The organism is Parageobacillus sp. KH3-4, from assembly GCF_022846435.1.
In the GTDB taxonomy this organism is placed as follows: Bacteria; Bacillota; Bacilli; order Bacillales; family Anoxybacillaceae; genus Parageobacillus; species Parageobacillus thermoglucosidasius_A.
In genome coordinates this window covers 472,602-530,272 of sequence record NZ_AP025627.1, presented here as the reverse complement: position 1 = coordinate 530,272, position 57,671 = coordinate 472,602, and the positions used below count along the sequence as shown (strand labels likewise).

At 41.6% G+C, this 57,671-nt stretch carries 60 protein-coding genes, 4 pseudogenes and 1 riboswitch (2 of these 65 cut by a window edge); of the genes and pseudogenes, 7 read left to right on the top strand and 57 right to left on the bottom strand.

Features of this window, described 5'->3' with window-relative positions; genetic code table 11:
- The 16 genes from sufD to MWM02_RS02550 form a co-directional block, all read right to left on the bottom strand.
- Positions 1-412, bottom strand: partial view of a Fe-S cluster assembly protein SufD gene (gene sufD / locus MWM02_RS02625; protein WP_244402887.1) — the beginning only. Its footprint begins 902 nt before the window's first position; the window shows 412 of its 1,314 coding nt (coding positions 1-412); its start codon is at positions 410-412; its stop codon lies beyond the left edge, outside the window.
- 17 nt (positions 413-429) lie between these two features.
- Positions 430-1,209, bottom strand: a complete 780-nt coding sequence (gene sufC, locus MWM02_RS02620) for a Fe-S cluster assembly ATPase SufC (protein WP_003248258.1) — start codon at positions 1,207-1,209, stop codon at positions 430-432.
- 218 nt (positions 1,210-1,427) lie between these two features.
- Positions 1,428-1,787, bottom strand: coding sequence for a carboxymuconolactone decarboxylase family protein (locus tag MWM02_RS02615; RefSeq protein ID WP_064552061.1), 360 nt, complete (start codon positions 1,785-1,787; stop codon positions 1,428-1,430).
- 290 nt (positions 1,788-2,077) lie between these two features.
- The gene (locus MWM02_RS02610) at positions 2,078-2,917 is read right to left on the bottom strand and encodes a MetQ/NlpA family ABC transporter substrate-binding protein (protein WP_064552062.1); all 840 of its coding nucleotides are present in this window, start codon (positions 2,915-2,917) and stop codon (positions 2,078-2,080) included.
- A 16-nt stretch (positions 2,918-2,933) separates the two neighbouring features.
- Complete coding sequence (locus MWM02_RS02605; protein WP_064552063.1) at positions 2,934-3,602, bottom strand: methionine ABC transporter permease; 669 nt, start codon at positions 3,600-3,602, stop codon at positions 2,934-2,936.
- Entirely contained in the window at positions 3,592-4,620 is a 1,029-nt protein-coding gene (locus tag MWM02_RS02600) for a methionine ABC transporter ATP-binding protein (RefSeq protein WP_064552343.1), read from the bottom strand. Before MWM02_RS02600 ends, MWM02_RS02605 begins: the two co-directional genes overlap by 11 nt.
- A gap of 94 nt (positions 4,621-4,714) precedes the next feature.
- A riboswitch (SAM riboswitch) is annotated at positions 4,715-4,823 on the bottom strand.
- Positions 4,824-5,345: 522 nt separating this feature from the next.
- Complete coding sequence (locus tag MWM02_RS02595) at positions 5,346-5,693, bottom strand: SCP2 sterol-binding domain-containing protein (RefSeq protein ID WP_064552064.1); 348 nt, start codon at positions 5,691-5,693, stop codon at positions 5,346-5,348.
- A 218-nt stretch (positions 5,694-5,911) separates the two neighbouring features.
- Positions 5,912-6,232: a thioredoxin family protein gene (locus tag MWM02_RS02590; protein WP_244402886.1), complete on the bottom strand. Its 321-nt coding sequence runs from the start codon at positions 6,230-6,232 to the stop codon at positions 5,912-5,914.
- Positions 6,233-6,240: 8 nt separating this feature from the next.
- Entirely contained in the window at positions 6,241-6,591 is a 351-nt protein-coding gene (locus tag MWM02_RS02585) for a toprim domain-containing protein (protein ID WP_064552066.1), read from the bottom strand.
- Positions 6,592-6,697: 106 nt separating this feature from the next.
- Complete coding sequence (locus MWM02_RS02580) at positions 6,698-6,889, bottom strand: hypothetical protein (RefSeq protein ID WP_232509584.1); 192 nt, start codon at positions 6,887-6,889, stop codon at positions 6,698-6,700.
- Between the two features lie 9 nt (positions 6,890-6,898).
- On the bottom strand, positions 6,899-7,045 hold the full coding sequence (locus MWM02_RS02575; protein ID WP_232509585.1) for a hypothetical protein: 147 nt from the start codon (positions 7,043-7,045) through the stop codon (positions 6,899-6,901).
- Positions 7,046-7,121: 76 nt separating this feature from the next.
- Positions 7,122-7,505 (bottom strand): glycine cleavage system protein GcvH, encoded by a 384-nt coding sequence (gcvH, locus tag MWM02_RS02570; RefSeq protein WP_064552068.1) that lies wholly within the window; start codon positions 7,503-7,505, stop codon positions 7,122-7,124.
- Between the two features lie 90 nt (positions 7,506-7,595).
- Complete coding sequence (locus MWM02_RS02565) at positions 7,596-7,958, bottom strand: arsenate reductase family protein (protein WP_064552069.1); 363 nt, start codon at positions 7,956-7,958, stop codon at positions 7,596-7,598.
- A gap of 53 nt (positions 7,959-8,011) precedes the next feature.
- Positions 8,012-9,796: an acyl-CoA dehydrogenase family protein gene (locus MWM02_RS02560; RefSeq protein ID WP_244402885.1), complete on the bottom strand. Its 1,785-nt coding sequence runs from the start codon at positions 9,794-9,796 to the stop codon at positions 8,012-8,014.
- A gap of 67 nt (positions 9,797-9,863) precedes the next feature.
- Positions 9,864-11,036: an acetyl-CoA C-acetyltransferase gene (locus MWM02_RS02555; protein WP_064552071.1), complete on the bottom strand. Its 1,173-nt coding sequence runs from the start codon at positions 11,034-11,036 to the stop codon at positions 9,864-9,866.
- 46 nt (positions 11,037-11,082) lie between these two features.
- Positions 11,083-13,467 (bottom strand): 3-hydroxyacyl-CoA dehydrogenase/enoyl-CoA hydratase family protein, encoded by a 2,385-nt coding sequence (locus MWM02_RS02550; protein WP_244402884.1) that lies wholly within the window; start codon positions 13,465-13,467, stop codon positions 11,083-11,085.
- Between the two features lie 186 nt (positions 13,468-13,653).
- Between MWM02_RS02550 and MWM02_RS02545 the strand changes: the two genes are divergently transcribed.
- Together MWM02_RS02545 and MWM02_RS02540 are read left to right on the top strand one after the other, a co-directional pair.
- The gene (locus tag MWM02_RS02545) at positions 13,654-13,803 is read left to right on the top strand and encodes a YuzL family protein (RefSeq protein WP_081260357.1); all 150 of its coding nucleotides are present in this window, start codon (positions 13,654-13,656) and stop codon (positions 13,801-13,803) included.
- A 412-nt stretch (positions 13,804-14,215) separates the two neighbouring features.
- Positions 14,216-15,814: a hypothetical protein gene (locus MWM02_RS02540; RefSeq protein ID WP_157778175.1), complete on the top strand. Its 1,599-nt coding sequence runs from the start codon at positions 14,216-14,218 to the stop codon at positions 15,812-15,814.
- Between the two features lie 178 nt (positions 15,815-15,992).
- Here MWM02_RS02540 and MWM02_RS02535 read toward each other — a convergent pair whose 3' ends face one another.
- Positions 15,993-16,910 carry a proline dehydrogenase family protein gene (locus MWM02_RS02535; protein ID WP_064552074.1) on the bottom strand — a complete coding sequence of 306 codons (918 nt, stop codon included), beginning with the start codon at positions 16,908-16,910 and terminating at the stop codon, positions 15,993-15,995.
- 164 nt (positions 16,911-17,074) lie between these two features.
- Here MWM02_RS02535 and MWM02_RS02530 point away from each other — a divergent pair, with 164 nt between their 5' ends.
- The gene (locus MWM02_RS02530; RefSeq protein WP_064552075.1) at positions 17,075-17,338 is read left to right on the top strand and encodes a hypothetical protein; all 264 of its coding nucleotides are present in this window, start codon (positions 17,075-17,077) and stop codon (positions 17,336-17,338) included.
- Positions 17,339-17,358: 20 nt separating this feature from the next.
- Complete coding sequence (locus MWM02_RS02525; RefSeq protein WP_064552076.1) at positions 17,359-17,691, top strand: spore coat protein; 333 nt, start codon at positions 17,359-17,361, stop codon at positions 17,689-17,691.
- A 70-nt stretch (positions 17,692-17,761) separates the two neighbouring features.
- Here MWM02_RS02525 and MWM02_RS02520 read toward each other — a convergent pair whose 3' ends face one another.
- From MWM02_RS02520 to MWM02_RS02495, 6 genes are all read right to left on the bottom strand, one after another.
- The gene (locus MWM02_RS02520; RefSeq protein WP_198401585.1) at positions 17,762-17,905 is read right to left on the bottom strand and encodes a hypothetical protein; all 144 of its coding nucleotides are present in this window, start codon (positions 17,903-17,905) and stop codon (positions 17,762-17,764) included.
- Positions 17,906-18,054: 149 nt separating this feature from the next.
- Positions 18,055-18,267, bottom strand: a complete 213-nt coding sequence (locus MWM02_RS02515) for a hypothetical protein (RefSeq protein WP_244402883.1) — start codon at positions 18,265-18,267, stop codon at positions 18,055-18,057.
- A gap of 134 nt (positions 18,268-18,401) precedes the next feature.
- Positions 18,402-19,769: an adenosylmethionine--8-amino-7-oxononanoate transaminase gene (gene bioA / locus MWM02_RS02510; protein WP_064552078.1), complete on the bottom strand. Its 1,368-nt coding sequence runs from the start codon at positions 19,767-19,769 to the stop codon at positions 18,402-18,404.
- Positions 19,759-20,478 (bottom strand): dethiobiotin synthase, encoded by a 720-nt coding sequence (gene bioD, locus MWM02_RS02505; protein ID WP_064552079.1) that lies wholly within the window; start codon positions 20,476-20,478, stop codon positions 19,759-19,761. The genes bioA and bioD overlap by 11 nt, the downstream gene beginning before the upstream one ends.
- Complete coding sequence (locus MWM02_RS02500) at positions 20,478-21,041, bottom strand: biotin transporter BioY (protein WP_064552080.1); 564 nt, start codon at positions 21,039-21,041, stop codon at positions 20,478-20,480. The genes bioD and MWM02_RS02500 overlap by 1 nt, the downstream gene beginning before the upstream one ends.
- A gap of 451 nt (positions 21,042-21,492) precedes the next feature.
- Positions 21,493-21,801: an ABC transporter substrate-binding protein gene (locus MWM02_RS02495; RefSeq protein WP_244402882.1), complete on the bottom strand. Its 309-nt coding sequence runs from the start codon at positions 21,799-21,801 to the stop codon at positions 21,493-21,495.
- Between the two features lie 515 nt (positions 21,802-22,316).
- Here MWM02_RS02495 and MWM02_RS02490 point away from each other — a divergent pair.
- A complete protein-coding gene (locus MWM02_RS02490; protein WP_244402881.1) occupies positions 22,317-22,883 on the top strand; it encodes an FAD-dependent oxidoreductase in 567 nt (188 codons plus the stop codon).
- A gap of 1,033 nt (positions 22,884-23,916) precedes the next feature.
- On the opposite strand, the gene MWM02_RS02485 is transcribed toward MWM02_RS02490, so the two are convergent.
- The 18 genes and pseudogenes from MWM02_RS02485 to hpaB form a co-directional block, all read right to left on the bottom strand.
- A complete protein-coding gene (locus MWM02_RS02485) occupies positions 23,917-24,645 on the bottom strand; it encodes an ABC transporter ATP-binding protein (RefSeq protein ID WP_064552084.1) in 729 nt (242 codons plus the stop codon).
- Positions 24,646-25,422, bottom strand: coding sequence for an ABC transporter ATP-binding protein (locus tag MWM02_RS02480; RefSeq protein ID WP_244402880.1), 777 nt, complete (start codon positions 25,420-25,422; stop codon positions 24,646-24,648).
- A complete protein-coding gene (locus tag MWM02_RS02475; protein WP_244402879.1) occupies positions 25,419-26,483 on the bottom strand; it encodes a branched-chain amino acid ABC transporter permease in 1,065 nt (354 codons plus the stop codon). Before MWM02_RS02475 ends, MWM02_RS02480 begins: the two co-directional genes overlap by 4 nt.
- A 12-nt stretch (positions 26,484-26,495) precedes the next feature.
- Positions 26,496-27,377, bottom strand: a complete 882-nt coding sequence (locus tag MWM02_RS02470) for a branched-chain amino acid ABC transporter permease (RefSeq protein WP_244402878.1) — start codon at positions 27,375-27,377, stop codon at positions 26,496-26,498.
- A gap of 79 nt (positions 27,378-27,456) precedes the next feature.
- Complete coding sequence (locus tag MWM02_RS02465) at positions 27,457-28,626, bottom strand: ABC transporter substrate-binding protein (RefSeq protein ID WP_064552088.1); 1,170 nt, start codon at positions 28,624-28,626, stop codon at positions 27,457-27,459.
- A 219-nt stretch (positions 28,627-28,845) separates the two neighbouring features.
- Entirely contained in the window at positions 28,846-29,490 is a 645-nt protein-coding gene (locus MWM02_RS02460; RefSeq protein ID WP_064552089.1) for a GntR family transcriptional regulator, read from the bottom strand.
- 52 nt (positions 29,491-29,542) lie between these two features.
- A complete protein-coding gene (gene hpaE, locus MWM02_RS02455) occupies positions 29,543-31,057 on the bottom strand; it encodes a 5-carboxymethyl-2-hydroxymuconate semialdehyde dehydrogenase (protein ID WP_244402877.1) in 1,515 nt (504 codons plus the stop codon).
- 22 nt (positions 31,058-31,079) lie between these two features.
- Positions 31,080-31,466: a 5-carboxymethyl-2-hydroxymuconate Delta-isomerase gene (locus MWM02_RS02450; RefSeq protein ID WP_064552091.1), complete on the bottom strand. Its 387-nt coding sequence runs from the start codon at positions 31,464-31,466 to the stop codon at positions 31,080-31,082.
- A gap of 16 nt (positions 31,467-31,482) precedes the next feature.
- Positions 31,483-32,220, bottom strand: a complete 738-nt coding sequence (locus MWM02_RS02445) for a fumarylacetoacetate hydrolase family protein (RefSeq protein ID WP_244402876.1) — start codon at positions 32,218-32,220, stop codon at positions 31,483-31,485.
- Positions 32,195-33,010, bottom strand: a complete 816-nt coding sequence (locus tag MWM02_RS02440; protein ID WP_244402875.1) for a fumarylacetoacetate hydrolase family protein — start codon at positions 33,008-33,010, stop codon at positions 32,195-32,197. The genes MWM02_RS02445 and MWM02_RS02440 overlap by 26 nt, the downstream gene beginning before the upstream one ends.
- A gap of 24 nt (positions 33,011-33,034) precedes the next feature.
- The gene (gene hpaI, locus MWM02_RS02435; RefSeq protein ID WP_064552093.1) at positions 33,035-33,952 is read right to left on the bottom strand and encodes a 2,4-dihydroxyhept-2-ene-1,7-dioic acid aldolase; all 918 of its coding nucleotides are present in this window, start codon (positions 33,950-33,952) and stop codon (positions 33,035-33,037) included.
- A gap of 124 nt (positions 33,953-34,076) precedes the next feature.
- Complete coding sequence (locus tag MWM02_RS02430) at positions 34,077-34,952, bottom strand: FAD synthetase family protein (RefSeq protein WP_244402874.1); 876 nt, start codon at positions 34,950-34,952, stop codon at positions 34,077-34,079.
- Between the two features lie 15 nt (positions 34,953-34,967).
- The gene (locus MWM02_RS02425) at positions 34,968-35,432 is read right to left on the bottom strand and encodes a flavin reductase family protein (protein WP_064552095.1); all 465 of its coding nucleotides are present in this window, start codon (positions 35,430-35,432) and stop codon (positions 34,968-34,970) included.
- Positions 35,433-35,437: 5 nt separating this feature from the next.
- Positions 35,438-35,593 carry a hypothetical protein gene (locus MWM02_RS02420; protein ID WP_244402873.1) on the bottom strand — a complete coding sequence of 52 codons (156 nt, stop codon included), beginning with the start codon at positions 35,591-35,593 and terminating at the stop codon, positions 35,438-35,440.
- Between the two features lie 2 nt (positions 35,594-35,595).
- Positions 35,596-35,793, bottom strand: a complete 198-nt coding sequence (locus MWM02_RS19585; protein ID WP_481861765.1) for an aldehyde dehydrogenase family protein — start codon at positions 35,791-35,793, stop codon at positions 35,596-35,598.
- Between the two features lie 74 nt (positions 35,794-35,867).
- Positions 35,868-36,203 (bottom strand): aldehyde dehydrogenase family protein, encoded by a 336-nt coding sequence (locus tag MWM02_RS19580; protein WP_481861764.1) that lies wholly within the window; start codon positions 36,201-36,203, stop codon positions 35,868-35,870.
- A gap of 39 nt (positions 36,204-36,242) precedes the next feature.
- Positions 36,243-37,224 (bottom strand): annotated as a pseudogene (hpaD, locus tag MWM02_RS02415) (3,4-dihydroxyphenylacetate 2,3-dioxygenase).
- A gap of 33 nt (positions 37,225-37,257) precedes the next feature.
- Positions 37,258-38,733: a 4-hydroxyphenylacetate 3-monooxygenase, oxygenase component gene (gene hpaB, locus MWM02_RS02410; RefSeq protein WP_244402872.1), complete on the bottom strand. Its 1,476-nt coding sequence runs from the start codon at positions 38,731-38,733 to the stop codon at positions 37,258-37,260.
- A gap of 207 nt (positions 38,734-38,940) precedes the next feature.
- Here hpaB and MWM02_RS02405 point away from each other — a divergent pair, with 207 nt between their 5' ends.
- Positions 38,941-39,840, top strand: a complete 900-nt coding sequence (locus MWM02_RS02405; RefSeq protein ID WP_064552099.1) for a LysR family transcriptional regulator — start codon at positions 38,941-38,943, stop codon at positions 39,838-39,840.
- Between the two features lie 132 nt (positions 39,841-39,972).
- Positions 39,973-41,439 carry a catalase KatA gene (gene katA / locus MWM02_RS02400; RefSeq protein ID WP_064552100.1) on the top strand — a complete coding sequence of 489 codons (1,467 nt, stop codon included), beginning with the start codon at positions 39,973-39,975 and terminating at the stop codon, positions 41,437-41,439.
- A gap of 521 nt (positions 41,440-41,960) precedes the next feature.
- Here katA and MWM02_RS02395 read toward each other — a convergent pair.
- The 16 genes and pseudogenes from MWM02_RS02395 to essC all read right to left on the bottom strand — a co-directional run.
- Positions 41,961-42,380: pseudogene (locus MWM02_RS02395) on the bottom strand (pre-toxin TG domain-containing protein); the annotation flags it as partial.
- Between the two features lie 226 nt (positions 42,381-42,606).
- Complete coding sequence (locus MWM02_RS02390; protein WP_244402871.1) at positions 42,607-43,044, bottom strand: hypothetical protein; 438 nt, start codon at positions 43,042-43,044, stop codon at positions 42,607-42,609.
- A gap of 102 nt (positions 43,045-43,146) precedes the next feature.
- Positions 43,147-43,959: pseudogene (locus MWM02_RS02385) on the bottom strand (pre-toxin TG domain-containing protein); the annotation flags it as partial.
- Positions 43,960-44,148: 189 nt separating this feature from the next.
- Positions 44,149-44,361: a bacteriocin immunity protein gene (locus tag MWM02_RS02380; RefSeq protein WP_003248148.1), complete on the bottom strand. Its 213-nt coding sequence runs from the start codon at positions 44,359-44,361 to the stop codon at positions 44,149-44,151.
- 23 nt (positions 44,362-44,384) lie between these two features.
- A complete protein-coding gene (locus MWM02_RS02375) occupies positions 44,385-45,335 on the bottom strand; it encodes a pre-toxin TG domain-containing protein (RefSeq protein WP_244402870.1) in 951 nt (316 codons plus the stop codon).
- Between the two features lie 286 nt (positions 45,336-45,621).
- Positions 45,622-45,903 carry a hypothetical protein gene (locus tag MWM02_RS02370; protein WP_064552101.1) on the bottom strand — a complete coding sequence of 94 codons (282 nt, stop codon included), beginning with the start codon at positions 45,901-45,903 and terminating at the stop codon, positions 45,622-45,624.
- Positions 45,904-46,079: 176 nt separating this feature from the next.
- A pseudogene (locus MWM02_RS02365) lies at positions 46,080-46,493 on the bottom strand (pre-toxin TG domain-containing protein); the annotation flags it as partial.
- A 146-nt stretch (positions 46,494-46,639) separates the two neighbouring features.
- Complete coding sequence (locus MWM02_RS02360) at positions 46,640-47,014, bottom strand: immunity 22 family protein (protein WP_244402869.1); 375 nt, start codon at positions 47,012-47,014, stop codon at positions 46,640-46,642.
- A 498-nt stretch (positions 47,015-47,512) separates the two neighbouring features.
- Positions 47,513-48,748 (bottom strand): IS110 family RNA-guided transposase, encoded by a 1,236-nt coding sequence (locus tag MWM02_RS02350; RefSeq protein ID WP_244402868.1) that lies wholly within the window; start codon positions 48,746-48,748, stop codon positions 47,513-47,515.
- A gap of 161 nt (positions 48,749-48,909) precedes the next feature.
- The gene (locus tag MWM02_RS02345) at positions 48,910-49,686 is read right to left on the bottom strand and encodes a recombinase family protein (RefSeq protein WP_244402867.1); all 777 of its coding nucleotides are present in this window, start codon (positions 49,684-49,686) and stop codon (positions 48,910-48,912) included.
- A gap of 507 nt (positions 49,687-50,193) precedes the next feature.
- The gene (locus MWM02_RS02340; protein WP_006324125.1) at positions 50,194-50,544 is read right to left on the bottom strand and encodes a transposase; all 351 of its coding nucleotides are present in this window, start codon (positions 50,542-50,544) and stop codon (positions 50,194-50,196) included.
- Between the two features lie 5 nt (positions 50,545-50,549).
- Positions 50,550-51,689 (bottom strand): pre-toxin TG domain-containing protein, encoded by a 1,140-nt coding sequence (locus MWM02_RS02335; protein WP_244402866.1) that lies wholly within the window; start codon positions 51,687-51,689, stop codon positions 50,550-50,552.
- A complete protein-coding gene (locus MWM02_RS02330; RefSeq protein ID WP_244402865.1) occupies positions 51,689-52,000 on the bottom strand; it encodes a DUF5082 domain-containing protein in 312 nt (103 codons plus the stop codon). Before MWM02_RS02330 ends, MWM02_RS02335 begins: the two co-directional genes overlap by 1 nt.
- Before the next feature lie 162 nt (positions 52,001-52,162).
- The gene (essA, locus tag MWM02_RS02325; protein WP_064552104.1) at positions 52,163-52,654 is read right to left on the bottom strand and encodes a type VII secretion protein EssA; all 492 of its coding nucleotides are present in this window, start codon (positions 52,652-52,654) and stop codon (positions 52,163-52,165) included.
- Entirely contained in the window at positions 52,644-55,442 is a 2,799-nt protein-coding gene (gene esaA, locus MWM02_RS02320) for a type VII secretion protein EsaA (protein WP_244402864.1), read from the bottom strand. The genes essA and esaA overlap by 11 nt, the downstream gene beginning before the upstream one ends.
- A gap of 19 nt (positions 55,443-55,461) precedes the next feature.
- On the bottom strand, positions 55,462-57,671 hold the end of the coding sequence (essC, locus tag MWM02_RS02315) for a type VII secretion protein EssC (protein ID WP_244402863.1). The gene runs 2,230 nt beyond the window's last position; only the last 2,210 of its 4,440 coding nucleotides appear in the window; the start codon falls outside the window, past its right edge; it ends in the stop codon at positions 55,462-55,464.

The following is a 57,671-nucleotide window of genomic DNA, read 5'->3' as shown; positions in this document are numbered from 1 at the left end:
CGTCTTTCATCAAATATTTTTTCAACAAATCTCCATGTTCGCGCGCTGCCGTGAAAATATCGGTGAAAATGACACCTTTGGCTTTTAGTTCTTCTGATAGTGATAAATACGCTGGGGTATGGTCGCGTTGGATGTATAAGTTTTTCGTCCCTTCTCCTGCTTCAATCAGCGCCTTTACCGCTTCAGGCAATTCATCTAGCGAAGTAAACGCCGCGCTTTCGACCATATGGTTAGCAAATTGGGTGAAATTCCAGTTGTCAATTTTTGTTTTATCCGGCTTTGGCAGCGGCAACTCTTCTGCTTTAGCAAGAGCTTGTAAGCGGAGCTGTAAAAGCCAGTCCGGTTCGCCGCGTCCGCTGGAAAATGAGCGCACATAATGTTGGTCGAATGGTATTTTTGTTTCTGTCGTCATAATACTCCTCCTAACGCTTACGCTTCTTGCTCAACCGTTTCGTCTTCAATGCCAAGTTCTTTTTTAATCCAATCATATCCTTCCGCTTCAAGACGTTGCGCTAACTCTGGACCACCGGATTTTACGATGCGCCCTTGCATCATGACATGCACATAATCTGGTGTGATATAGTTTAACAAGCGCTGATAGTGCGTAATGATCAAACAGCCGAATTCGCTGCTGCGCATTTCATTAATTCCTTTTGAAACAATTTTCAAAGCGTCAATGTCAAGACCGGAGTCGATCTCGTCCAAAATCGCGATTTTCGGTTCAAGCATCATTAATTGAAGAATCTCGTTGCGTTTTTTCTCCCCGCCGGAGAATCCTTCATTTAAGTAGCGGTGCGCCATATCTGGATTCATTTCGAGAAATTCCATTTTTTCGTCCAGTTTGCGGATAAATTTCATTAACGAAATTTCATTGCCTTCGCCAAGGCGGGCGTTAATGGCAGCACGAAGGAAATCCGCGTTCGTTACCCCGCTAATTTCACTTGGATATTGCATCGCCAAAAATAAACCGGCGCGTGCGCGCTCATCCACTTCCATCTCCAACACGTTTTGTCCGTCTAACGTGATGCTACCTTGTGTCACTTCATATTTTGGATGTCCCATAATCGCCGATGATAGCGTTGATTTGCCCGTTCCGTTCGGTCCCATAATGGCGTGAATCTCTCCGCCTTTCACTTCCAAATTCACGCCTTTTAAAATTTCTTTTCCTTCAACGGATACGTGAAGATCTTTAATTGTCAATACTGCCATGCAGAATACCTCCAATTTTTCACTAAAAATTGTGTGCGTCGTTGTATCATTGACTTTTTTATTCTATTCTCATTTTATTCTCATTACAATCTTATAACAAATGAAAAGTATTAGCAACCTTTTGCACAAAATATCACTATATGCATAGTGAAAAGCTTTTTATTAGGCGCGTTAATGAACAAAAATGAAGGAAAAAGACCCCTATAATGGGGTCTTAATTAATGTTTCATCGTTAGTTCATGAATGCACTCTTGGACCAAAGTTACCGCTTGGCTCATCGCCGCACCGCCCGCGAACGCAGCAGCTACACCGCAAGTTTCTAAAATTTCCTGTTCTGAAGCCCCTTCGTCCAAACATCCTTTCGTATGGTAGATTGCGCAATACTCATCCCGCGTCGCCAGGCTGATTCCAAGTGCAATTAGCTGCTTTTCTTTTTTTGATAATGCTCCTTCTTCAAAGCACGCTTCGGTGAACGCATGAAAACTGCTAGCGACATTCGGCAGCTTTTGCGTAAACGTGCCAACCCCTTCTTTATAATGGCGAAGAGCTGCTTCAACGGACGTATGTTGCTGATTCATCCATAACCCCCCTTGAAATAATGTGTCTGTGTTAGTATGCGTGAAGGAACAGGAGATTAAACAGGCGAAACATAAATTAAATATACTCACTGGCGCTTTTTGGCCTCATATTGACAAAATTGGGAGAAAGCCAAGCAGGAAAATGAATTTCGTTGCCGTCACGTTTTTCGTGTATTAAGTTTGAAGATTAATAGATGATCTTGCGTTTTATTTGTTAGCTCCATTGTGCCGCTTGTCTCCATTCTTGAAAAGCTGCAAAAAATAACGGGAGCGATTTGCCCCCGTTATTTTTATTGTGCCGCCGGAATGACGGCACCTTTATATTCTTTTTTAATAAAGTCTTGAATTTCTTTCGACTGCAACACTTGAACAAGCGTTTTAATTTCTTTGCGGTTTTCGTCGCCTTTACGTACAGCGATAATGTTGACATACGGGTTATTTTTCGGCGACTCGACAGCAATCGGGTCTTTTGCAGGGTCCAAACCGGCATCTAGCGCATAGTTCGCGTTAATCACAACCGCATCGCCTTCGCCGTTTTTATAAATTTGCGGCAGCATTCCCGCATCAACATCTGCTTCAAATTTTAAATGTTTCGGATTCTCGACAATGTCTTTCACTGTTGCTTTTGTTTTGTCCACGCCGTCTTTTAACTTAATCAGCCCTTTTTCTTGCAGCATGGATAAAATGCGGCCATGATCTGCAACCGAGTTGCTCATGATGATCGTTGCACCGTCTGGAAGTTCTTCCAAGCTTTTATACTTTTTCGAATAAATGCCGATTGGCTCAATATGAATGCCGCCAGCGTTGACAAAGTCATATCCATGCTCTTTTTTCTGTGATTCTAAATATGGAATGTGTTGGAAATAGTTTGCGTCAATTTCTTTATCCGCCAACGCTTTGTTTGGTAAAACATAATCTTGGAACTTCACGATTTCTAAGTCAATACCTTTTTCTTTTAAAATCGGTTTTGCTTTTTCCAAAATTTCCGCATGTGGAACATTCGAAGCTCCAACCACTAATTTCGTCAATTTCCCTTCTTTTTGGCCATTAGACGCGTTGTTGTTGCCTCCGCACGCTGCTAATGCCAACACAAGGACAGCGGCAAATAATGCACTAAGCCATTTTTTCATATCGATTTCCCCCTTTTTATCGTTTATCTATTTTGGAAGTGACAAAGTCACCGATAAACTGAATGACAAATACAATGATTAACACGAGCACGGTGGCGACAAACGTCACATCATTATGGTTGCGCTGAAATCCTTCTAAATACGCTAAGTTACCAAGACCACCGGCGCCGACAACTCCCGCCATCGCCGTATATCCGACTAAAGCAATTGCCGTTACGGTAATTCCGGACACAAGTGCAGGCAGTGACTCTGGAAGCAACACTTTCCAAATAATTGTTGCCGTCGATGCTCCCATTGCTTTCGCCGCTTCAATAACGCCTTTATCAATTTCACGGAGCGCAATTTCAACCATTCGCGCGTAAAATGGCGCCGCTCCGATAATGAGCGCCGGCAGCGCGGCGTTGGCACCAAGAATCGTCCCAACCATCCATTTCGTCAACGGAATTAATAAAATAATTAATATAATAAACGGAATAGAACGGAAAATATTAACGGCAGCAGCAATGATCATATTCGCCAAGCGGTTCTCCCATAAGTTGCCTTTTGATGTTAAAAATAAAAGCAGTCCAAGAATCGTTCCTAATATAAATGTCGCCACAACTGCGATCCCTGTCATATAAAGCGTCTCAACAGTAGCTGCCCAAATCATATCCCACTCTACGTTCGGTAAGAGGTTAGCGAGCATTTGTAATCACCTCCACCGCCACTTGCTGATTTCGAATATAATCAATCGCGCGGGCAACTTCTTCTTTCTCTCCATCCATATGGACGAATAAGACACCATAAGCACCTTGATGTGTCTGCGAAATTTTTCCTTGCAAAATATTCGCGTCGACTTGAAACTGACGAACGACATTGGCAATGAGCGGCTGCTCGGCGGCTTCGCCGACAAACGTCAATTGGACAACCGTTCCATTTGGGTATTTATCAAGTAGGTGAGTAATCGTTTCTTTTGTTTCTTCCGGTTCGACCACTTGCTGAACAAACCGTTTCGTAATCGCCTGTTTTGGCTGACGGAATACTTGCAGCACTTCGCCTTGCTCGACGATTTTTCCGTTTTCCATCACCGCGACGCGATCGCAAATTTTGCGGATCACGTGCATTTCATGGGTAATTAATACGATCGTCAATCCTAAACGTTTATTAATATCGACCAAAAGTTCCAAAATGGAATCGGTTGTTTGTGGGTCTAGCGCGGACGTTGCTTCATCGCACAATAACACTTTTGGATTGTTCGCTAACGCACGCGCGATGCCGACGCGTTGTTTCTGCCCGCCGCTAAGCTGTGATGGATAGGCATCTTCTCTTCCTTGCAATCCAACAAGCTGAATGAGTTCGTCGACTCGTTTCTTTCGCTGATCTTTCGGCACGCCGGCAATTTCTAACGGAAACGCAATGTTTTCACGGACGGTTCTCGACCATAATAAATTAAAATGTTGGAAAATCATCCCTATTTCTTGGCGAGCCTTCCGCAGCTCTTTTCCTTTAATATTAGCAATATCACGTCCGGCAACAATGACTTTTCCTTTTGTCGGTTTTTCCAATCCGTTAAGAAGACGGATTAACGAGCTTTTTCCTGCTCCGCTGTACCCAATGATGCCAAAAATTTCCCCTTCCTTTATTTGTAAAGTAACATTATCCACCGCTGTCACAGATCCGTTTGAAGCTTCATAGATTTTTGTCACGTTTTCTAATAAAATCATGCACATTTTCACCTTCCTTCATGCAAAAAACACTCGCAACAAAAAGAAAACCCTTCTGCTCAAGAGAACAGAAAGGCAATGGTCACCGTTCTGTCTCTTATCTCTCAAAGCAGACGCTTTGTGTGAATTGGCACCATTTCAGCGAATCCGCTGACGGTTGCCGGGTTTCATTGGGCACATCCCTCCACCTCTCTTGATAAGAGCACAAATGCACTTTATTCAGTTAAAATGTCTCATTAGTTACGAATGTGATTTTATCATTATATGTCGAATAATGTCAATAAAAATATTATAGTAAAAATATTGAAAAATAGCATGACAGTCTTTTGGGATGATGAGGCGGAAATGTCAGATGTCATTCATCGCCCATTCCAAATCGTCAATTAAACCATGAACATTTTTTGACGCCGACAGATAGACGAACAAATCTTCCGCCCCACGGATAGTTTTAGTTTTTCTTCGTGTAGCTGTTGATATGCAGTGCCCGCTGGATGGATAATTAAACTTTTCGTATCCCAAAAAGAGAGGGGGACTCTTTTCTTATCTTTCAAATCCATTCACTTCGCCGGAATCATCACCGTACTCAACAACCGGTTCCGGGCTTTACCGGTGCAGTTCCCCTGCCTCTCGCGGAAAAGTTTTTATTTCGCCATTTTTTCTGAATAGTACTACTAATTTTATAATCTGTCAATTATTTTTTATAAAATTCATTGATTGTATTATTTTCAGCAAACATAACCATACGGCTTTGACAAATGAAGCAGCGACTCGAGCAGCAGCATATGCCGGAAACTTCCAGAAATATTCACTTCGCGAAGCCGAATTTGTTGTTGCAATTTCAGCCTTCCATTCAACATCGCTTCAATCGCCTCTTTCGATCCCCGGACAGTCAACACCCGCCGTTCATCTGCCGCTTCCTTCTGCTCGATCTTATGTTTAGAAATCGCCACAACTGCCGTTTCTGTTTCGCACTCAAATTGAATGTATAGTTCCTCTTCTGGCAAAATCGGTGATAAATGATTCAACTTTTGCATTCGTTCTGTAAGCTGTTTTATTAATTCACGTATATCCATTTATATCCTCCTCCCCCTTTATCCGTTACCCATTTATTTCATTAGAAAAGGGGGAGAATCCTTTATAAAAATCTCGACAAATCCTCTGGAAAATAGGCAAGACACTCATCATTTCCCAAGAAATGATGTCAAACAAGGTCAAATAATCGTTTATTTTATATGCTTTATCGCACTGCCGGCTTTGACCCATTTTTCGCTTTGCTCATGAAAAAATATCCTTACCTGTTTTCCGTCCAAAATTTCTTTATTGTTTCGTATAAATACGGTACAGAATGAAACGCGTATAATTTGTGAACGATATTGCCGCCATCAAATAAAAGAAGACATGGAACGCTTTCAATTTTCCATATGGCCGCACGCTCGGGCATATAATTAATATCGATTTTGTAAAACGGAATACGCGGAAACAGCTCTTCCACCACTTCCATCATCCGCTCGGCAAGCTGGCAAGTGCCGCACATCGGCGTATACACGTAAAGGCAAACCGTCTCTTCCTTATCAATGATGTCATCTATTTCATCTAACTGTATTTTTTTCATCGCTGCTTTCACCTTTTTAACAAATAATCATAATGGACATTAAAATTTGCCCGCAATAATACTTGGGCGATATGCCAATTTGGCGCCGCAGCTACTTCCCGATACATTCGGTCAATATATATATGTTCTGCCTCAGGAAATTCGCGGCGAAACTGTTTTCGCAATTTTTCGCCCGCTTCATCGGCATCCACTAATATATAAACTTCTTTATAAGAAAGTTCTTCCATCAGTTCTTCCAATTTAGCATCACTAATCGTCCCATTTGTGCAAATAATTTCAACCGGTTCATTCACAATCTTTTCAATTTTTTGTTTGTCGGAACGCCCTTCCACAATAATCACTTTTTCAATTTCTATCATGATGGACCACCTTAAGAAAAATGGATCAAGTCATTGTGGAACAAGGAAACGGCCAACAGCGGTTTCGTTTTCCGGTAATACGAATTCGTTGAACCGAGAATGGATTTTACCCAATAATTTGGAATTTTTCTATTTGTACATTTATGCGGAAAAACAATGTGACCGTTTCCTTTCGTACACCGGTTTGCCGTCTTTTTTCGCCAAGCAATAAACACGAAGAAAAGCAACGGCATAGCACCGTTGCTTTTACATCAACCAGCCTTACCGTCGCAATCGACATACTTTTGACCTGGTTCAACGGTGACGGTCATCCCTTATAAATACGGTTCATATTGGTTTTGCCACGAAAGTCGATTGCAAAAGAAAAATGGCCAACTCGTTCATTTTCTCCAATATAAATAAAATCGAGTTTTACTTTCCCCATTGCTTTTTTGGTTTCAACGGCGATGAGCATCCTTTTCACCCACCTCGTTATGTATATTAGGATACTCATCGCTTGCGTAATCAGCAATGGTGGTTTGTGCCAATGATCATCCTTCTTTTACCATTGCTTCATATTGCTCTGCCGTTAATAAATTATCGATCTCGCTCATATCGGAAGGCTCGACGACAATCATCCACGCTTTTTCATATGGAGATTCATTTACATATTCTGGATTATCATTTAATGCTTCATTCACTTCTACTACTTTGCCGCTAATCGGCGCATAAAGTTCGGAAACAGTTTTTACGGATTCCACGCTGCCGAATGGCTCATTTGCCGTAATTTCTGTGCCTACTTCCGGCAGTTCAACAAAAACGATGTCACCTAATTCAGATTGTGCAAAATCAGTAATGCCGATGCGCACTTTATCCCCTTCGACGCGCACCCACTCATGTTCTTCAGAATAACGTAACTCCTTTGGCGTATTCACGATCGCATCCCTCCATTACAGATTATATTATTTTTAATATTGTATTCTTTTTAATAATAACCGATTTTCTCAAAAAACTCACCGAATTCGTCATCTTTGTCCAAAAAATTTTTCATATTGCTCTTCATTGAACCCAACGATAACATGATTTCCGTCCGTCAAAATCGGGCGCTTAATCAACATGCCGTCGGAAGCGAGCAACTCAAGAAGTTCTTCTTCCGAAGCGGTATTCACTTTATCTTTTAGCCCTAACTGACGATATTTCATACCACTTGTGTTAAAAAATTTTTTCAGCGGAAGTCCGCTTTTGCGGTAAAATTCTGTCAATTCCTCTTTTGCCGGCGGGTTGTCAACAATATGTATCTCCCGTACGGCAATGTTGTGCTCATCAAGCCATTTTTTTGCTTTTCGGCATGTACCGCATTTCGGATACCAATAAAAAGTGAATGCCATGTCCACCATCCTTTACAAGTAAAGTACCAAGGCAAGCCTGGTACTTTACATTATTACACAATATAACGTTCCGCTTCAATGAGCGCCGCTGCCGCTTCGCGTTTTTTCGCGATGATATTGATTGGAGTATAGCGCGTTAATTTGCGCAAAGCGGCCAACATCATGCGCAACGCGTCGCCTCGCTCTACGGCAACAATCGTTTCTTTCGCATGTGCCTCGATTTCGTTGAACGCCTCTTGGCAGAAAATTTGCGTATAAAGAAGTTTTTGTTTGTTTTTCTCTACTCCGGAATTTTTAATTGCTTTTTCTGTACGAAGCACAGCAGATTCCATCGCATAAATATTTGCAACAATGTCGGCAATGTTCACTAAAATTTCCTGTTCATTTTCCAATTTCGTACCGAATTTTTGCGCTGCTAATCCCGCCGCCATTAATGCGATTTTTTTCGCGTTGCGCACTAAATATTTTTCTTGTTCCAGCACGCCGTCACCAACCTCTTCCGGCGCGAGCATGATTAATTCTTCTTGAAGCTGTTGCGCTTTTTGCAAAAGCGGAATTTCGCCTTTCATCGCTTTTTTCAAATACATTCCCGGAACTAACAGACGGTTGATTTCGTTCGTTCCTTCAAAAATCCGGTTAATCCGAGAATCGCGGTAAGCCCGTTCAATTTCATATTCTTGCATAAATCCGTAACCGCCGTGAAGTTGTACGCCTTCGTCGACAATATAGTCCAACGTTTCCGTCGCAAAAAATTTGTTCAGCGAGCATTCAATAGCGTATTCCGCGATCGATTTCGCAATTTCTTTGCCGTCTCTTGCCTGCTCCTCATCAAGAAGGCTCATCCGTTCGTCAAACAAGCCGACCGTGCGGTAGACAGAGCTTTCTGTGGCATACAAGCGGGAAGCCATCGTCGCGAATTTTTCTTGCGTTAATGTAAATTTCGAAATCGGCTGTTTAAATTGCTGACGTTGATTCGCGTATTGTAGCGTAATTTCCAGCGCACGTTTCGCACCGCCAACAGCGCCGACTCCCAGTTTATAACGTCCGATGTTTAAGATGTTGAACGCAATCACATGGCCTTTTCCAACTTCCCCAAGCAAGTTTTCTTTCGGAACAGGCACGTCTTGCAAAATTAATGTACGGGTCGAAGAACTTTTAATTCCCATTTTCTTTTCTTCCGGCCCAGTAGAAACACCCGGAAAATCGCGCTCGACAATGAAGGCGGAGAAATGTTCGCCGTCTACTTTCGCGTATACGATAAACACATCGGCAAATCCAGCGTTCGTAATCCATTGTTTTTCCCCGTTTAAAATGTAATGGGTTCCCTCCGCGTTTAATCTCGCCGTCGTCTTTGCTCCTAGCGCATCTGAACCGGAACCAGGTTCTGTTAATGCATATGCAGCAATTTTTTCCCCAGTCGCCAATGCCGGCAAATATTTTCTTTTTTGTTCTTCTGTTCCAAATAAAACGATTGGAAGCGAGCCAATGCCAACGTGCGCGCCATGAGAAATCGAGAAACCTCCTGCGCGCGACATTTTCTCTCCGATCAGTGCAGAGCTGATTTTGTCAAGCCCTAAGCCGCCGTATTCTTCCGGAATATCTGCGCTAAGCAATCCAAGCTCTCCTGCTTTTCTTAACAATTGAACCGAACGGTCAAATTCATGATTTTCCAAATATTCTAATTGCGGGAGCACTTCGTTTGCGACGTAATCTTCCGTCGTTTTCGCAATCATTTTATGTTCGTCTGTAAAATCCTCCGGTGTAAACACGCGTTCGCAAGGAATATCTTCAATCAGAAAGCTTCCACCTTTAATCGCGTTTTCCAGTGCTTTTGCCATTTATAACTCCTCCCCCTCGATTTTTGTAATAGTCGGGCGGGAGCAATGCCGCCCGCTTTCGTTACGGTTAAATTAATTCAAACACTCCTGCGGCGCCCATGCCGCCGCCGATACACATCGTGACAATTCCGAACTGTACATTGCGACGGCGCATTTCATGGAGCAACGACAGCGTCAATTTTGCACCAGTACAGCCAAGCGGATGGCCAAGCGCAATTGCTCCTCCGTTGACATTTACTTTTTCCTCATCTAGCCCAAGCTCGCGAATCACTTGAATCGCTTGAGACGCAAACGCTTCATTCAGTTCAATTAATCCGATATCAGAAAGTTCTAAGCCAGCAAGTTTTAACGCTTTCGGAATCGCGGCAACCGGACCGATTCCCATTACTTCCGGCGGCACGCCGGCGACGGCGAACGAACGGAATTTCCCAAGCGGTTTTAACCCTAGCGATTCTGCTTTTTCCCGGTCCATCACCATTACAGCGGCAGCGCCATCGCTCATTTGCGAAGCGTTCCCGGCTGTTACCGTTCCGTTCACGGAAAATGCCGGACGAAGTTTTGCTAAAGTTTCCATATTCGTATCTGGGCGTACCCCTTCGTCTTCTTCGAAAAGTATCGTTTTTTCAACTAGCTTATTATTTTCTACTTTGCGAACAGCCACTTCGACCGGAACAATTTCGTCCTTGAATTTGCCTTCGCGGATCGCTTCTGCGGCACGCTGATGGCTTCTTACAGCAAACGCGTCTTGGTCCTCACGGCTAACCCCATACTTCATTGCTACTTGTTCCGCTGTATGTCCCATTGACATATAATACTGTGGAGCTTCTTCTGCCAGTTTCACATTTGGACGTATCACACGCCCCATCATCGGGACAAGGCTCATCGATTCCACACCGCCTGCAATGACCGTATCCGAATGGCCAAGCATGATTCGCTCTGCCGCATAAGCAATCGCTTGCAAACCGGACGAGCAATAACGATTGATCGTAATCGCCGGAACCGTGTATGGAAGGCCTGCAAGCGCTCCAATGTTTCTCGCGATATTTAACCCTTGCTCCGCTTCCGGCATCGCGCAGCCAATAATAAGGTCATCGATATTTCCTTCATAATTCCCGGCTCGTTTCAACGTTTCCTTTACGACAAGCGCGCCTAAATCATCCGGCCGCACATGGGCGAGCGTCCCTTTTTTCGCCTTTCCAACTGGCGTGCGCGCCCCCGCTACAATCACCGCTTCTCTCACAACCGTCCCCCCTGTTTTTTCATAATTCGTTCTTTCAGTTCCCTAATTAGTTGCGCAGCGGCTTCCCTTTAACAAGCATATGCTGCATTCTCGCTTGCGATTTCGGCTCGCCGACTAGGCTTAAAAACGCTTCTCGTTCTAAATCAAGCAAATATTGTTCATCGACTTCCGTACCGTACGGGACTTTTCCGCCAGCGATGACATACGCAAGTTTTTTCGCGATTTTCAAATCGTGTTCACTAATGTATCCGGCGTGATACATCGACTGCGCTCCAAGCAACATCGCCGCATAACCTGTTTCGCCAACAACAGGTACTTTTTTGCGAACCGGTGGACGATAGCCTTGATCATAAAGAGAGATAACCGCTTGTTTCGCATCGTGGAGCAAATGATCACTATTCATCGTAATGCCATCACGATGATTTAAAAAATTTAGTTCGCGCGCTTCCGTTGCCGAACTTGATACTTTTGCCATCGCAATCGTTTCAAACACTTTGTTCGCCACTTGCTGCAAATCGAAATTGACTCCGTTTGGCAGACTGTTTAAATATTTGATGTAAAGCTCTTTATTTCCGCCGCCACCAGGAATGAGACCGACACCGACTTCAACAAGCCCCATATACGTTTCTGCCGCGGCTTGAATGCGAGCTGATGGCAAACAAATTTCTGTGCCACCGCCAAGCGTCATCGCAAACGGTGCAGCGACGACCGGTTTCAGGCTATACTTAATATTCATCATTGCTTGCTGGAATTGGCGAACAACAAGTTCAATTTCAAAATAGTTGTCATCTTGTGCTTCCATCAAAATCATCGCAAGGTTTGCGCCGACACAGAAGTTTTTCCCTTGGTTCCCGATGACAAGCCCTTTATAGTTCCGCTCCACTTCCTCAAGGGCATAGTTAATCATTTGCACAATATCCGTACCGATCGCATTATTTGGCGAGTGGAACTCTAACAACGCTACATCATCGCCAAGATCAATGAAGCTTGCGCCGCTATTTTTCTTAATAACGTCTTTTTCTTCTTTCAAGCGCTTAATATGAATGACTTTCGGATTTTCTTGAATCGGTTTGTATTCGCCGCGGTCATAATAGAATGCTCGCCCTTTTTCCAATTTATAGAAAGAGGAAAAGCCATCGGCAAGCATGGCCGTTACCCACGAAGGAATTTCAAACCCTTCTGCTTGCATTTTCCGGACAGATTGCTCAACACCGAGTGCGTCCCACATTTCAAACGGGCCGAGTTCCCAGCCAAATCCCCATTTCATCGCACGGTCGACAGCGACGATGTCATCAGCGATTTCGCCGAGCAATTTCGCAGAATAGAGGAGAACTGGGGCGGTGATTTTCCAAAGGAACGTTCCAGCGCGGTCATTCGCATATACAAGCGCTTTCAATTTATCAGCCAGCTTTTTCGCTTGCTTGCTCGCCTCTACCGCTGGAGTCGTCAGCTTTTTGCGCGGCTCATATTCCAGCGTCTCATAATTAAGCTCCAAAATACCTTTCCCTTGCTTCAAAAAGAAGCCTTGCCCTGATTTGCTGCCGATCCATCCTTTTTCCAGCATCGCTTTCATAAAATCCGGAACACGGAACGCCTCTTTTTCTTCTCCTTCTACTTTTTCAAACACATTGTTGGCAACGTGAATAAACGTGTCTAAGCCGACGACATCCAGCGTGCGGAATGTTGCGCTTTTCGGACGGCCAATCAGCGGCCCTGTAATCGAATCTACTTCTCCGACACTATATCCGCCTTTCATCATTTCTCTTACAGTTACTAACAAGCCGTACGTGCCGATTCGGTTCGCAATGAAATTTGGTGTGTCTTTCGCCATGACAACACCTTTACCAAGCACTTCTTCGCCAAATGTTTTCATATATGAGACAACTTTCGGATCGGTATCTTTTGTCGGAATGATTTCAAGCAGCTTTAAGTAGCGCGGCGGATTGAAGAAATGCGTTCCTAAAAAATGTTTTTTAAAGTCCTCAGAACGGCCTTCTGCCATCGCTCCGATGGAAATACCCGAAGTGTTCGAGCTGACAACCGTTCCCGGTTTTCTTACCTCATCCACCCTTGCAAATACGCTTTTCTTAATTTCTAAATTTTCCACGACCGCTTCAATAATCCAGTCCACTTCAGCAAGCCGGTGAAAATCATCCTCGAAGTTTCCCGCTTCAATAAGGGCAAGATTGGACTTGGACATAAGCGGCGCTGGCTTTTGTTTCAATAACTTTTGCAACGCTTGATTGGCAAGGCGATTGCGCACTTCTTTATGTTCAAGTGTTAGCCCTTTTGCTTCCTCTTCTTTCGTCAACTCACGCGGAACGATATCAAGAAGCAACGTCGGTATCCCAACGTTCGCCAAATGCGCCGCAATCCCCGAGCCCATCACGCCAGATCCGAGCACGGCAGCCCTTTGAATGCGTTTCACCATTCCTTTTCCCCCTTATACATTGAATGAACAGTCATTCATTTTATATTTAAAAAAATATGGCGTTAAAATTGTTTCTATAAATTAAATATAAAATATGTTATTAATTTTCGCAATATACAAACTTAACAATTTTTGTATTTATGAGAATTTATTTTTTGGCGACGATAATAAAAGGAGGTGAGATTTATGGCAAAGCTGAAAAAGAACCCTTCGGAAAGAGCAGTCAGCGCAGCAAGCGTAAAGGGCAACGCCGGCCCGACAATGGAAATGGACGGCGGAGGAAAAAAGACGAGCCAAAACCAACAATATAAGCGGCATAATATGCAGGGTGAGTGAGTAAATAACTTTTGCATAAACAGGTAATATAAGCAAAGCAGAGGCAGCACAACTCTCTCAAAGCCAATATTCTTCACAAACGTGTTTGCAAACCCTTTTAGCACAAGAGAACTCACTGTTGCAAGACCGTTCTCCTCAAAAAGTGTGCAAGATATACATTCTGATATAAAAAAGAGGGTGTTCAAAAGTGTTCGGTAGCTGTTCACTTTTCAGACACCCTCTTTTTTTGCAAAAAACAAGAAAATCGTTCCCTTTTTGGTATAATAAGTATGGTCAACAACCAAAAAGGAAAGGGCTGGCTTCAAAAGGTCGATTCAGCAATTTTTTGAGCCAGCCTCTTGATATAAATTAATTTAACATAAGGGGGGGGAGAATAATAAAAAAATTAAAGCTATTTATTCCAATTTTATTAATGCTAATTTTCTTTATTTTATCAGCATCAACTAACGAAGCCTCAAAAACTACTAATGAAGTTTCTATTCCATTAAATAAATTAAATCCAAAAAGTATCTCAATTAAAATGCCAGGAAAAACTTTTGAATTTATCAAATCTACACCATTCACTCATATTAAAGCAAAAGATACAAACTACTATTATAAAATTAAAGACAAAAATAAAATTTTAGCCGATTTAAGAGTAACAATAAGAGCAATTGATAATGGCGATAAATTTATATTTACTAGAATTACAAACTATTCAAAACAAAACATCTATACTGACTTAATAATTCCATTATCTAATACAACTACTTATAACCTCGAAAAATACAGTGATAGAGGCAAAATTATTAGACAACACGACCACGTTTTTGGTATTGATCCAACTTCACATCCAATTGGAGTGTTTAACGCATACAATAAAAATCAAACAATAGCAAGCATGATGTTAGGCAAAAACTATATTTCGAAACAACTTGTAAAACGATACAGCAAAACTCGCGCAAGCTACGTAAGGGAATTTTTAGAAGAAACTGATGATTATAAAATTTACTCAAATTCAAAAACAAAATCTACTTCTATCAATTTAAATTTAAAAACTCAATCTAACTCTATTGGAGAAAGCTGGGTTTTAATTTCTAATCAACCTTTATTCAAAAACAAAAACAATATGGACTATTGGATGAAGCGTAGCATTGAAGAATATATATCTGCTCATAAATGGCTAACAGCTGACGGTCCATATTTCAAATTACCTTGGTCAATTGAACCAGCAACAAAAATGGGATTTGGAAGGAACTTGGGTTATATGCAAGGTGATGATTTTGTAAGTACTTATTCTTTTACAAAAGAAAGATTTTTCTATAATATGATTATTAACTCATTAGCAGACTTAGATGTATTTTCTCATGGTGAAATAAAAAACAATAAAGTGAACGTTCTTCAAACAGAATATACCAGCACTTGGTTAAAAAGAGAATACGGTATAACCGCTCCATATATTGATACTAGACATAATGAATATGTAGCTTTATTCCTAAAAAAAGCTGGTACTACACTAAATATCAATAATCTAAAAAACGCTAATTTAATCTATGCGGACTTCTTAGTAAAACAAGTTGCTATTGGCAACACTATTAATCTAAAAAGTGGATACCTTATCAATGATTATTTCTCAACAGATAGCCAAAAAACTCACGTATCTTTAAATCATGTTTTAGGTGAAATGAGATTCTTATTAGATGCTTATAAACAAACAAAAAATCAAAAATATTTAAATGTAGCAATGCAAATTAGAAAAGGTGTTGAATCTTTAGGCACTAAATGGCTAAGAGAAGACGGAGACACGTGGTATCAAGTTAACAGAGATTTAAAATTCTCTGGAAGAGACTATAAACTTCTTACATTAGGAGATTTACTATATAGCCAAAAATCTTGGGAGAAAGTCGGATATAAAAGAAGCCCCGTATTTGATATTTTAATCAAATCCAAATATAAATATTTAACAAATATTAATTATCCTATCAATCCAAATATTTTAAATGAACTAAAACGCCAAGGTTTTATACAATAATTCAAAAAGAGGGTGTCCAAAAGCGTTCGGTAGCTGTTCGCTTTTCGGTCGCCCTCCTTTTTCGCAAAAAATAAGGAAATGATTCCTCTTTTGGTATAATACCGCCAATAACCAAAAAGGAAAAGACTGGCTCCAAAAGGTTGATTCAGCAATTTTTCGAGCTAGCCTCTTTTTGTTTTTATTTACGCAACACGCCTTTTAAAACGAACGCAACGTTTGCTGGTCGTTCTGCGAGACGGCGCATAAAGTATCCGTACCAGTCCGTGCCGTACGGCACATAAACGCGCATCGTATATCCTTCGCGCGCAAGCTCTTCCTGGCGCTCTGGGCGAATTCCGTATAGCATTTGGAACTCGAACTGGCTGTTTGGAATATTATATTCTTTCACAAGCTTCTTTGTGTACTCGATGATCGCATCGTCATGAGTGGCGACGGCCGTATAGTTTCCATTTAATAAATGCATCTTGATGATTTTTTTAAAGTTTTCATCCACATCTTTTTTATCTGGAAACGCCACTTCCGGCGATTCTTTATACGCCCCTTTAACAAGCCGCAGATTGGGATGGTAATCTTTTAAATCTTCTATATCGGATACCGTACGATACAAATATGCTTGCAGCACTGTTCCGACGTTATCGTATTCCGTTTTCAACCGTTTGAAAATATCGAGCGTTTTTTGGCAACGAGAATAATCTTCCATATCGATCGTCACAAACACATCGTGCCGCTTCGCCGTATCTAAAACGCGCCGCATGTTACGCATTACAAGTTCTTCAGAAATGTCAAGCCCCATTGACGTCATTTTCAGCGAAAGCTGTGAATGAAGTTTTTCTCTACGAATGGCTTCGATTGCCTCAATGCAATGATTGGCCATATTGTTTGCTTCTTGCTCATTATCGACAAACTCTCCTAAGTAGTCGACCGTCACAGCCAACCCTTTTTTGTTCAATTGTTTGATCACTTCCACAGCTTGTTCAATCGTCTCTCCGGCGACAAACCGCGAGGCACCGAAACGAAGCCCATATTTTTTTGCCAATTTCGTTAATGATTTATTTTTGGACAAGAATAAAAAAAAGTTGCGCACTACTTGTTCCATCATTGTGCCCCCTTTATGAAAACGCATTCATCTTGTTATTATTGTATCATGTTTCCTCAGCGTTGAATATGTTTTTTCGATACAGTTTATTTTTTATATATGCATAATTTTCCACGAAACGGATAATTTAAAAGCGAACGATTTTTCAGAAAGGAGAAGCGTTTATGCAACAACAAATGAACACACAACAACCATCGGTCATGCCGCAGCCGCCGCAAATGATTTCAACAAAAGACGCACTTTATTTCACCGATATGCTGTCTTGGAATTTACTTGCGATGAAAAAAGCCCACTTTTTTGCATCGCAATGCCAGGACAAAGAAGTCAGCGCCGCGATCGAAAAAGCTGGGCAAATGCATCAGCGCCATTATCAAAAAATTTTAAGCCACCTGCAAAATACAGGCCGGCCTAAAACGCCAATGCAATAGCATAAGAGGAGGAAATAGTCATGAACCAAAGCCAAGTTCAAAATCCGGAAACACAAGTTCCTAAAACGCCGCAAATGAACGATCGCGACTTTCTTAACGATATGTTGACGACAGAAAAATATATGACATCGTCGTACAATGTCTTTTTGCATGAAGCAAGCTACCAACAATTATATCAAGATATGCTTAACATTTTTACAGAAACGCAAAACTGCCAACGTGAACTTTACAATTTAATGTTTAAAAAAGGCTGGTACAAACTTGAAGCGGCTGACCAGCAAAAATTGCAACAATCATATCAACAATTCCAAGGATACAAAAGCCAATTTCCATACCAAACTACGGTTCAGTAATATGCGCCTTCCGTCCGCGAAAAAGCCATGATGTATGCGATCATGGCTTTTTCGCACATGTTTCATCATGTTAATACCAAAATCCTCCATACGGAAAGTACGGATAATACGGTCTTGGATGGACGTAAAGCGGTAACGCCAGCGCGCTGCCAAGCAATCCGCCTAGAAAGCCGCCTAAAAACGGACCCCCGAAAAATACGCGTGGATATACCATCACGATTCCTCCTTCCCCAAACCAAAACTGGACACAAACATGTTATGGTTAATGAAGGACAAAAGAAACAGGAAAGCAGCCCACTTTTTTATAATCTTCCGAAACATCTCAAAGCCTGCCGTGTGATCGGCAGGCTCAAGCAATGTTTATCACCACACTGGGCCGTAAGGATAACCACCAAAACCGCCATAGAACGGACCTGTTAGCGCGCCGCCCAACAATCCGCCTAAAAGACCGCCAAAAAACGGGCTGCCAAAGAATGGGCCGCCAAAGAACGGGCGACCAAAGCCTCCAAAACCGCCAAAGCCCCATGGGCGGCCAAATCCCCATATTCTTGTATCTTGCAAGCTAACATCATTCATGTTCGTCTCTCCTTTACTAATTGGTTTGCTTCTTCCCTTTCAACATATGTAGGACAAACGCCGAGGGCATGGGCGATTGACCGTTTTGGACAAAAAATAGGCTGCCTAGACTTACTAGGCAACAATGGAAACCATTATCGAACAGCCTTCGCCATTTCCGCGATCGAATCGAAGAGGATATCGACTGCTGTTTCCATCTGTTCTTCTGTCATCGCTAACACTGGAATGAACGTGAGCACCGGTCCGAGCGGACGAATGATTAGGCCGCGCTTTCTAGCCTCTAGGATAATGCGATGTTCAATCATTTCCGAACGCGGAAAAATCTGCTTCGTGTTTCGATCTTGAACAATTTCAATTCCTGCCATTAATCCTTTTTGGCGAATATCCCCGACAATTGGAATGTCATAAAGCACCTCTAGCTTCTTTGCTAAAAATTCTGCTTTTTTCCTTACATTTTCGACAAGCTGCCGCTTTTCGATAAGCTCAATATTTTTTAAAGCGACTGAACAAGCCAATTGATTTCCTGTATATGTATGGCCGTGGTAAAATGTCTTGTCTTCGTCGGCTTCTCCTAAAAACGCTTCATACACTTGATTAGTTGTTAATGTGGCAGCTAGTGGTAAATAACCGCCAGTGATCCCTTTCCCTAAACAAACAATATCCGGTGTCACTTGTTCTTGTTCGCAGGCAAACATCGTTCCCGTTCTTCCAAATCCGACGGCTACCTCATCGCAAATCAATAAAACTCCATACCGACGGCAAAGCGTCTCCACTCCTTTCAAAAAGCCGCTCGGATGCGTGATAATCCCCGCTGCCCCTTGCACAAGCGGTTCCACGACTACTGCGGCGATGCGCTCCTGTTCCGAATCCAACACGTGTTCTAACTGCTGTAAACAGTATTGCACAATTTCCTGTTCATTTCCGTATTCGCTCATACGATATACATACGGGGATGGTACCTCGATTCGCTCAAACAGCAGCGGTTGGAAAATGCGATGATACAGTTCCATGCCGCCAACGCTGACTGCTCCAATCGTATCGCCGTGATACGCTTCCCTTAACGACACAAATGCTGTTTTTTTCGCATACCGGACAGGGTCGATGTTTTGCCAATATTGATACGCGATTTTTAGTGCGATTTCCACCGCAGCGGCTCCAGTGTCGGAATAAAATACTTTGGAAAGCCCCGGCCAAAGCTCAACCAGCTTTTTCGCCAACAAAATCGAAGGTACATTTGCCGATCCAAGCAATGTTGAATGCGCGATCGTTTCAATTTGCGCGTGCAAAGCTTCATTTAGTTCAGGAACATTGTGGCCGTGGACATTTACCCATAAAGATGCATACCCATCCAAATATTTGTTGCCATTGACATCAAATAAGTAGCTTCCTTGTCCTCGCTCAATAATAAGCGGCCGTTCTTGCACATATGTTTTCATTTGCGTAAACGGGTGCCACACATACTCTTTATCCCATTGCTCTAATTGTTCGTAGCTATACTTCAACGGACAGCACCTCCCGTAACAACTGCTTTCTCTCGTTATTCGCCAGCCATCGTTCTGCCAGCGCCATCATCGCATGCTTCGTCACCTTCGTGAACGTCGGCAATGTGGCGATGGTAGGCAATCGCAGCATTTTTTGTATTGTTTGCACATTATTAACGTGAATGAGACTTTCGGCATTAAATTGATTAAAAATCAATCCGAGTACTTGAATGCCTTGTTGCTGTGCGTAAGATACGGTTGTCACCGTATGATGAATCGCGCCAAGTCCCGCTAAAGAAACAATGATAATCGGAATGTTGCATTCTCGAATCAAATCGTTTGTCATATAAAACCCCTGTTCCTTCTCTATTAACGGAACAGCCAATCCTCCCGCCCCCTCAACGAGAACGACGTCATATTGACGTTTCCATCGTTCGATTTTTTCCGCTATCAATGCCGGCTCGATCATGGTATTCGTTAATGTTGCCGCTAAATGCGGCGAAACAGCGGGTTCCATATAATATAGTCCTTCTGATTGCGGCAGTTCAACGACTTTTTCGTACCAATGTTGATCAGCAAACAAAACGCCATCTTCCGCTAAGCCAGTTTGAATTGGCTTAAATACTTTTGTTCTCAACCCTAACTTTTGAAAAACAAATGCGAGAAAAGAAGTTGCCACTGTCTTCCCAATCTCTGTTCCTGTTCCCGTGATAAATATCGCTTGTCCCATTAGGAAACCACCTCCTGCTTGCGAATGACGCTGTGGATGCGCGGCAGCATGCGCGCGACAAGGACGGAACAGGCCGCACATAACAATAGATCGCCAGGCACAGGCAGCAGAAAGCCAAACCATAACGTTTGCCCAACGGTAAGCGGCTTTTCCACGATCCACTTCATCGCTATGTACAGCCAAGCGCAACCAAACAAATAAACGACAAAAAGAGTAGATAAGTTCGCGAGAAAAACCGTCGCCGCTTTGCGAAATTGAAAGATTTGCATCAGCCATCCGTTGACATAGGCTCCCGCAACAAAACCGATCAAATAGCCAAACGTCGGTTGAAGCACGTAGCTAGGCCCTCCCCCTTCGGCAAAGACAGGAGCACCGGCAAGACCAACAAGCACATAGACAAGCTGGCTCAACATTCCAAGCTTCGGTCCGAGTAAACATCCCGCTAAATAAACAGCAGCAATTTGCAACGTAAACGGCACATATGGAACCGGGATTTTAATAAACCCGCCAATGGCCGTAAGCGCGGCAAACAGCGCTGCCAGCAGCAGCGATTTCGTTTTCATTTTTTCCCTCCAATCCGATATTTGCTTCTATTTTGCCTGACAACACATTTAATGTCAACTATATTTTATATATAGGTTAACATATATATAGAAATTTTTTACAATAGATTATCAAGATGTAATCCCGGAAAAACAGTATTCCGGTGATCCAAGCTCACACTGACTGTGAGCGGAATTTTGAACAATCCAAAATCATAACGATAGAAACGGCCACAAAAAACGGTTCAACGCTATATTTTTTGATGAAACATCCACGCTACACAAGGATTAGGAAAACAAAAAATAAAGCGGCTAACCTTGCAAAGCAATGGCTAGCCGCTGAAATGCCATCATTTCGCTTCCTTTTCCACTTCATCGACATTTCTACAGAAATGAGCCGACGCCGGAAAGATACCAATAGTTCGGATTTATGATTGTTTTTGTCAGCGTTTGCCTTTTTCGCCAGTTCGTTTTAATCGTTTGTTTTGGCGACGATTTTCCTGCCACTACTGCATCGCGATCCATCACAAAATAAATAATCCGGATTTTTCCCTGCAAGATATTCAAATGAAATGCTTTGACCATGTGGCGATACGCCGATATTCGCATCAACCGGTTTAATGACAAGCACGTCATGAATGATCCCAAAGCGGGACCCTAGGCCATATGCGCTTGCTTTGCCGCCGGTCGTGAACACCATTAGCGCTTTGCCGTTCATTTTTTCCGTTTTCGCTTTGACTGCTTCGATTTGTACATTAATTCTCGCTAATTCCTTATCCAAAGCTTTTACTTAACGTTTTCATATTATTCGTGAGAAAGAGTCCATATAGTTATAAATCGTATTTTTCCGCTATACACCTTAAATGATTTTAACAATTATTATCAATTACATTGTATTGGAGCAATTTTTTTCTATATCAACATTTTCATGAAAAAGATTCTTATTATCGCACAAAAAAACCGGGACTGGACAACAAAGAAGCGCAGTCCCTCGACTACCTGTATATCATCCATTCGTTTATTTATGTTGAACAATTTTCATTCCGCATTGACAAAGAATAGAATGCTTCAACCGGCGAATCGGTTGATGGCATTGTTCGCAAATTACTTGTTTTCGCATGTTTTCGCTCTCCTTTAACTGTTTTCATCACTTATTATACATATTATTTTTAAATAATCAATATAAAATAATAATTATTTTAAATTAATAAATATATTATCAACATTGATTTGGATGGAAACGCTGAAAATGTTATAATAAATGTTGGAATATTCTAACGAAAGGGGCATGAACCGATGTACGATATCGCCATTATTGGAGCTGGGCCCGCGGGGGCAAGCGCGGCCATTTTTACCGCAAAAGCAGGGAAGAAAACGGTATTAATTGACAACGACAAAAGCATGACTAAACGCGCTTGGATCGAAAACCACTATGGGGTCGCAGAAATCACAGGGCCGGATTTAATTGAAACCGGGAAAAAACAAGCGGCAAAATTCGGAGCTGAGCTTGTTGCCGCCCAAGCCACCAACATCGAAAAAACAGAAAACGGCTTCCGCATTCAAACAGACAACGGCACGTTTGAGGCAAAACACGTTATTTTGGCAACAGGAGTAGCGGTTGATCTTGCCGAAAAAATCGGCGTAAAAACAAAACAAGGGACGGAGCCGCGCATTAAAACGATCATCGATGCGGATGCAAACGGACGCACCAATATCGAAGGAATTTGGGCGGCTGGAACAGTAGCCGGCGTCAGCGTACATACCATTATTACCGCTGGCGACGGAGCGAAAGTAGCCATTAATGTCATTAGCGAACTAAATGGAGAACGTTACGTCGATCATGACATATTACAAACAAAATAACAAGAGGGCGACTCAAAAGGTTGCTCAACCACAAACGGAATACCATATATAGACTTCTCTTATTATTCGATGCGTATAAAGGGTGTCCCAACACTTTTGGGGCTCCCTTTTTCAATTATATTCCTTGGCAATGCTTTGTGATTTTCTGAAAAGAGCAATAACGGATCGTCTCATTTCTTCATATTCCCTTTTACTCGATATCTTAAGCGGACGACAGGCGCTCCCCATTAAAAGAGTGGGCGTGGAAAATCAATATCGAAAATCCCATCCGGACGGTATTTTCCCTTTCGAAGCTGAATGACGACACCATCATCACCGTCACCTCAAATCATCTATATAAAGTGGTCCATGCATGAGATCGTTTCTACATTTTGGATTTGAAAAGGATTTTCCTTTAGGTCTTTTCATGGAAATGCCACAGAACATAACCTGTTTATGGGGCGATACCCGCCCAAGCGAACCCTTGCAAATCGTGGAAGGATACACCCGGGACCAGATGGGCAGGAAACAAATTCACTCGGACGGACCGACAATGAGGACGGAATTTTGGTTTACAGTCATATCCATGACGTAATAAGTCGGACAAAGAAGAGCAGAATCCAGAAGTATTAGAGCGGGCACATAAACAATTCCAACGTGCCAAGCTGGAGTGACAAATTCAACGGCAATGACATAGACAACAATGAAAACAACCTAACACCGCCAGGCATACCCCATCACTAAAGATCGCCAAAACTTGCCGACAAGGACGATGCGGCAAAAAACAACAGGACAAGTGATTTTTTCGGCGGTTTATGTACATCTAAGTAGCAGTGTTCAAATTAGCGAACGATGAAATACGAAGACAATTTTGGCCGACCATCAACGTACGAACAGCAGCAAGCGTTGAGAAATTAGGACTTGTAGAGGACGTTTATCTATCACCACCAACAGCGATGGCAATAAAGGAAACGTGCCATCGCTATTGGTAGTGAAAAAGCGTTGGACAATGCTGAAATACGAAATGTAAAAAATCATCCCATTATTTTTTGTATCATGAGGTTTTTCTTTGGATTCCTAGATAAGCATTTTTTACCCGTTCATCGCGCAACAGCTCATCCGCTTTGCCTTGAATAACGATTTCGCCGCGATCGAGCACACAAGCATAGTCTGCAATTTGCAATGCCGCTCGTACGTTTTGTTCTATTAATAAAATAGTCATGCCAAACTGATCTCGTAATTGTTCGAGCAGTTTCATAATCTCTTTCACAACCAGGGGAGCAAGGCCTAAAGAAGGTTCATCCAACATCATTAACGTCGGTTTTGCCATCAATCCTCGCCCGATTGCCAGCATCTGTTGTTCTCCGCCACTCAGCAATCCCCCAGGTCTATCTAGCATCGTTTTTAATTTTGGAAAAACGTCCAACACATTTTCATAATCCCTCATCACTTGCCGAAAGTCGTGCCGATATCGATGATACGCCCCTAACAGCAAGTTATCTTTTACAGACAAATCATCGAAAATTTGCCGACGCTCCGGAACAAGGCAAATCCCCTTTTTTACGATTTGTTCTACTTTACCATAAGGAAGCACCTCGTTTTCAAAAATAATTTCTCCCTCTTTCGGTAGATATATGCCGGCAATAGTGCCTAGCAACGTGCTCTTTCCCGCACCGTTTGCCCCCACAATCGCCATAATTTCCCCTTTACCGATTTGCAAATGAATTCCTTTTAGCACATGCAAATGTCCATGATAAACATGAAGATTATTTAACGTCAGCATCTATATCATCTCCTCTTCCCCTAAATACGCTTTAATGACATCCGGGTGCCGGGCAATTTCTTCAGGTCTTCCTTCTGCGATTTTTTTCCCGTAGTCTAATACAACGATTCGGTCCGCAATTGACATTACCGTTTCCATATCATGTTCGACAAATAAAAATGTCATGCCATTGCTTCTCATCTCCAATAAAACTTCCACTAACTTTTTTGATTCTTGCGGATTTAACCCAGCCATCGGCTCATCTAATAAAATAAGGGAAGGATTGGAAGCAGCGGCTCTTGCAAGCTCCACTAACCGCTGCATTCCGTACGGTAATACGTCGGCTTTTTCAAAAGCAAGATATTCAATCCCGACTTGTTGCAAACATGCAAACGCCTGTTCCAACGCTTGTTTCTCCTCTTTTGACACCAGTGGCAAACGAAAACCCGCGCTGAATATCCCAGTTTTTAACCTCGTGTGCAGACCAACCATAACATTCTCAATTACGGTCATATTCCCAAATACTTGAAGATTTTGAAACGTTCTCGTCATGCCTAGCTGTGCAAGCTGAAAAGGCTTTTTGCCAGCGGTGGAAACCCCTTTGAAAACAATAGAACCGCTCGTTGGCCGGAGAATGCCTGTAATAACGTTGAACAACGTCGTCTTACCTGCCCCATTCGGTCCAATGACCGCAATAATTTCTCGATCATGAACGTGAAACGAGACGTCCTGTATGGCATGAACGCCTCCAAACGATTTGGATAATTGGTGGACTTGTAAAAGCACATTTTCCTTCATAGACGTTCTCCCCCTATAGAGCTGGCATTCTCATTTTCCGAAACAAGCATTGATTCGTTTTTTCGATGCCAGGCAGGCAACAACCGTTTCACTATTTTCGGTACGGAACGTGACAATCCGTTTGGCATATAAATAAGCATAATGACAAGCAAAATTCCAAAAAACACAATCTCAAATTCCCCGCCGGCATTCGGAATAAATAGTGGAACGATCTCTTTTAACAACTCTCCTAGACATACGTATACTGCCGCGCCGATCAAACCACCCCAGACACTTCCCGCCCCACCGATTACGACCATAATTAAAAAATAAATAGACGTAATCATTTCAAATAATTGCGGGTTGATAAATGTAACATAATGCGCATACAAACTGCCTGCAACAGCTGCATAAATGGCGCTGATCATAAACATTTGCAGCTTATATTTTGTAATGTTTACTCCTAACGAATTGGCTGCAATTTCACTTCCATGAATCGATAACAGCGCTCTGCCTATTCTAGATTGAACAATATTACGCGCAAAAAGAATGCCGATCAATGCGAAAACCCATACAAGATAATAAAACTGAAAATCCGTTTGAATGGTAATCCCAAATAGACTGATAGGCGGAATTCCAAAAAATCCGTTTAATCCACCAGTAATTTCCTTCCATTCCTTAAAAAAAGTGAATACAATGACGCCAAAACCTAAAGTGGCCAATGCTAAGTAATGTTCTCTTAACCGAAATGCAGGAATGCCAATAACAAATGCTACCATTGCCGCGAGGATCGCTCCAACAATCATGGCAAGCCACGGAGAAAGCCCAAAATGAGTAGTGAAATACGCAGACGTATAAGCTCCGATTCCATAAAATGCTGCTTGTCCTAGCGATATTTGCCCTGCGTATCCCATCAGCAATGTCAATCCTGTGCTCACAATCGTATAAAATCCAATCATAATAAGCGTGCTTAACAAATAGTTATTCGTTGAAAAAACAAGTGGTAAGCCAAGCAAAATTACAGCAACCAGAAGGGATCCTTTTGTGCTTCCATTATATATTTTCTTTAAATCCAAACCCATACTGCTTCCCCCTTATACTCGTTTCCCAGACGCCTTTGCAAAAATCCCATTTGGCATAAAAAACAAAACAAGCAGAAGTAATCCGAAACTAATCGCATCTTTATATCCTGAAGAAAAATATCCTTCCGTAAACGCTTCTAAAATCCCTATTATAAAAGCTCCAGCAATGGCAGCGGGAGCATTTGTCAGCCCTCCAATTACCGCAGCGATAAACGCTTTTAGGCCGATCATCACTCCCATGTCATACGAAGCACCGGAAATAGGGGCAATAATGATTCCTGCTAATGCCCCAAGACCTGCGCTAATAACAATGGCTCCAAATGACATTTTCAGCGGTTGAATTCCCATTAGACGAGCAGCAAAAGGATTCACAACGCAAGCTGTCACCGCTTTTCCCATATAGGTTTTATTAAAGAAGAAATATAAAACTGCTAAACTGACTAAAGAAATTCCAATCGCCCATATATTTTGCGTTTGAATGACAGCCCCAAAAATCTGTAAAGAGTCATTGCCAGTAAACGGCCGTAACGCATAAGGCTGCGTTCCCCACACAAAAATCGCAATTCCCCGAAAAACAAATGCTGCCCCAATCGTAATAATAATTAATGTAGCTGTAGATGAATACCTCGCTGGATGAATAGCAGATCTTTCAAATAATCCACCGATGATCATCACTAGAACAACACTAAGCAATATGGCGATAACAAAAGGAAAACCACTGTTTACAAAGGAAATACAAATAAGCGCCCCCAGCATCGCAAAATCACCTTGAGACAAATTTAAAATCCCAGTAATGCTATAAGTAATCACAAATCCTAGTGCGACTAATGCGTAAATGCTACCAACCGTCAACCCTGAAAAAAACAGTTGCACAAACTGGTTCCATATGTCCATCTTCCGTACACTTCCTTTCAAATTAATTTTTTATTGTAAAAGAAAGGGAATTAGCTATCTAATTCCCTTATACGCGGTTTTACTCCGCAAGCACAAATTTGCCATCTTTGATTTGCACCATTACTAAGCTATCTACTGTTAATCCGGTATGGTCGTTTTTATCCATATTAAAAATTCCCGATATTCCAACAAAGTTTTTCGTGTTTTCCAATTTTTCTTTTATTTTTTCTTTATCTGTTCCTGCTTCTTTGATCGCATTTATTAACAAATGGAACGCATCCCATGCATGTCCGCCAAATGTAGTTGGTTCATAGTTATACGCTTTTTCAAAATCTTTCTTATACTTCAGTAACGTTTCTTTTTGCGGGTCACTATCCGGCAATTGTTCTGCTACTAAAATACGTCCAACTGGAAAAATGACTCCTTCCGCAGCTTCTCCCGCTAAATCAATAAACCCCTTTGTACCGATTCCTTGACTTTCAATAACTGGCACATTAATACCTAACTGATGAATATTTTTTGTAACAACCGCTGATTCTTGAGCGGTCCCCCACACGATAATTGCTTGCGGATTTGCTTTTTTTACCTTCGTCAGCATCGCTTTTGCATCGTCAACGGTTGCTTCAAATTCTTCCTCAATAATTGCTTTTATCCCGTAATCAGGGGCAAAACGCTTAAATTCCTCATGCCCGCTTGTCCCGTAAGCGTTCGCAACATTAAGCCATGCCACTTTTTGCAGTCCTTTTTCTTTTAAATAGCTTAACAGTTTAGAAATCACAATATCGTCACCTTGGGCCGTTTTAAATGTCCAATTTCTTGGAGAATGATCATCAGGTTGGACTATTTGTTTACTGGCTGCTAAGGAGATGTACGGAATGCCTGATTTTTCGATTTGAGGAATCATTGCAAGTGCATTGCCACTAGTCGTGCCACCAATAATCGCCATGACTTTTTCTTGTTCAATAAGTTTTTTCGTGGATAATACCGCTTCATTTTGGTCTGATTTATCATCATAGGCAATTAATTCTATTTTTTTGCCATTAACCCCGCCATTTTCGTTCAGTTCCTTGACGAGCATCTTCACTGTCCCCATTTCCGGTTTTCCTAATGGTGCAGCTTCCCCAGAGGCAGAAAAGATTCCACCGATTTTAATAACTTCGGATTCAGAACCGTTCGAAGGCTCCTTGCCACACGAAGCAAGAATGAATACGCATAAAATAGATATCATAGCGGACAAACACTTTCTCATCCTTTATCCAATCCCCCTTGAACATTCTGATAATGGCACCGCTTTCATTTTTTGCAGCCTACGCACAGCTGTGTGAAGAGTTAAAAATGGAGTGGCAGTAAAATAAAAAGCGGCATTTATAGTATATGAAATAATATATGATGAAATATAGTCACAATCACTTATTTATCATCCCATTCAACTAAAGCAGTACTGCTTTAGTTGAATGGAGAAGTAAGATTAGCGATTTTTGAACGCTTCCGCCGTATTTAATTTGTGCTGACGAACAAAGTCCTCAATTTCGTTTCGTGGCGCTTGTTCCTTTAACAGACGGATAATTTCCTCATGTTCTTTAATGGATTCCTTCGCCCGCTGCGGTACAAATGTAAACCCATACGCGCGGATTCGCTTCATTCGCTGCCAAATTTGCTTAATTTGCTCTTCTAAATACGCATTGCCGCAATGTTTGTAAATGAGCGCATGAAATTCATAATTGAGTTCACTAAATCGCTCAAAGTCAAATTCCTGCAGCGCCTGCTCCATCTTTTTATTTAATTCTGCTAATTGTTGAATCATCCCCTCCTTCATATTACCGGAGCTTAGCGCTGTCGCATATCCTTCAAGCACCGCTAGGACAGACAACGTTTCTAAATATTCTTTCTCGTTAATGTTGCTGACGATCGCACCAGTATAAGGCTTGTATTGAATCCACCCTTCCGCTTCCAATTGACGGATTGCCTCTCTGACCGGAATGCTACTCAAGCTCAACTCTCGGGCAATTTGATCGATGACGATCCGATATCCCGGTCCATACACGCCGTTTTCGATGCGAGAAAGAATATATTCGTAGGCGATTTGTGTTTTGTTTTTTGTTTTTGGCTCCATATTACCATCATATACTATATGCTATATGCTCACAAGCACATATCTTTCTATTTTATCCATGTTGAGCGGAAGCAGCAGAATGTTGCTTCGCTTTTCCGAATTTTGGTATAGGATGATCTCCGATAGAAACGTGGATCACTTGCACTTCTGTATAAAAATCGAAGCTGTAATGCCCGCCTTCTCGGCCGATACCACTGTATTTCGTGCCTCCAAACGGAATGCGCAAATCCCTGACGTTTTGCGAGTTGACCCACGCCATTCCGCTTTCGATCGATTGGGCGACGCGATGGCCTCGTTTTATATCATTCGTCCATACATATGCCGCTAGTCCGTATTTTACGTCATTTGCCATCCGAATCACTTCTTCTTCCGTTTCGAATGACATCACTGCCATAACTGGACCAAAAATTTCTTCCTGCGCCACTTTCATGCTGTTATGACAATTCAATAACAGCGTAGGCGCCACAAAGTTTCCTTTTTTCAGCTCCTCCGGAACGTTGGCTGAATAGACTTCCGCTCCTTCTTGTTTCGCGATTTCGATATAATTCATTACCGTTTCCCAATGTTTTCGGTGAATGAGCGGTCCTACTTCCGTCGACGGGTCCATCGGGTCTCCGATGGAAATGTTTTTCACTCGTTCCTTTAGCTTTTCGACAAACAAATCGTAAATCGATTTTTCTAAAAACAAGCGGGAATTAGCAGTACATCTTTCGCCATTGAAGGAGAAAATGCCCCATACTACCGCATCCAGCGCCTTTTCTAAGTCCGCGTCCGCAAAGACGATAATCGGAGATTTTCCGCCTAATTCCATCGACGTCTTTTTCAACGTATCAGCACTGTTTTTGATAATTTCCGATCCCGTTGTTGTTTCACCCGTAAAGGAAATGAGGCGCACATCCGGATGTGCGACAAGGGAAGCACCTGCAGTTTCTCCAAAACCGTGCACAACGTTAAATACCCCTTTTGGCAGTCCCGCTTCATGAATAATTTCTGCCAGTTTATTTGCCGTCAGCGGCGACCATTCCGCTGGCTTCAACACGACGGTATTCCCAGTAGCCAGTGCAGGCGCAACTTTCCATGTTTCTAGCATAAATGGCGCATTCCACGGCGTAATTAATCCTGCTACACCGATTGGTTTGTAAATGGTGTAATTGAGAAATTGCCCGTCCACGTGATACGCTTCCCCAACCATGCGGCTTTTCACCATTTCCGCATAAAATCGGAAATTTTCAGCAGCGCGAGCCGCCTGCTTTTTCGTTTGGCTGATTGGAAGCCCCGTATCAAGCGATTCCAAATACGAAATTTCCTCTGCATATTTTTCAATTAAATCGGCAATTCGCAAAATATACGTCATTCGCTCCTGGACAGACATCGTCCGCCACGGACCATTGTTAAACGCTTCTTTCGCTGCACGGACAGCCGCGTCAATATCCACTTTCAATCCTTCCGCCACTTCATTAATGACTTCGTTCGTAAACGGGTTTATATTTTCAAAATAGTTACCTGAAGCGCCTTCAACAAAGTCTCCATTGATATAGTGAAGCACGTTGCCAATTTTGCCTGCCATTCTTTTCCCTCCTAACGAGCGATTACTTTTGGTAACGGCGATGAATATTATTATGTTTATATGTTCCAGATTCACTAAATTCATATAATTCTAGAGATATCGCCAAATATCGTTTTTCGCAAAGCGCGGAGAAATGATCTTTCATGACGTTAAAAATTTCCTTACAAACCGCTTTTTTATCCGCTTCCGAACGTCCTGCTCCGATTTTTAATGTGCCATGCACAAACGCATCGTCCTCTGTACCGTCAGCAACGTAATATTCTTTCAATTCAATCGCTCTGGAACGAATACCACCGATCGGGAACAAATCACTTCGCGAGATAAGCACTTGATGAACTTTGCACAATAGTTCATGAATATTCGCTTCTTTTGCAATATTATCAGTGTATTCCAAAATAAAGTGAGGCATAAAAACGTCCCCTTTGTCATACGATTTTGTTCATTAATCGACCGATTTTTTCGATTTCGGTGACAACTTCATCGCCCACATTGACATTGACTGCCCCTTTTGGCGTTCCAGTGAGTATCATATCGCCGGCATTCAATGTCATAAAACTGCTTAAATATTCAATTAGTGCTGGAATACTAAAAATCATATTCTTTGTATTTCCTTCTTGTACTAATTTTCCGTTCACATACGTGCGCAATGTGAGGTTCATCGGGTCATCAATATCTGTCTTATCGACCAACCATGGGCCAATCGGCGTGCAGTTATCGCGATTCTTCACACGGAAATTCGGGCGATAATAATTTTCCAAATAATCGCGAATCGCGTAATCGTTTGCAATCGTATAGCCTTGAACATACTCATACGCTTCTTCCGCTTTAACCTTTCGCGCCATTTTTCCGATTACGACAACAAGTTCACATTCATAATGCATAAACGTCGCATCGGAAGGTCTCGGCGTTTCGCCGCGATGTCCAATTAATGTATTTTTTCCTTTGAAAAAGATAAGCGGCTCTTTCGGAGCTGAAAACGATAATTCTTGCGCATGATCGGCATAATTTAGCCCTAACGCGAAAATCGTCCGCGGCTCAACAGGAGGAAGCCATGTCACTTCCTCTTCTTTCACGGCGCGTCCATTATTCAATTTCAGGAGCCCGCTTTCCTCTACTACCGCCTCGTAAACAGCACCGTTAAACGCTATGCGCGCGCGTTTCATGAGATCCAATCTCCTTTATCCAATCTCTTTCATGTACAATCGTATTTTCTAAACTTCCGATTTTCTCAATTTCAATGCGCACATAATCCCCAGATTTCACAAGCGGCGCGCGTTCTGGAACACCAACAAGCAGGACATCCCCCGGATATAATGTCATAAACTCAGTAATATCTGCCAATAATGATGCCACGGGGCGGATTAAATGTTTCGTGTTATTATGCTGGACTAAGCGGTCATTGACAAACACTCGTATATCGAGCGAATCTGGATTATCCACATCCTTTTTATCGACCACCCATGGTCCCACCGGAGTAAATCCATCCCTTGAACGCTCCTTGACAGAAGGACGATAAATCGTTTCGTGCGGAATGGTGACATCATTTACGATCGTATATCCATTGATATAATCGAATGCTCGTTCTTTTTCTACTTTCGTCGCGGTTTGCCCAATGACCACGCCAAGCGCCGCCCCAACCTGCAGCTCAGACACGCCATCTGGCAACGGAATACATCCTCCGTGCACATTTACCGTATTGCCTGGTTTCATATACAAAATTGGAGCACTAGGAGGTTGACAGTACGGTGGCTTCGTCATTTGCTTCCGAAACCGCTCCCATTCCCCTTTGTAGTTTAAAAGTACGCCATAAATGGCGCCCGACACTGGTGCTTCCCATTGCAGTTGATTCGCACCGTACTCCGTTCCATCAATGACCACTGTATTTCTCTCTGGATCTACTTCCGATTCCATCGTATAGGAAATTCCGGCAATTTTAAAAAATGCTTTAGCCACTTGTTTCCACCACGCTCCCGGCAATCATGATGTTACTTCCGCTAATAGATTGTATTTCACGAGCGTCTGCCGGATTTTCTCCTGAACCTCTTCGCTTGGCAAATCAAGCGGCAGCCGCAGCTTCGGCGTAATTTTTCCCATCATTCCCAACGCTGCCTTTACCGGTCCTGGATTTGTTTCTATGAATAAAATATCGTTTAACTCCATCAGCTCAAAATGAAGATCTTGCGCCCGTTTCACATCTCCTTCAAACCACGCGTTGTGCATTTCCGCTACTTTTTCCGGCGCCACGTTCGCTGTAGCGCTAATCGATCCCGCGCCTCCAATCGCCAGCATCGGATAGCATAGCAACTCAATACCGGAGAATAAGAGAAAATCTCTGCCGCAATAAAGAAGAACGCGATTGACGTGTTCAAAATCTTTATTGGACTCTTTCGCTCCGATAATATTCGGGCAATCTTCTACGAGCCGCGCCATTGTTTGCACTTCTAAATTCACTGCTGTTCTTCCCGGAATGTTATAAATAATAATCGGAATATCTACCGAATCAGCGACAGCTTTGAAATGCTTATAAAGTGCCTGCTGGGACGGCCTATTGTAGTAAGGTACAATCACCATAGCGGCGTCCGCGCCAATTTCTTGAGCAAACTTTGTCAATTCAAGCGTTTCCGCATGATTCGTGGAACCAGTCGCCGGAATAAATGGAACTCTTCCATTTACTGCTTTTTTCGCTGTTTCCATTACTCTCTTACGCTCTTCAATCGTTAAGGAGCTAGGTTCTCCCGATGTTCCTGTGACGGAAATTCCATGGCTTCCGCTTTCAATTTGCCAGTCAATCAATTTTTTCATCGTTTCAAAATCGATATTTCCTTCGCTGTCAAACGGTGTAATGACAGGAGCGATCGATCCCCTTAATTTCTGTTTAATCTCTTCGTAAGCCATAAAATATAACCTCCTAAAAATTTGCTGCCACTTCTTAATTTTCTAAAATTTAATTAAATTATATATAAAATCATATATAATTTCAACGAGTAAATCATATATGAAATTTCATCAACTAGTTTTTCTATATAACAGATTTGAACTTTTTACTATTGGCAGATGCTTCCTCATCAGATAGACGTCTAACAAAAGCGAGCTTCATAGATTGTTGAGCGTTTATTTTGCTCAAGCCAATAACCATTCCATCCAACATATTTGTTTGTAACGTTTTGTCAGAAATATAGCAGACTCCTCTATAATAATTTCCATCTATTTCTATTCGGACAATATACTTTCCTATTTTTGGAATCATATAATCATATTCCAACCGTGCACGAAAAGTCATCTTTTTATCCTCTTCTTCCAAATCGACGATCATGCATAAAACGCTATAATAATCTCCAAGATAATACGGAACATCATGAACCATGCCGGACAATAATAACTGCCGAATCATCGAAGAACTAATTTTTTTGCTTTTATACTTCACTTCTGGAACGGTTGTAACTTCAAATATTCCCTTCCCATCCTGTTCGAGCTGTTCCATTGTTCCTTCTCCCTTATATCCGTACGTAAAATCAAATCCTGCCACCGCATGACGACAACAGAGAGAGATCAGAAATCGATCAACAAATTCCCGATGAGAAAGTTTCGAAAAATTCTCATCAAATTTCACAATATAAAGCTTTTCCACTCCTAATTCCGCAAAAATCTCTTGTTTTACTGATAGAGGAGAAAGATACGAGCTCACTTTTTTGGATGCCGGAATCACTTGGCTTGGATGTGGAAAAAAGGTCATCACCGCCAGTGTTAATTGTTTCTTTTTTGCAAGTCGTTTTGCCGTCTCAATAATCTTTCGATGCCCTACATGTACTCCGTCAAAAAAGCCGAGCGCTATTACACATGGTTCAGGTTTACAAGCAGACAAGTCTGTATTTTGATCTATATAAATAACTTTCACTGACTCATCCCCCATTTAAAGGCTGGCGATATGGCGGTATTTTCCTTCAAAAAATAACAGCGGGTCCCCTTCTTTCATGTAAATGTCTGTTACTTTTCCAATATATAACGTATGGTCTCCTGCAATATATAAGGTATCGACATCACACAAAATATTGGCCAAGGAATCTGGTAATATCGGATGACCATCAATCCAAGCAAATTCCACATTCCGCTCTTCTTTTAATTGTCCAGCAAATAACATAGAGAGGTCTTGTTGTTGATCAGATAAAATATTGACAGCAAATTTCCCGGTTTGTTGAATGACTGAATTCATTTTAGCTTTTTCGCCAACAGAAATAAGAACCAACTTCGGATTTAATGACACTGACATGAATGCATTTGCTGTCATCCCACGCACTTGACCGTTTAAAGAGGATGTAATGACAGTAACGCCAGTTGCAAATTTCCCCATCGCATTTCTAAATGTACGATCGTCCACATTCTTCACTCCTTTTTTATCATAATCACTGCCAATTTCCATTCCGCCATTTCTTGGATAACATATTTAACTCTTCCTATCCCGTTTTCTTTTACTCGACCATATGGAATATGACCGACACGAATGTTGGAATATTTGCGGTCTTCCTTGAACGTAACCATTTTTACCCTTTCATCCTGCACATTTGGACACCAATAAGGCTGCCACTTGCTACAACATTTAATGCACCATCAGGCAAGATAGACTCTTGCAATAGTTTGGCAATAAAGAAAACAGATAGCAATGTTTGCGAAGCCGCCTTTAAGACAATCGTATTTCCAAAAGCAAAAACAGGTCCGGTTTTGTAAGCGACTAAATTCACCAGAGAATTAAGGAATAATCGCTTCAATCACATCAATTGGTTCTCGAATAGTATCACCAATTCAGCTTTCTTCACTAGATGCTGCATCTAACACAACGTTTTGCCGTGAATCCTCTTTGCCTCCTCTGATGAAAATTTATATGTTTGGATCGTACGATTGATTTCTTCCAATGCTGCGCGAACAGGTTTAGCAGGCTCTTGCGCAATGGATGTGTGCAGCCTCCCCTTTTCGTTGTTCTAACAAAGGAGGCCACATTTTCTAAGATTTTTCCCCGTTCATGTTTCGGCATTTTCGTCATTGTTTCACGAGCATGGTAAGCAGCCGCAATTGCTTGGTCGACATCGCTTGAAGTAGCGACAGGAATTGCAGAAATGTTTTTTTCATTATATGGAGATAGAAGTGGTGGAATGTATTTTCCGGCTTCTCCCCATTTGCCACCAATAAATTTTTAAATAATGAATGTAGGTTTCATTTTTGTCAAAGTTGGTTCTGTTACTTCTACCACTTTATCGTTATGAATATTTAACACTATAGATGCCTCTTCAAACCAGCTGTCTGGAGCTTGATGTCCCCAGAACGTTTGGCGGCGCGGATCGTTAATATCCCAGCGAATTGGTTGAAAATCAGGGTCACTTGTTAAATAGTCTCCCGTATATAATTCAATTCGATGGCCATCTGGGTCCCTCAAATAAAGGAAAAAGGCATTGGACAACCCATGGCGGCCCGGCCCCCGTTCGATGCTCGAGGCATACCCCATCGAAGCAAGCACATCGCAAGCGTGAATTAGGCTGAGCTGATCGGAAAGCCAAAAGCCAATATGGTGGACGCGGCCCTTTTCCATTCATAAACGCGACATCATGAACGTTCGGTTTCCGATGCAGCCACGCTGCCCATAACTGTCTATCTTCTGTTTCTGTATATTCTGAACAAGCAAATCCTAATTCTTTTACATAAAAATCGTACGCTGTTTGCACATCTGTCACCATGCAGTTAAAATGATCAATCCGCTGTACTCTTGCACCGCGATACAAATCATATCGCTGCAACAGCCGTTCAATCGTATCCATTTTCACAAAAAATTCCAAGGGAAGACCAGATACATCTTGAACGCGGAAAGATCTTCCAATTGCATGTTGTTGACCTTCTTCTATCCATTTCGGATTCATCTGTTTTTGTTGGAAAAAGTCATACAAAGCCTCTAAATCTTCTTCGGAATACACTTTATAGCTAATGACTTCTACACTAGGCTGTTCTGCTTTTTTCAACAATAAACTATGATGATGGTATTCCTCCAATCCCCTTAAATATAGATGGTTGCTGTCTGCTTCAGTCACAACAAAGCCCAGAGCGCGTTCATAGAAATCTCGAGAAGCGTTTAAATCGGTCACTCTTAACACCGCTCTCGCACAACGGATAATATTAAACTTCATACGATTCATCCCCCTACTTTCTTTTATTAATGATTAATGAGTATTGGCAGAAACATGAGCAAGCTTCGGTGTTCCTAAAAATTCGTAAATCAAATTTTTATAATAATCTTTTTCATAGTTATCAAAATAAGTCATTCCCATGCGGATTGGATCACCAAAAAAGTAGTATTCATAATGCGTTTGTCGGCTTCCGAAGGCGCTCATTGTCATATCCCATGCCAGTCGGAATAGTTGCACACGTTCATATCCATCGATATGCGCACCTTGCATCGCTCTACGTACAATCGCTCCGATTTCTTCATTATTGAAGTCAGCTTCTGTCGGAATCGCCATTAATCCAGAGGCGCCAAGAATGCGCACAATTTCCGCTAGACGCGGATAAATTCTCGGATACCAGTTTCTCGCTGCGTCAAGTGCTGCAAAATCTGGAGTCATCGTTCCCCATTTGTCCAATTTGGCATTATGTTCCGCCCGATACAAATGGCTGCGCATCGTTTCGAGCACTAACATAATTTCTGTTCCTTTGTCTTTGACATGTTGGAATTGCTCAATACCAATTGCATCCATAATACAAAGAACAACACCGAGGATAAATTCTGTTTTCACAATATTTTTGGCAACCACTTGATGAGACATATGAACAACCGCGTTCGTTTCACGGAATGTCCGATTGCAAATGGAAGAATTGCCACAAATAAACACGCGTTCCCACGGAACAAAAACGTTTTCAAATGAAACGATGGCATCTCCTTCTTCAAAACGCGAACCTAACGGATGGTCCCAATGGCTTTTGCCGTAGTCAAACGCTTCACGACAAATGAATTTTACACCTGGAGTATTATTTGGAATGGCAAACGCTAGTGAATAAGGGTCTTCACCCGATCCCGCTTTTTTGACAGTGGACGGGAATACTAAAATTTCGTCAGTAATCCCACCTTGCGTCGCCAATAGGCGAATACCATCAACAATAATGCCATCTTTTCTTTTTTCCACTAAATGCAAAGGGACATTCGCATCTTTTTGTTCATGTTGTGCTTTTGAACGGTTCATTTGTGGATGAATGAGCGTGTGTGTAAGGCTAATATCGTTTTCGCGTGCATATTCATAATAATTTCTCGCGTTTTCAGCAAACATCGGGTCATCTTCAGCGAACAAGTCATTGGCTACTCCCATCGCCATCACTTCCGCATTCAAGTAATCTGGCGAACGCCCCATCATTCCCGCGGAAGTGCGCGCCCATTCTTGCGTTGCTTCCCGTCTGGCAATCAATTCTTCCTTCGTTGTAGGCTGAATATATGTCATACCAACTTTGTTTCCCGTTGTAGGTGACATATATAACATTTTTTCCTGCTTTTCGTATTGAAGATCATAAAGACGTGCCATCGATTGAATGACATTTTTAAACGCTGGATGCTCGGTAACATCCTCCACTTTTTCTCCATGAATATAGACATTGCTTTTCGCATTTTTTAAACGTTCGATATACTCTTTACCTGTTTTTGCTGGCATTCGTTATCCCCTCCTACATCTTTATCCGTTTTAATGTATAATTACGATAGTAAGCGCTTTCCTACACCCAAGAACTCACCTCCTTTTGTTGAATTGTTATTTTCTGAATTTTTATAATTAATATATAACATATGATTTCATATATGAAAAATATAAAAAACATTGGTTAATTATATAAAAAATATATACAAAAGAGGGGGAACAAGCATGATTGACATAAAACAATTAAAATATTTTGCGACAATTGTGGAAGAAGGGCAAATTACAAAAGCGGCTAAAAAGCTGCATATGGCACAGCCACCATTAAGCCAACAACTAAGACAGCTGGAGGAAACTCTAGGAATCACTTTGATGGAAAGAAATAGAAAGAAATTAGAATTAACAGAACCAGGGAAAATTTTATATAAAAAAGCAAAACAGCTGCTTCAGCAATTAGAAGATGCTATTTTAGAAGTCCGTGAAATTGAAGAAGGAACAAGTGGTGTGTTATCCATCGGTTGCGTTAAATCATGCTTTTACTATTTATCAGAAATCATTGAACCTTTTCATCAATCATTTCCAAATGTGAAGTTTCATTTACGTGAAGGAGATAGTTTTTCTATCTGCGAATTACTGAGGCAGAGAGAAATTGATATTGGAATCGTCCGCCTTCCTATCGATTCGTATCATTACGAAATGATTCATTTACCAAACGATCCTTATATTGCGGTTTTTCCAAGGCAATGGAACATTTCCAAGTCGCATGTGTATATGAAAGAATTTGCTGATATTCCCCTTCTTCTTCTTCATCGTATTCAAGGAAAGGGACAATACGAACTTGTCATTAATGAATGCCGACGCCACGGCTTCGAACCAAAAATCATTTGTGAGTGCCCTGATGCAACGATTTTGCTCTCCCTTGTTTCCAAAGGGATCGGAGCTACCATTGTTCCGAAATCGACCGTTTCTTTTTTCTATCTTCCAGACATTTGTGTACTTGACATTATCGATTCTTCCATTTGTGCAGAAGCAGCGGCAATTATTGAAAAAAATCGTTATATTCCAAAAAGTACTCATCATTTTTTGGCCATCCTTAAAGAAAAATTTGGTGATAAAATAAAAAACTAATATTTTATGCTATTTATTTTCTTTTTAACATATATATTTATTTAAAATAATTATAAAAAAGTATTGACTTTTGTTTGATAAATGTTATCATTTATTAGTGAAAACGAAAACCGAAACGGGGGGAAACAAACGATGGCAGATACAAAAAAGCTCACAACTAGTTGGGGAGCACCTGTTGGCGATAACCAAAACTCGATTACAGCCGGTAATCCTGGACCGACATTAATCCAAGACGTGCATCTGATCGAAAAATTAGCACACTTCAACAGAGAACGTGTCCCAGAACGCGTTGTCCATGCGAAAGGCGCTGGCGCGCACGGCTATTTCGAAGTAACAAACGACATGTCGAAATACACAAAAGCGAAAGTATTTAACGGTGTTGGCAAACGCACACCTGTATTCGTCCGCTTCTCCACTGTCGCCGGTGAATTGGGATCTGCTGATACAGTCCGCGACCCGCGCGGTTTTGCGGTGAAATTTTACACGGAAGAAGGAAACTACGATATAGTCGGTAACAACACACCAATTTTCTTTATCCGTGATGCAATCAAATTCCCAGATTTTATCCATACACAAAAGCGCGACCCGCGCACCCATTTGAAAAATCCGACAGCAATGTGGGATTTCTGGTCTTTATCTCCGGAATCCTTGCATCAAGTCACTTATTTGTTCGGGGACCGCGGCATCCCATTGACATACCGCCATATGAACGGATACGGAAGCCATACATTCAAATGGGTGAATGAAAAAGGCGAAGCGGTATGGGTGAAATATCACTTTAAAACAAACCAAGGCGTGAAAAACATGGATCCGGAACTAGCGGTAAAAATCGCTGGAGAAAACCCGGATTACCATACGGAAGATTTATATAACGCCATCGAAAAAGGCGATTATCCATCTTGGACATTATATGTGCAAATTATGCCGCTAGAAGACGCAAAAACGTACCGTTTCAATCCATTCGACGTCACAAAAGTTTGGTCGCACAAAGATTATCCGTTAATTGAAGTCGGCCGCATGGTATTAAACCGCAATCCAGAAAATTATTTTGCCGAAGTCGAACAAGCGACATTCTCGCCTGGAAACCTAGTTCCTGGCGTTGAACCATCACCAGATAAAATGTTGCAAGCCCGCTTGTTCGCTTATGCGGATGCGCACCGTTATCGCGTCGGCGTGAACCATAACTTGCTTCCAATCAACCGTCCGCGCGTGGAAGTAAACAACTATCAACGCGACGGCTTCATGCGCTTTGACAATAATGGAGGCGGTTCTGTCAACTACGAACCAAACAGCTTCGGAGGACCAACAGAAGTATCAGAACATAAAACGACTCCATTCCCGGTATCCGGCATGGCAGAAAGCGTGCCATATGATGACGATGATCATTATACGCAAGCTGGAGACTTATACCGTCTTATGAGCGAAGAGGAAAAAGCGCGCCTTGTGAAAAATATTGTAGAATCATTGAAACAAGTGACAAAAGAAGAAATTAAACTGCGCCAAATCCGCCACTTCTACAAAGCAGACCCTGACTATGGACGCCGCGTTGCCGAAGGGCTTGGCTTGCAAGTTCCGGACGATGTGATTACAAACGCATAATCATTGCTGAAAAAGGATAGACGTGTTGCAACGTCTATCCTTTCCTTTTGCGTTAACGTGAACTCATCTCCCTTCCAAAAATAATACTGACGATCAATCTTTTGGTTTTGGGGCTAAGGGAATAAATTCATTTTTTACGCAACTCTTGAACATGGTGATTTTGTTTATGTGAAATTTCATTCTCAAGCAAGAATGCGATCTGCCATTGTCTGGCTATCGCAATCTAGAACGGTTTGGTTTGCGCGTATGTCGGAGTGTATAGAGGGCACTGAAGATAATCAAGATGCTTAACCGCTATCGCCATGCAGTTGTTGAACTGGAACCTGCTTAAGGAAAGCGCTGGACTGTTTTCAGTTTACCAATTGCGTGGTCCGTACGCAGAAAGGAGCACGTCTGATGAAGCAGTTTCATCCAGCCAATATAATTATTTCTAGAATGGAGAGGAAATCATAGAAAACGGCAAAAATTTTACTTCTTTCTCGGCACCACTCATCCCATACCTATGGTGCTGGACCGATTCACGCAAAGGCGCGCTGACGCTGGACAAATGGAACGTTGTCGAGAAGATCGTCCCATTGCTTTTTGAACGAACGAATCGCTTGGGTAATTAGCGCCTTCACGACTTGGTGGTATACCACTTGAAAGGCTGGCATGATTTTATCATAGCGGAGAACATATTTCATTTGCGAGATCAATTTAGAAACATCCGCTGCGGTTCCGGCCGCTTTCGCTCCTTTCACCGCTGCTTTACCGGCAACGCCTGCTCCTTTAGCTGGAGGAATGACCGACAACAATAACATTCCTCCCGCAACCAGGCGATCTCCAAATGAAAGACGTTCCCCTGTCACCGGGTCATATTCCCCAAACACCCGCTGCAAGTCATACCAGCCAAGAAGCTCCAGACCGAATTCTTTCATGTTGTCGGCAAGCGTTTGGTCTGCCTAGCGCATTTTCCAAAAGTTTTTTATTCATGTAAACCCTGTTTTTCACCTACTAACTGTGTATAATTTTCTCATTTTCTTGTTATTCTTCCTTTGCTGTTTAGCATGCAAAAAAGGCTTATTCCTTCTAAAATTGTAAATGGGAATAAGCCTACAAAATTTATCTAATGAGTTTGTTTAGCTGGTAAGTGTATGAATTCTGCTTGGAAGACAGAAACACGCTAATCTATTGATTCAAAACAGTTCTTCTCAAAGTTTTTATCTTCTCTATTTCATATTCATAATTACACTTCTCTTTGAAACACTTCTCCATACTTTGAAAAAAGTCATCGGCCCCCTGCAATAAAGCCTCAACCAACTCTCTTTTCGGCAATACAACTTTTATATTGTCATTCGCCTCTATTTCATAAAGCACTAAATTTTCGGATATTGAGTTTATTTGGAGCTTGACAGGTTGATCTGGAAAGTAAGTCTCGCCTTTTCCTGTACGCAACAAACTCTCAAGGACATTTAATATATACGCCCATAATTGATCAACTAAATCCCATAATGTAACATCAAGCAAAATTTGTTCCCCATATTTAAATAGAATGGCCCCATTTAAATATTCAAAATCTAGTAATTCTTCAATATTCAATAATTCTTTTGTATCAGTAATTGGCACGAAATAACTTTCAATATTATTATTCAAAAGTGATAGGTCATTTATTTTTTTATCTGGTCTACAAATGAAAGTATTTACGTAAAACAATTTTCTCACCTACTATTATTCAAGTGGATAAAATTGACCAACTCGTCCTTTGTTAAAACCAACTACATATTCTATTCCATTATAGGTTCCTTTTATTTGATAACTAAAGGTCGTTCCATTTTTTAATAGAGTATCCCGATTCTGCCTTATAATAGTTTCTATAGCATTCACTATCTCATCAATGGACATATTTTTCCTTAGAAAAGTCTGTTTTGCTTTTATTGATCCATCCCAATACTCAGGATGATGTCTTTCAAGAATGTGCTTCATTCCTCGTTTATCTAGTAAGAATGTTTGATTATCAACTACAAATTTTTTGCTTTGGAAATTAGCGAGTACGTTTACTACCTTACTAGGCTCAGCTTTCACCATCCCTTCAATAACTTCGTCAGATTTTTTAATCATGAAATGTCTGAACATGTTGATCGATTCTTCCGCGATCCCTATCCTCGGTCCTCTTGACACCGCTCCAACTCCAGCGGCGGCTAGCCGTGATCCTTGCAGATGCAGGACAGAGCCAACATTTTCAAGAAGTTGCTCCCATTGCTTCTTGAACGAACGGATTGTTTCGGTGATTGGCCCTTTGATGACTTGGTGATAGATCGTTTGTAAAGCCCCTTTGATTTTATCAACATTCAGGACGTTTCTCGTTTTCGAAATCAATTTCGAAACATCCGCTGCTATCCCGGCCGCTTTCGCTCCTTTCACCGCTGCTTTACCGGCAACGCCTGCTCCTTTAGCTGGAGGAATGACCGACAACAATAACATTCCTCCCGCAAGCAGACGGTCCCATCCTGAAATCCGTTCTCCAGTCACTGGATCATATTTTCAAACAATCACTACACATCGTACCAGCCCATTGAAAAAGGAGACCCAAAATAATATACTAATTTACTCCTCACATAAACACGCATTATTTTACACAGCGATTAGTTTTAAAATAAAAAACCTTGAAAGGCTTATAACCAATCAAGGTTACATCTTTTTACTTTAAGTCCATTTAAAACTATCTCACATTTAATTACGATCTTTATAATTTAAAGCTATTTCTACTATTTCCTCTGGTGATAATTCTTCATCATTCCAAAAAATCAGGTCACTTGGAGCTGGATGAGGAACATTTTTTTCCAAAATATCAATATATTCACTTACCTCTTCATCAGATAATTTAGGATCGCATATTTTTTTTACAAGTTCAATCAATTCCTCTTTAGATAGTTTATTTTCCATAATATTCACCCTTTCTTAGGATATCAACCTTTTTTACCAAAGTGGTATGCAGGGTCTAAAATTATTTGGTGCATTCTAGGTGATGTAATAATCAGATTGTCAAGATTATAAACTTCTCCACCTTTCTCAATAGGCTGTTTATGGTGAAGTATATATGATTTAAGCTTGCCGTAATGTTCAGCCTTTGGAGCAATAGGTGCGTTTCCTTCTAACATTCGTGCGATATTTCTACTCCTAAATTCTTTTGCATAACTCGAATTTGCAACGCATTTCCAAAACTCTTTTCTAAAGTCATCAAAAGAATTAAATTTTTTTCCAACAAGTTTATCTCGAATCTCTTTTGGAATAATTCCAATGGCACCTTTATTGTACATTAGTTTTGTTTGCTTTTGAAGACTTCTATCGAATTTAAAACTTTCACTCACTACTCCAGGCTTATTCCTAGGACTTTCATTTTTTCCTTTACCTATCCCTTTACCAACCACCTCATCCCCGGCTTGACTCATCGAAATGCGCACCGAGCTGGCGGATTCTTCAGCGATTCCTATCATCCGCCCACTTGGCACCACTCCAACTCCATCGGCGGCTAGCTGCGGTCCCCGCAGGACAGAGCCAACATTTTCGAGAAAGTTCTCCCATTGATGTTTGAACGACCGGATTGTTTCGGTGATTGGCCCTTTGATGACTTGGTGATAGATCGTTTGTAAAGCCCCTTTGATTTTATCAACATTCAGGACGTTTTTCGTTTTCGAGATCCATTTCGAAACCTCCGCTGTGGTTCCGGCCGCTTTCGCTCCTTTCACCGCTGCTTTACCGGCAACGCCTGCTCCTTTAGCTGGAGGAATGACCGACAACAATAACATTCCTCCCGCAAACAAGCGGTCTCCAAATGAAAGACGTTCCTCTGTCACCGGATCATATTCCCCAAACATCCGCTGCACATCATACCAGCCAACGAGTTCCAAACCAGCCATTTATTATTATTGTTACATACAGTCGGTTAAAAGTTTATATCCTATTTCTCGCCACGAGATTCCTTTCTCTCGTGTTTTAAAGTGTACTCGAAGGGTATTAGTGGCGTTAGTCGCTTTACCATGCATTGCAGCCAAACTCGTTGCAGGTGAACCATCATGAACTCTGAATTAAAATGTTAGTAAAAAACATACTTATATTCTCTCGTAAACACACTTTATTATTTGATATAGTTTAGAAAAACCTTGAAAGGCTTATAGCCAATCAAGGTCTTCGTTCTAAATCAAGTTACCTCGATCTCCAATTTATTTCCCCGTCTTCATACACAGCCGGCAAATAAATTCCTCTTTTATTTTGATGATTATCCACAATAAACCAATTTTCATCTTTCAGCCATTCTTCATTATATTCACTCTCTTTAAAATCGTTTTCTTCATCCGTCAGAGCCTTAAAAAACTCTTTAAACTTTACTATATTTTGATTAGGTATAAGTTTACCATACATCCACATGCCTTCAGTGTTGATATTTTGTATTTCACCTAGACATTCATCTTGGAAATATAAAAACATATATACTCACTCCTTAGGAGAAATTTTTATGAATTTGCTAGGTATTTCTCCTCTTATCAAATATTCATTGTCTCTTGCAGTCCAAGTTAACGCTCTATTTTTCCAAAAATCAGAAGAAGAGCTATCTCTCTCAATTAATTTTCGAATCTGTTTTTGGGATAAAATGGCCACATCTTTAAAGAGGCCAACAGCATTCCTCCCGCAAACAAGCGGTCTCCAAATGAAAGACGTTCCCCTGTCACCGGGTCATATTCACCAAACACCCGCTGCAAGTCATACCAGCCAAGAAGCTCCAGACCGAATTCTTTCATGTTGTCGGCAAGCGTTTGGTCTGCCTGTCTGATGGCCGCAGCTGTCCGATACAGCAGTTCCTCCGCTTCATTCAGCTTTTCTTCATAGCACCGGAGCCAATGAAGCAGTTCGTCTGTAAGCTCGTGGATGGCGGCAGAGCCGATGCCCGGAATCTCCGTCACGAGAGAGGGCAGTTCCCAGGAAAGTGAGGTTCGCGCACGACAGCAGGCGTCTTCCGCATCAGGGACATGCTTCGCTACGGTTTCCAGCTCTTCCGGCTTGACTCGAATCGTCGTCATTGTATATCCTCTAACTTTCGCTGTATCCGTGCAATTTCCCTTCTCATTACTTTTAAGTAACGAATCAAAAATGTTGCACTCCCCTTTTATAAAATAAAAAATGAAACCTTGAAAGAGTGTTGAACACTCATTCAAGGTGTTTATAATTACTTATATTGCACGGTTCCTAAAAATCTAAACTGATTTTTTTCATTGACATGTCCATTATATTGAAAGTTATAAAGTAAAATAACTGAGTTCATTTCTTGATTTAAACGCTCACCGCAGAGCTCTATAAATTTTGGAATTATCTCCTCATCATAAGAAAAACCTTCAAGTAGAACACGTAAATCATTCGATGGTTCATCGTAGAATTCTACTTCCCTAAAATCTTCATTATAGTAATCAATGTTAAAGTCTTTTTCAAATTCGGAAGGTAGTAAATCTCCATCTTCTGTATAACTATTCAAAATATAGTTTTGAAGATCCTTATATGACTTAAAGTTGCCAATAAATAATGATACAAACCCTTCCTTCTCCATATACTTCATACTCCCCCTTAGCTTTTTTATGGTCTAAGACCTTCCGGTAAAGATTCTACTCCACCTTCTAATCTATAATTAGCCCAATTTTGGAGTCGTCTCTTGAATGTTGCATAATCTGGTGAAGAATCAATAATCTCTAATAATTCATTATGAGCTCTCGTAGAACCCTTGCCGCCATGAACTCCTTTTGGATTAACAAACTTAACATCTTCTATAGCAGTTCTTAATTCCTTAATTTGTTCTGCTGTTACACCCCACCGTTTAAAAGTAGGAGCTCGAGATACTAAATGCCACTCATGAAACCCACCTGGATGTCTAAGTCTACTTTCAATGGCTTTTCTTAACCTAGGGTCAGACCATACTTCGTCAAACTCATCAGGAGTTAGTGAATTGAACCATCTATTAAATTCACCATTCTTTACAGATGGAACTGAATTAAGATTAACAGTACCCTATGTAGTAATCTTAAAAGCTATTATAAAAAAAGACTACCTATTAAATTACCTTTCGCTCTGTTATATTCGGCAATTGATAAGCCGTTTTATGCTTCATCATGCCATAAATAATATTTACCAGCCTTCTCATGATACAAACCAACGCTTGTCCTTTTGTTTTGCCTTCCTTTCGCTTGCGTTGGTAGTATTCATAAAATATAGGATTTCTTGGCTTTTTACTTTCTTTTGCCACTTGTATTTGTTGTATCGCTAATTGATAAAATAACGCATGTAACGTTCGATTGCCTTGTTTGCTTTTGTGGTCTTTTCCTTTTCCTCCAGAGCCAAAATGCACAGGCGCAATTCCCGCATAACGAGCAAGTTTATTGGCATTTGGAAAACGCTGAATATCTCCAATCTCGGCAACCAAGGCGGATGCTGTCACTACATCAATCCCCGGCATTGTCTCCAGTTGGTAATCGAGTAATTTCATTAATTTTCTTAGTTCTCCTTTGACCAATGCCATTTCCTGCTTTTTAAAGCGCAAATCTCTCACCATGCTTTGCACGAGGAAATCCCGTGTTTCTTGGTATTGTTTGGTGGTCGTTCCATCTGTTTTCACAAGTTCTAGTATTTCTTTTGCTTTCTTTCTTGAACAAGTGTTGTGGCTAACAGCTTGTAAAAAAGCAGTAAGCTCATCTATCCTTACTTCCTCTAAACACGATGGTGACGGATATCTTTCCCAAAATGCTAATGCTGTTTTTCCGTCTACTTCCGCAAAAAATTTCTTATAGCTGGGGTAATGATGGCTTAATTGTACATGAAGCTGGTTTTTCAGCGCCCCTTGGGCTTTCACAAGGGCGTTTCTTCTTGTGACTAGCTGTTTAATAGACCAATATACATCCTTTGGCTCTGCATCCGGCAAAAAATCTAGTTTGTTTACAAGAACTCTCGCTACACATTCCGCATCCCAGCTATCGCTTTTTTGCATCGTAGGATAACTATTACGTTCGGCATAAGACAAAGCGGGATTCACTTCTTTTACCATTTGCCCATGATCAACTAAAAACGTTGCCAATGCTCGTCCGTATCCACCAACGTCCTCTAAACCGAAGACCAGTGTCATATTCTCAGGTACTAATTGACGAACCTTGATGAAAAAATCCGTAAAAGCCGCGGGCTTATTTTCAAATTGAATCTCTCCTAATCTTTCATGCCAACAGTTGATGATAACCGCCGTATGATGGTGTTTATGTAAATCAATCCCCACGTAAATATGCCGTTGTTTGTGATGCATACATCCTCCCCCAATCCATTGAGTTTGATGATGACTCCCATGGCGGCAACCTTAGTTCGAGCGTTCACCATTTTAGATGCGCATTGGTACAAAAGCCTGTCCATGGATGTATCATCTATACGGATATATAAGAAATTTCATGTATTTTTTAAGTGACCGCTTTAAAGAATGGCTTGGTGTTTCCCTTTCGCCTGTATGCTTCCATAGGTATATATCCCTTTATAAAAGTCCTTTCGGTCTAAAATCCGTTTCACTTGTACTTTGGTAAAGGGCTTACCTTGTGTCGTCAAATGCCCTTCCTTGTTTAACACATCAGCAATTCGAGTAAAAGACCATGTAGGATGTTGCTCTCTTAACTCAAACACTCGTTGTACGGCTTTGGCTTTATCCTCGTCGACTCTTAACTCTTTTTCTCCCCTTAACTTCCTATAACCAAAAGTCGCTCTTCCTCCGGCATATCCTCCTTCTTTTGCTTTTTTATGCCGACCTTTCTTTAGTTTTAAAGCAATTTCCAATCGCTGATATTGGTCTAATAACTCCATTAGTCCATTGACCAATATATCACTTAGGTCTTTTTTGTAGATACTGTAATTTGGCTGTTCAATACTTTTAATATCCACCCCATACTTCTGTAACTCTCGATGAATCAACACTCTCACCATGTCAGAGCGCCACAACCGGCTTGTGTTTAACACCACGACATACTTAATTTGGAGAGAAGAAAGGTGGGCTAACATCTCTTGTAAGCCCACCCTGTCCACTTCCAACGCTTCTTCATTAATTTTTGCCCCGTTGATTCCTTCATCTCTAAATATATGTATCAAATTCCAACCATGTTTTTCGCAATACGCTTGTATTTCCTCCTCTTGGTATTTTAAGCTGTATCCATCTTTGACTTGCCCCTGTGTCGAGACTCGTATATACCCGACAACATTCAATGTTACATCCCCCCGTTACGAAAATTACAATTTATGTAACGCTTTTTAATAATGACGAGTATTATACGACCGTCTCTAGTGAAAATACAATACAAAAGTAATTTGCCAGCTTTTTATTGTCACAGTCAGTTAAAAGTTTATACCCTCTTTCTCGCCACGAGAAAGCTTCTCTCGTGTTTTAAAGCATACTCGAAGGGTATTAGTGTTGTTAATAGTTTCACCATGCATCACAGCCAAACTCATAGTAGGCGGAACCATTATGAAGTCTGAATTAAAATGTTGGTAAAAACGATATATAAATTTTCTCGTAATTGCACTTTATTATTTGATACATCTGTTAGTTTTAAAATAAAAACCTTGAAAGGCATAAAGCCAATCAAGGTAATATAATTTATTAGAAGCCTTCTTTTTGTTCTACCGATATATTGTATCTCAAATTCACAAATTACTTTAAAAGAAAGTTATAAATGGTATTTTAGCAAATACAAAATCGTATCTCTAAACTTGTTACCTATTCTCTTCATCATACTCCAAAAATAGGTCTTGTAAATCTCCATTAATTGGTTCATTATTATCGTTAATTGTCACTTTAAACTCAATATCCTCTTCTCCTATTGATACTACCCCATCTAACACCCCTAAAATATTAGATACAGCATCCACTTCTACTTGTTCGATTATTTTAAATAATATTTCTTTATTTTTATCTGATAGTTCTGAATAAAACATCAATGCTTCTTTCCAATAGGGGTCTGTAACTTCATTAATATCAGTATTATTGAATATATCTCGATAAAAATTACGATTTTCTTTTATAATTGACTGATGTAAAAGTTTAACAAACTCTTCTTTATTCATATATCTCATCTCCTTCTCATCTCTGGATACAATTGTTTATTTAATTCAATTAATTTTCGAAGTTGAGAATTAGGAATGTCTGGATATACTCTTCTTAACTCCATTATATCTCTTGCTAATAATTGTCTTGCACTCTCAATTCCTTTTGAACTTCTCGAAACTATTCCCCTAGGACCTTTTCTTGTATGTCCAGCTTTTGGTACTAATATTGCTGGTGCATTATTTGGATCATAATTTCGAATGAATTTTTTCATAATTGCTTTTTGTCCAACATGATGTGCATCTAACCCCGATACACCTTTTATTTCTTTATATAATCCTACATCATACTTACTAAATTTACCCGTACCCTTAGCGACATCACCCGTTCCTTTCTCTCCAACTTGACTCATCGAAAAGCGCGCCGAGCTGGCGGATTCATCCACGATTCCTATCACCCGTCCACTTGGCACCACTCCAACTCCATCGGCGGCTAGCTGCGGTCCCCGCAGGACAGAGCCAACATTTTCGAGAAAGTTCTCCCATTGCTTTTTGAACGAACGAATCGTTTCGGTAATCGGCGCTTTTACGACTTGGAGGTATATCGCTTGTAGGGCAGACATCATTTTATCATAGCGGAGAACATATTTCATTTGCGAGATCAATTTCGAAACATCCGCTGCGGTTCCGGCCGCTTTCGCTCCTTTCACCGCTGCTTTACCGGCAATGCCTGCTCCTTTAGCTGGAGGAATGACCGACAACAATAACATTCCTCCCGCAAACAAGCGGTCTCCAAATGAAAGACGTTCCCCTGTCACCGGGTCATATTCCCCAAACACCCGCTGCAAGTCATACCAGCCAAGAAGCTCCAGACCGAATTCTTTCATGTTGTCGGCAAGCGTTTGGTCCGCCTGTCTTATTGCCGCAGCCGTCCGATACAGCAGCTCCTCCGCTTCATTCAGCTTTTCTTCATAGCGCCGGAGCCAATGAAGCAGTTCGTCTGTAAGCTCATGGATGGCGGCAGAGCCGATGCCCGGAATCTCCATCACTAAAGAGGGCAGTTCCCAGGAAAGTGAGGTTCGCGCACGCCGGCAGGCGTCTTCTGCATCGAGGACATGCTTCGCTACGGTTTCCAGCTCTTCCGGCTTGACTCGAATCGTCGTCATTATAGCTCCTCTATCTTTCGACGGATTCGCGCGATTTCCCTGCTTATTTCATGAAGAAGATCGTCTGCAATCGCATAAATACGTGTCTCGATTTGCCGCAAGTCCCCGTATACCAATTCATACGCTTCCCTCGACTTCCCCTGCCAATGCGGAACATACTCGTCATTTGCGCGATAAAATGCGCGAGTGCCATGTTGAAATTCCTCGATCGCTTCTTCGACCTGCCCTTGATAGGACTGCAGGCAATGAATCATCGCCTCGTAGGCCCTGCGTTTCCATTCTTTTTCGATCGATTCCAATAAAGACGCCACCTTGATTCCTCCCCCTATTTACACGCTATTAAAATGGTAACATAAGTAAAATAAGGATAAATCATGATATATTCCTGTTTTTCTAGATGACCATCAGGACTTTTTCCTTATCTATAATTCTGCCATGCTGAACATGTCAAAGTTCCTTCGAAAATAACCTGTTTACGGAACAAACTTTTTCATGCGTGGAACGATTACCGTGAAGATGACAATAAGAAATCCGAAAATGAAAAAGCCGAACAGCCATGGCAGAAACGATGATGATATTTGTTCCGTCTCGTCCAATGGCTGACGAGACGGAACTGTTTGTTCTTCAACGAAAGAAAACAATCCTAGTTTCTCCGCTTTAGCAGCAATCGTATTCGTTTCTTTTTCTTCCGATAAAAACAACTGCGCTTTTGTTTGTTCAAAGAAAGAAGAGGCCGGTCTTTGAAATGTCAGCGATGTTTGCGTTTCCGGTAAATCTCCCTTTTCATCGAGCAGCGACTCTTCATGAAGGTAATCGGTGCGTAATTCGATGTCCTGCCGTTGATATTGATTTGGTTCAATTTCCGGCCACTCGTCCGACTCCGCGTAAACCGTCACTCCCATCGCAGCCAATACAGAGCAGAGGAAGAGGAAAAAGAACATCACAAGACGTCCTCTACCCTTCATATGTTTCCGCCTCCTTCTGCAGAGCGTCCAGGCGCTGCTTTAAAAACGGAACAACGGACATGAGCACTGTGACAACTCCTAACGTAATGACAGCTGGATAAAATGCTTGCTGGTCTCCATATTGAATCGACATATATGTTTCTGATATCGGATGGTCAAAGCTAAAGTTTGGCAATACTAAGTCGAGTAATGGAGTAATGAAAAACAGGATTAAGCCGACTCCGAGCACCCAGCCGGTAAACGGTCCGACGAAAAAGGCCAAGCGAACAATGGCGGAACAGAAAAATAATAAGACAATGGTAAAAATGCTCCACTTGAGCGCCTGCACATCCTGCATCGGATAAATTCGCAATCCATATGTGCTGATGATGAAACCAACAAGCAAGTTCAGCATGACCAGCAATGCAACCTGCAACATAAGCGGAACGAAAGAATAATAATGAAGGAAGAACCCAATGAGCATGCCGCAGAGCAAAACAATGACAAGCATCACAACAGGCGGCGTATACGTTGTTTTCTCCTTCGGAATATCTCCGCTTATTTGCACCGGATTGGTTAAGTAATCATACACATATCCGTTTGTTTGTTTGTCTACCATCGTATTGTTTAACAGATGATATACATCATTTTTAATTTGTTTGGTTGTATTGACATTGGTTGCCCATTTGCTGTTTAGCTCATCTGCCCGATCTTGGACCGATGCCACTTTTTCATGCATCTCATTTGTGTAATCGATAATCCGGTCTTGCCCTTGGGCAATGGAGGTGACTAAATCAGAAATTTGTGCGATATCTTGCATCGTGTTTTGCTGGATGGCAATAACAAATTCACCATCGTTGGCTCCTACCGTCGATTGTATGGTTCCTTCTTCATCCATGGTTTGCTGGAGCTGTACTGTTACTTCATTCGCAGCGTTATTTAGTGATTGCAATTGTCCCATCATCTCTGCTTGCATTTTTTCCACATTTTCATCATATTGCCGTATATATTCAAGCGTTGCTGCAATAAAAGAATGAACATTATTTTCTGCCGTTGCTGCACCTTGCAAAGAAGCGGCCGAATCGCCCTGCAACTGCTGAATTCCGCTATGAATCATCGATAAAGTTTGGAAAATACCTGCTTTTTCCTTCCAATTTAAAATTAGCTGATTCACAAGCGCTTCATCAAAATTCCCCATTCGCTTTAACGTATCCTCAAAAATCGATAACCAAGAAAAATAGGCGAGAAGATCATTCATGTTTCTGCTTTGAATAGCTGGCTGAAAGCAGGCGGATAATTGTTGTTTTTTCTCTTCGGATAACGACGGAGACTGAAGAATAGCTTGTTCTTTTGCGATAATTTGTTGAACCACTGTTTCTTCCGATTGTCCATTGTCGTTATTCGCTTGCACGGTCAACTGCTTTGCCAATTGCGCGTATTTTTCTTGCCATTGCTGTTGAAGGGATAACTGCTTTTGCCATGCTTCTTTTGCTTTTTGCATTTCCATTTCCAGCTGATTTATGACATTGTCAATATCCCCCCAGCTTCCCGATGCATCTTGCCCCTCCTGCGTCTCTTGCGGGAGTTGCGGCTTTACCGTTCGCAGCTCTGTCTTTAAAGATGCCAGCTGCTGTTCGAGCCCGTTCAGCCACTGCCCGTTCCCTGATGGCTGTGGCAGTTCTCCCGGCACCGGCTGTTCATTCGGTGCTGACGGAGTGATGGCAGATTGCAGCTGCTGCCGTAGCGGAACGAGTTTTTGCTGCACTTCGTCCAATATCTTTGCATCTGTTTGCTGTTGATATTGACGGATGAGATCTTTTTGCGACTCCAATAATCGTTCATAAACATTTGAATTTTCCAGCTGGCTATAGAGACTCGTCAACGCTGTATGGCTGTTCATAACCGTATTGCGCAGTGTAGACATAGATTGTAGCAATATTTGGCTATTTAATTCCCACTCCGGTTTGACATTCCATGGCCGTTCTACGATGGAACGTATTCCTCCGCTCACCATCGTTTCATACTGATGAATTCCTTCTTGGATGAGGTCATGCTGCCGTTGCTGATATTCTTTATATGCCTGAATATCCTCGATAAACGAAGCAATTTCCGCTTCCGCCTGCTCCAAACCATTTAACGTATCGTTGGAGGAGCTTTCGGCGTTTTTCGAAGACGAAAGCAGCTGTTCAAGCATCTTCTTTTGGCTCTCGATCTCTTTTGTTAATTTGGCAGAGCTAGGGGTGTAAAAATCGTACATCGTCTTTTGAAAAGCGATTTCTTTTTCCAAAATAGCGCTAAATTTTTTGCGAATATCTTCTACCGCTTGGCCGACGTAACTCCAATACAGCGTAGACATCTTTTGGTTGATTGTATTTTTTGCTGCTTCTAACTCTCTCTGTACCCGCTCCCGATTTTTCGCCTCGAGATTCGGCTGGATTTTATATTGAACGGTTGCCTTAAGCGGCTTTTTTTCATTAAAGGTCAAAATGTTTCTCGAAAAATCAGATGGCAAATAAACGACAGCGTCATATTGGCCGTCCGCCAGCCCTTTTTCCGCCTGGCCGCGATTGACGACAGACCACTGATAACTAGAGTGATCATCAAGGGCTGGTACAATTTCTTTGCCGAAGTCGTATGTTTTTTTATCATAATCGGCTCCTACATCTTCGTTGACTACCGCGATTCGGTTCGTTGTCCTCTCTGTTACCTTCATCGGGTTATGGCCAATGAACGTAAAGAATAGTACAGGAAGAGCAACAATAAACATAATCTTCGCAATCAACTTGACGATTTTCCATTTTTCCGTCATATGGTTCACCTGATTTCCTTTATTCTACTTGTGGGATTTGTATTTTCTGTTCTTTTCCATTGAAGACAAAATAGCCAAACCCTGGGTCCACTTCTGGTTCGTGTCGCGTAAATGGCAGTGCAAACAAGCTTTGTTCCGATTTTTTCATGACGAGGATCGCTTGCCGAACTTGTTTCAGTTCAGTTGTCAGCGCATCAAAGCCCTTCGTAAATTCATTTGCGTTTCCTGCGACAATGACACTAAATCCAAGATGGCTGTATCGCTTCATCATCATCGCGATTCGCTCGTGAATTTTACTATCGGCTGACTGCTGAAGCCTAGAAAGGCTATCCGCGACGAAAACAACAGGTGAAAAGGCTTGTACATGAACATCTGTTTTCCCAATTGCCGCTAAATACTCTTCCTCCCTCGCTTGCAATATTCCATTTGCCTCATCAAGCCAATGGTGCATTTGCTCTTTTGTTTCTATATAAGTGACATTTTCTTTATTGGCGTATAAAGCAAGGCCGCGGTCCACTCCATCAAACAGCCCGACGCCTGCCGTCGGCTGGGCGAGCAATGATTCCAATATCACTTTGATCGCATTCGTCTTCCCTTTGCGCGGTTGCCCTACTACAAGACAATGCGGATTTGTTTGTATATGAAGGGAAACCGGTCGAACCGTCTCTTCATCAAGACCAATCGGGATCAAGCCAGGCTGCGGCTGAACCACATACGTCTTTGCAAAGACAACAAATGGTAATCGTGCTGGAAGCATTGGAATCGGCTGCGGCTTGCGCATGCTTTTATATTTTTCTGTCAGCCTTACGATCTCTTCTTTCACATTTTCAAGCACCGCGATGTCATCTTCCCCATCAGCCGGAAGATAAATTTGCGTTAAAACCGCTTGCTCTTTTTTTACCAGCGCTCGCCCCGGAATCGGCTCGACCTCGTACGGAGTTCGTCCAATGATGGAAAACCGTTCCGAACTGTCAAGGAAATAATGAACGATTTTTGTTTTTAAATTGTTCATGAGCGGCGGGCGAACTCCGCTAACCCTTGTTGCCGTTATCATCAAAAATATTCCAAGCGATTGCCCGTCTCTAGCATATTGAATGAGCTGTGTTTCCAGCTCCGGCATTTCTTCTTTGACAAGATCAAAGTTGTCAATCGCGATAAAGATAATCGGGAGCTTTTCTTCAGAAAGCGTGTTATACAATTTAATCGTGCTTACTTCTTTTTCCATGAAACGCTGTTTTCGCTGTTCGATTTCTTCTTTCATTAACTTCATAAATTTCTCAATCTTCTTTTCATCATCGAGCCGAAAATAATCAGCTGTATGCGGCAATTGCCGCAGCGGCAGCAACGCGTTGTTTCCGAAATCGAAAATGTAATAATGAAGCTGTTCTGGACTATAGACGGACGCAAAGCTCATTAACAATGTCATCGCCGTTGTCGATTTCCCATATCCCGCAGAGCCAAAAATGCCGATATTTCCATCTTCCATCCATTGATATAAGTAGTCTGATTGCCGCTGCAGTTCCGGTTCATCTTTTAGACCAATTGGAAAATAAACGGTGTCTCCTTCTAGCAAAGCAGGGCGATGCAGGCGCGAAGATAACGGCGGCAGCCATGGGCTCGGCAGCTTTTCAATCCCGAGTTGCTGCTGCGTTTTGATAATTTCTTGAACAACCATTTCGATTTCTGTTTTTTGTTTTTTCTTGTTTTTCTTCATTTTCGCGTCAATATTCGAAACCGGAACAAGCCCTAAATCCGTGACAATATAAATATCATCTTCTGATTCAACGCCTTCTTCCATATACGGCGCACCGCTCCACGCCGATTGAAATAGCTCATATACCTCATTATTTCCAACTTGAAGATACGCACGTCCTGTTACCGTAATTGTAGCCGCATCTCCGTTTTTCAATATTTCCTTACTGTCGCTGGCATCTTGCATTTTCAAGCTGATGCGAAAGCGGGCATTGCTCCAAATTTGCTCGTCGATGACTCCTTTTGGCTTTTGTGTGGCTAAAATAAGATGGACTCCCAGGCTGCGGCCAATCCGCGCCGCACTCACCAATTCGCGAATAAAATCCGGTTCTTCGCTTTTTAATTCAGCGAATTCATCAGCGATTAAGAATAGATGGGGAAGAGGCTGTTTCGCTTTTCCTTGTTTATATAACTCCATATAATCATTGATATGATTGACTTCATAGCGGTCAAACAAGCGCTGCCGCTTTTTCAGCT

What these genes read in the sequence shown, in the direction of transcription:
- sufC (WP_003248258.1), bottom strand. Translation starts at nt 1,209, where the DNA reads ATGGCAGTATTGACAATTAAAGATCTTCACGTATCCGTTGAAGGAAAA.
- MWM02_RS02615 (WP_064552061.1), bottom strand. Translation starts at nt 1,787, where the DNA reads ATGAATCAGCAACATACGTCCGTTGAAGCAGCTCTTCGCCATTATAAA.
- MWM02_RS02610 (WP_064552062.1), bottom strand. Translation starts at nt 2,917, where the DNA reads ATGAAAAAATGGCTTAGTGCATTATTTGCCGCTGTCCTTGTGTTGGCA.
- MWM02_RS02605 (WP_064552063.1), bottom strand. Translation starts at nt 3,602, where the DNA reads ATGCTCGCTAACCTCTTACCGAACGTAGAGTGGGATATGATTTGGGCA.
- MWM02_RS02600 (WP_064552343.1), bottom strand. Translation starts at nt 4,620, where the DNA reads ATGATTTTATTAGAAAACGTGACAAAAATCTATGAAGCTTCAAACGGA.
- MWM02_RS02595 (WP_064552064.1), bottom strand. Translation starts at nt 5,693, where the DNA reads ATGGATATACGTGAATTAATAAAACAGCTTACAGAACGAATGCAAAAG.
- MWM02_RS02590 (WP_244402886.1), bottom strand. Translation starts at nt 6,232, where the DNA reads ATGAAAAAAATACAGTTAGATGAAATAGATGACATCATTGATAAGGAA.
- MWM02_RS02585 (WP_064552066.1), bottom strand. Translation starts at nt 6,591, where the DNA reads ATGATAGAAATTGAAAAAGTGATTATTGTGGAAGGGCGTTCCGACAAA.
- MWM02_RS02575 (WP_232509585.1), bottom strand. Translation starts at nt 7,045, where the DNA reads ATGCTCATCGCCGTTGAAACCAAAAAAGCAATGGGGAAAGTAAAACTC.
- MWM02_RS02565 (WP_064552069.1), bottom strand. Translation starts at nt 7,958, where the DNA reads ATGGCATTCACTTTTTATTGGTATCCGAAATGCGGTACATGCCGAAAA.
- MWM02_RS02560 (WP_244402885.1), bottom strand. Translation starts at nt 9,796, where the DNA reads ATGGCAAAAGCACTGGAAAACGCGATTAAAGGTGGAAGCTTTCTGATT.
- MWM02_RS02550 (WP_244402884.1), bottom strand. Translation starts at nt 13,467, where the DNA reads ATGGTGAAACGCATTCAAAGGGCTGCCGTGCTCGGATCTGGCGTGATG.
- MWM02_RS02545 (WP_081260357.1), top strand. Translation starts at nt 13,654, where the DNA reads ATGGCAAAGCTGAAAAAGAACCCTTCGGAAAGAGCAGTCAGCGCAGCA.
- MWM02_RS02540 (WP_157778175.1), top strand. Translation starts at nt 14,216, where the DNA reads ATGCTAATTTTCTTTATTTTATCAGCATCAACTAACGAAGCCTCAAAA.
- MWM02_RS02535 (WP_064552074.1), bottom strand. Translation starts at nt 16,910, where the DNA reads ATGGAACAAGTAGTGCGCAACTTTTTTTTATTCTTGTCCAAAAATAAA.
- MWM02_RS02530 (WP_064552075.1), top strand. Translation starts at nt 17,075, where the DNA reads ATGCAACAACAAATGAACACACAACAACCATCGGTCATGCCGCAGCCG.
- MWM02_RS02525 (WP_064552076.1), top strand. Translation starts at nt 17,359, where the DNA reads ATGAACCAAAGCCAAGTTCAAAATCCGGAAACACAAGTTCCTAAAACG.
- MWM02_RS02520 (WP_198401585.1), bottom strand. Translation starts at nt 17,905, where the DNA reads ATGGTATATCCACGCGTATTTTTCGGGGGTCCGTTTTTAGGCGGCTTT.
- MWM02_RS02515 (WP_244402883.1), bottom strand. Translation starts at nt 18,267, where the DNA reads ATGAATGATGTTAGCTTGCAAGATACAAGAATATGGGGATTTGGCCGC.
- bioD (WP_064552079.1), bottom strand. Translation starts at nt 20,478, where the DNA reads ATGGGACAAGCGATATTTATCACGGGAACAGGAACAGAGATTGGGAAG.
- MWM02_RS02500 (WP_064552080.1), bottom strand. Translation starts at nt 21,041, where the DNA reads ATGAAAACGAAATCGCTGCTGCTGGCAGCGCTGTTTGCCGCGCTTACG.
- MWM02_RS02490 (WP_244402881.1), top strand. Translation starts at nt 22,317, where the DNA reads ATGTACGATATCGCCATTATTGGAGCTGGGCCCGCGGGGGCAAGCGCG.
- MWM02_RS02485 (WP_064552084.1), bottom strand. Translation starts at nt 24,645, where the DNA reads ATGCTGACGTTAAATAATCTTCATGTTTATCATGGACATTTGCATGTG.
- MWM02_RS02480 (WP_244402880.1), bottom strand. Translation starts at nt 25,422, where the DNA reads ATGAAGGAAAATGTGCTTTTACAAGTCCACCAATTATCCAAATCGTTT.
- MWM02_RS02475 (WP_244402879.1), bottom strand. Translation starts at nt 26,483, where the DNA reads ATGGGTTTGGATTTAAAGAAAATATATAATGGAAGCACAAAAGGATCC.
- MWM02_RS02470 (WP_244402878.1), bottom strand. Translation starts at nt 27,377, where the DNA reads ATGGACATATGGAACCAGTTTGTGCAACTGTTTTTTTCAGGGTTGACG.
- MWM02_RS02465 (WP_064552088.1), bottom strand. Translation starts at nt 28,626, where the DNA reads ATGAGAAAGTGTTTGTCCGCTATGATATCTATTTTATGCGTATTCATT.
- MWM02_RS02460 (WP_064552089.1), bottom strand. Translation starts at nt 29,490, where the DNA reads ATGGAGCCAAAAACAAAAAACAAAACACAAATCGCCTACGAATATATT.
- hpaE (WP_244402877.1), bottom strand. Translation starts at nt 31,057, where the DNA reads ATGGCAGGCAAAATTGGCAACGTGCTTCACTATATCAATGGAGACTTT.
- MWM02_RS02450 (WP_064552091.1), bottom strand. Translation starts at nt 31,466, where the DNA reads ATGCCTCACTTTATTTTGGAATACACTGATAATATTGCAAAAGAAGCG.
- MWM02_RS02445 (WP_244402876.1), bottom strand. Translation starts at nt 32,220, where the DNA reads ATGAAACGCGCGCGCATAGCGTTTAACGGTGCTGTTTACGAGGCGGTA.
- hpaI (WP_064552093.1), bottom strand. Translation starts at nt 33,952, where the DNA reads ATGGCTTACGAAGAGATTAAACAGAAATTAAGGGGATCGATCGCTCCT.
- MWM02_RS02420 (WP_244402873.1), bottom strand. Translation starts at nt 35,593, where the DNA reads ATGGTTACGTTCAAGGAAGACCGCAAATATTCCAACATTCGTGTCGGT.
- hpaB (WP_244402872.1), bottom strand. Translation starts at nt 38,733, where the DNA reads ATGCCAGCAAAAACAGGTAAAGAGTATATCGAACGTTTAAAAAATGCG.
- MWM02_RS02405 (WP_064552099.1), top strand. Translation starts at nt 38,941, where the DNA reads ATGATTGACATAAAACAATTAAAATATTTTGCGACAATTGTGGAAGAA.
- katA (WP_064552100.1), top strand. Translation starts at nt 39,973, where the DNA reads ATGGCAGATACAAAAAAGCTCACAACTAGTTGGGGAGCACCTGTTGGC.
- MWM02_RS02380 (WP_003248148.1), bottom strand. Translation starts at nt 44,361, where the DNA reads ATGGAAAATAAACTATCTAAAGAGGAATTGATTGAACTTGTAAAAAAA.
- MWM02_RS02375 (WP_244402870.1), bottom strand. Translation starts at nt 45,335, where the DNA reads ATGGCTGGTTTGGAACTCGTTGGCTGGTATGATGTGCAGCGGATGTTT.
- MWM02_RS02370 (WP_064552101.1), bottom strand. Translation starts at nt 45,903, where the DNA reads ATGTTTTTATATTTCCAAGATGAATGTCTAGGTGAAATACAAAATATC.
- MWM02_RS02360 (WP_244402869.1), bottom strand. Translation starts at nt 47,014, where the DNA reads ATGGAGAAGGAAGGGTTTGTATCATTATTTATTGGCAACTTTAAGTCA.
- MWM02_RS02350 (WP_244402868.1), bottom strand. Translation starts at nt 48,748, where the DNA reads ATGCATCACAAACAACGGCATATTTACGTGGGGATTGATTTACATAAA.
- MWM02_RS02340 (WP_006324125.1), bottom strand. Translation starts at nt 50,544, where the DNA reads ATGAATAAAGAAGAGTTTGTTAAACTTTTACATCAGTCAATTATAAAA.
- MWM02_RS02335 (WP_244402866.1), bottom strand. Translation starts at nt 51,689, where the DNA reads ATGACGACGATTCGAGTCAAGCCGGAAGAGCTGGAAACCGTAGCGAAG.
- essA (WP_064552104.1), bottom strand. Translation starts at nt 52,654, where the DNA reads ATGAAGGGTAGAGGACGTCTTGTGATGTTCTTTTTCCTCTTCCTCTGC.
- esaA (WP_244402864.1), bottom strand. Translation starts at nt 55,442, where the DNA reads ATGACGGAAAAATGGAAAATCGTCAAGTTGATTGCGAAGATTATGTTT.